General features: G+C 39.4%; 52 protein-coding genes and 1 pseudogene (2 of these 53 only partly in view). 22 read left to right on the plus strand and 31 right to left on the minus strand.

What is annotated here, in order from left to right; translation table 11 throughout:
* From purD to AC1M9D_RS01955, 7 genes are all read right to left on the minus strand, one after another.
* A protein-coding gene (gene purD / locus AC1M9D_RS01925; RefSeq protein ID WP_481594296.1) for a phosphoribosylamine--glycine ligase crosses the window boundary here: on the minus strand, positions 1-1,277 show its 5' portion. The gene continues 7 nt to the left of window position 1, outside the view; 1,277 of the gene's 1,284 nt are visible here — the first part of the coding sequence; it begins with the start codon at positions 1,275-1,277; its stop codon lies beyond the left edge, outside the window.
* 136 nt (positions 1,278-1,413) lie between these two features.
* Positions 1,414-2,988: a bifunctional phosphoribosylaminoimidazolecarboxamide formyltransferase/IMP cyclohydrolase gene (purH, locus tag AC1M9D_RS01930; RefSeq protein WP_180027629.1), complete on the minus strand. Its 1,575-nt coding sequence runs from the start codon at positions 2,986-2,988 to the stop codon at positions 1,414-1,416.
* 88 nt (positions 2,989-3,076) lie between these two features.
* Positions 3,077-3,346 (minus strand): DNA-binding transcriptional regulator Fis, encoded by a 270-nt coding sequence (gene fis, locus AC1M9D_RS01935; RefSeq protein ID WP_001086304.1) that lies wholly within the window; start codon positions 3,344-3,346, stop codon positions 3,077-3,079.
* 376 nt (positions 3,347-3,722) lie between these two features.
* Positions 3,723-4,577, minus strand: a complete 855-nt coding sequence (locus AC1M9D_RS01940) for a DUF3426 domain-containing protein (protein WP_481611386.1) — start codon at positions 4,575-4,577, stop codon at positions 3,723-3,725.
* Between the two features lie 19 nt (positions 4,578-4,596).
* A complete protein-coding gene (gene prmA, locus AC1M9D_RS01945) occupies positions 4,597-5,496 on the minus strand; it encodes a 50S ribosomal protein L11 methyltransferase (protein ID WP_481611422.1) in 900 nt (299 codons plus the stop codon).
* Positions 5,497-5,631: 135 nt separating this feature from the next.
* Positions 5,632-6,531, minus strand: coding sequence for a bile acid:sodium symporter family protein (locus AC1M9D_RS01950; protein ID WP_481611387.1), 900 nt, complete (start codon positions 6,529-6,531; stop codon positions 5,632-5,634).
* A gap of 132 nt (positions 6,532-6,663) precedes the next feature.
* Complete coding sequence (locus AC1M9D_RS01955) at positions 6,664-7,020, minus strand: hypothetical protein (RefSeq protein WP_481611388.1); 357 nt, start codon at positions 7,018-7,020, stop codon at positions 6,664-6,666.
* Positions 7,021-7,278: 258 nt separating this feature from the next.
* Here AC1M9D_RS01955 and mnmG point away from each other — a divergent pair, with 258 nt between their 5' ends.
* Positions 7,279-9,159 carry a tRNA uridine-5-carboxymethylaminomethyl(34) synthesis enzyme MnmG gene (mnmG, locus tag AC1M9D_RS01960; RefSeq protein WP_481611389.1) on the plus strand — a complete coding sequence of 627 codons (1,881 nt, stop codon included), beginning with the start codon at positions 7,279-7,281 and terminating at the stop codon, positions 9,157-9,159.
* 391 nt (positions 9,160-9,550) lie between these two features.
* Here the strand turns inward: mnmG and AC1M9D_RS01965 are convergent, their stop codons facing one another.
* Positions 9,551-10,549, minus strand: a complete 999-nt coding sequence (locus AC1M9D_RS01965; RefSeq protein WP_035267629.1) for a helix-turn-helix transcriptional regulator — start codon at positions 10,547-10,549, stop codon at positions 9,551-9,553.
* Between the two features lie 226 nt (positions 10,550-10,775).
* On the opposite strand from AC1M9D_RS01965, the gene AC1M9D_RS01970 reads away from it, so the two are divergent.
* The 5 genes from AC1M9D_RS01970 to AC1M9D_RS01990 all read left to right on the plus strand — a co-directional run bounded on the left by AC1M9D_RS01970 (position 10,776) and on the right by AC1M9D_RS01990 (position 15,008).
* Entirely contained in the window at positions 10,776-12,326 is a 1,551-nt protein-coding gene (locus tag AC1M9D_RS01970) for a circularly permuted type 2 ATP-grasp protein (protein WP_481611390.1), read from the plus strand.
* 21 nt (positions 12,327-12,347) lie between these two features.
* Complete coding sequence (locus tag AC1M9D_RS01975) at positions 12,348-12,950, plus strand: hypothetical protein (RefSeq protein ID WP_481611391.1); 603 nt, start codon at positions 12,348-12,350, stop codon at positions 12,948-12,950.
* On the plus strand, positions 12,947-13,726 hold the full coding sequence (locus tag AC1M9D_RS01980; RefSeq protein WP_481611392.1) for a transglutaminase family protein: 780 nt from the start codon (positions 12,947-12,949) through the stop codon (positions 13,724-13,726). The genes AC1M9D_RS01975 and AC1M9D_RS01980 overlap by 4 nt, the downstream gene beginning before the upstream one ends.
* A 25-nt stretch (positions 13,727-13,751) precedes the next feature.
* Entirely contained in the window at positions 13,752-14,486 is a 735-nt protein-coding gene (locus tag AC1M9D_RS01985) for a proteasome-type protease (protein WP_481611393.1), read from the plus strand.
* Between the two features lie 78 nt (positions 14,487-14,564).
* Complete coding sequence (locus AC1M9D_RS01990; RefSeq protein WP_481611394.1) at positions 14,565-15,008, plus strand: BLUF domain-containing protein; 444 nt, start codon at positions 14,565-14,567, stop codon at positions 15,006-15,008.
* A 24-nt stretch (positions 15,009-15,032) separates the two neighbouring features.
* On the opposite strand, the gene alr is transcribed toward AC1M9D_RS01990, so the two are convergent.
* From alr to ppsA, 12 genes are all read right to left on the minus strand, one after another.
* Positions 15,033-16,103 carry an alanine racemase gene (alr, locus tag AC1M9D_RS01995; protein WP_481611395.1) on the minus strand — a complete coding sequence of 357 codons (1,071 nt, stop codon included), beginning with the start codon at positions 16,101-16,103 and terminating at the stop codon, positions 15,033-15,035.
* 111 nt (positions 16,104-16,214) lie between these two features.
* Positions 16,215-17,660, minus strand: a complete 1,446-nt coding sequence (dnaB, locus tag AC1M9D_RS02000) for a replicative DNA helicase (RefSeq protein WP_035267619.1) — start codon at positions 17,658-17,660, stop codon at positions 16,215-16,217.
* Positions 17,661-17,864: 204 nt separating this feature from the next.
* Positions 17,865-18,311, minus strand: a complete 447-nt coding sequence (gene rplI / locus AC1M9D_RS02005) for a 50S ribosomal protein L9 (RefSeq protein WP_035267617.1) — start codon at positions 18,309-18,311, stop codon at positions 17,865-17,867.
* A 9-nt stretch (positions 18,312-18,320) separates the two neighbouring features.
* A complete protein-coding gene (gene rpsR / locus AC1M9D_RS02010; RefSeq protein WP_004719336.1) occupies positions 18,321-18,548 on the minus strand; it encodes a 30S ribosomal protein S18 in 228 nt (75 codons plus the stop codon).
* A gap of 11 nt (positions 18,549-18,559) precedes the next feature.
* Positions 18,560-18,946 carry a 30S ribosomal protein S6 gene (gene rpsF, locus AC1M9D_RS02015; RefSeq protein WP_035267614.1) on the minus strand — a complete coding sequence of 129 codons (387 nt, stop codon included), beginning with the start codon at positions 18,944-18,946 and terminating at the stop codon, positions 18,560-18,562.
* 304 nt (positions 18,947-19,250) lie between these two features.
* Positions 19,251-20,129, minus strand: coding sequence for a heme o synthase (cyoE, locus tag AC1M9D_RS02020; RefSeq protein WP_481611396.1), 879 nt, complete (start codon positions 20,127-20,129; stop codon positions 19,251-19,253).
* 10 nt (positions 20,130-20,139) lie between these two features.
* Positions 20,140-20,472 carry a cytochrome o ubiquinol oxidase subunit IV gene (gene cyoD, locus AC1M9D_RS02025; RefSeq protein WP_171076771.1) on the minus strand — a complete coding sequence of 111 codons (333 nt, stop codon included), beginning with the start codon at positions 20,470-20,472 and terminating at the stop codon, positions 20,140-20,142.
* The gene (gene cyoC / locus AC1M9D_RS02030; RefSeq protein ID WP_035267060.1) at positions 20,469-21,086 is read right to left on the minus strand and encodes a cytochrome o ubiquinol oxidase subunit III; all 618 of its coding nucleotides are present in this window, start codon (positions 21,084-21,086) and stop codon (positions 20,469-20,471) included. The genes cyoD and cyoC overlap by 4 nt, the downstream gene beginning before the upstream one ends.
* Positions 21,087-21,090: 4 nt before the next feature.
* On the minus strand, positions 21,091-23,079 hold the full coding sequence (gene cyoB, locus AC1M9D_RS02035) for a cytochrome o ubiquinol oxidase subunit I (protein WP_481611397.1): 1,989 nt from the start codon (positions 23,077-23,079) through the stop codon (positions 21,091-21,093).
* Positions 23,080-23,082: 3 nt separating this feature from the next.
* A complete protein-coding gene (gene cyoA, locus AC1M9D_RS02040; protein ID WP_092766177.1) occupies positions 23,083-24,147 on the minus strand; it encodes a ubiquinol oxidase subunit II in 1,065 nt (354 codons plus the stop codon).
* 289 nt (positions 24,148-24,436) lie between these two features.
* Positions 24,437-25,198 (minus strand): RDD family protein, encoded by a 762-nt coding sequence (locus AC1M9D_RS02045; RefSeq protein WP_481611398.1) that lies wholly within the window; start codon positions 25,196-25,198, stop codon positions 24,437-24,439.
* Positions 25,199-25,278: 80 nt separating this feature from the next.
* A complete protein-coding gene (gene ppsA / locus AC1M9D_RS02050; protein WP_035267067.1) occupies positions 25,279-27,657 on the minus strand; it encodes a phosphoenolpyruvate synthase in 2,379 nt (792 codons plus the stop codon).
* Positions 27,658-27,812: 155 nt separating this feature from the next.
* Here ppsA and ppsR point away from each other — a divergent pair, with 155 nt between their 5' ends.
* Positions 27,813-28,649 carry a posphoenolpyruvate synthetase regulatory kinase/phosphorylase PpsR gene (gene ppsR / locus AC1M9D_RS02055; protein ID WP_035267069.1) on the plus strand — a complete coding sequence of 279 codons (837 nt, stop codon included), beginning with the start codon at positions 27,813-27,815 and terminating at the stop codon, positions 28,647-28,649.
* Between the two features lie 163 nt (positions 28,650-28,812).
* On the opposite strand, the gene AC1M9D_RS02060 is transcribed toward ppsR, so the two are convergent.
* The 5 genes from AC1M9D_RS02060 to AC1M9D_RS02080 all read right to left on the minus strand — a co-directional run bounded on the left by AC1M9D_RS02060 (position 28,813) and on the right by AC1M9D_RS02080 (position 32,885).
* Positions 28,813-29,373 (minus strand): NAD(P)/FAD-dependent oxidoreductase, encoded by a 561-nt coding sequence (locus tag AC1M9D_RS02060; RefSeq protein ID WP_481611399.1) that lies wholly within the window; start codon positions 29,371-29,373, stop codon positions 28,813-28,815.
* Positions 29,374-29,393: 20 nt separating this feature from the next.
* Positions 29,394-30,323: a ferritin-like domain-containing protein gene (locus AC1M9D_RS02065; RefSeq protein WP_481611400.1), complete on the minus strand. Its 930-nt coding sequence runs from the start codon at positions 30,321-30,323 to the stop codon at positions 29,394-29,396.
* A gap of 289 nt (positions 30,324-30,612) precedes the next feature.
* Positions 30,613-31,617 (minus strand): LLM class flavin-dependent oxidoreductase, encoded by a 1,005-nt coding sequence (locus AC1M9D_RS02070; RefSeq protein ID WP_180027642.1) that lies wholly within the window; start codon positions 31,615-31,617, stop codon positions 30,613-30,615.
* Between the two features lie 131 nt (positions 31,618-31,748).
* Positions 31,749-32,255 (minus strand): hypothetical protein, encoded by a 507-nt coding sequence (locus tag AC1M9D_RS02075; RefSeq protein WP_092766182.1) that lies wholly within the window; start codon positions 32,253-32,255, stop codon positions 31,749-31,751.
* 201 nt (positions 32,256-32,456) lie between these two features.
* Complete coding sequence (locus AC1M9D_RS02080; RefSeq protein ID WP_092766183.1) at positions 32,457-32,885, minus strand: glycine zipper domain-containing protein; 429 nt, start codon at positions 32,883-32,885, stop codon at positions 32,457-32,459.
* 402 nt (positions 32,886-33,287) lie between these two features.
* Here AC1M9D_RS02080 and prfA point away from each other — a divergent pair, with 402 nt between their 5' ends.
* Both prfA and prmC read left to right on the plus strand, forming a co-directional pair.
* Positions 33,288-34,376, plus strand: a complete 1,089-nt coding sequence (prfA, locus tag AC1M9D_RS02085; RefSeq protein WP_481611401.1) for a peptide chain release factor 1 — start codon at positions 33,288-33,290, stop codon at positions 34,374-34,376.
* Complete coding sequence (gene prmC / locus AC1M9D_RS02090) at positions 34,376-35,194, plus strand: peptide chain release factor N(5)-glutamine methyltransferase (RefSeq protein ID WP_481595469.1); 819 nt, start codon at positions 34,376-34,378, stop codon at positions 35,192-35,194. The genes prfA and prmC overlap by 1 nt, the downstream gene beginning before the upstream one ends.
* A 37-nt stretch (positions 35,195-35,231) precedes the next feature.
* Here prmC and AC1M9D_RS02095 read toward each other — a convergent pair.
* The 3 genes and pseudogenes from AC1M9D_RS02095 to AC1M9D_RS02105 form a co-directional block, all read right to left on the minus strand.
* Positions 35,232-35,933: pseudogene (locus AC1M9D_RS02095) on the minus strand (ABC transporter permease); the annotation flags it as partial.
* A gap of 116 nt (positions 35,934-36,049) precedes the next feature.
* Entirely contained in the window at positions 36,050-37,000 is a 951-nt protein-coding gene (locus tag AC1M9D_RS02100; RefSeq protein WP_481611423.1) for an aliphatic sulfonate ABC transporter substrate-binding protein, read from the minus strand.
* A gap of 314 nt (positions 37,001-37,314) precedes the next feature.
* Positions 37,315-37,668: a hypothetical protein gene (locus tag AC1M9D_RS02105; RefSeq protein WP_481611402.1), complete on the minus strand. Its 354-nt coding sequence runs from the start codon at positions 37,666-37,668 to the stop codon at positions 37,315-37,317.
* Between the two features lie 281 nt (positions 37,669-37,949).
* Between AC1M9D_RS02105 and AC1M9D_RS02110 the strand changes: the two genes are divergently transcribed.
* Positions 37,950-38,714 (plus strand): 3-hydroxyacyl-CoA dehydrogenase, encoded by a 765-nt coding sequence (locus AC1M9D_RS02110; RefSeq protein ID WP_481588383.1) that lies wholly within the window; start codon positions 37,950-37,952, stop codon positions 38,712-38,714.
* A gap of 58 nt (positions 38,715-38,772) precedes the next feature.
* On the opposite strand, the gene AC1M9D_RS02115 is transcribed toward AC1M9D_RS02110, so the two are convergent.
* Positions 38,773-39,699, minus strand: coding sequence for an N-acetylmuramoyl-L-alanine amidase (locus tag AC1M9D_RS02115; protein WP_481611403.1), 927 nt, complete (start codon positions 39,697-39,699; stop codon positions 38,773-38,775).
* Between the two features lie 241 nt (positions 39,700-39,940).
* Here AC1M9D_RS02115 and AC1M9D_RS02120 point away from each other — a divergent pair, with 241 nt between their 5' ends.
* From AC1M9D_RS02120 to AC1M9D_RS02140, 5 genes are all read left to right on the plus strand, one after another.
* The gene (locus AC1M9D_RS02120) at positions 39,941-40,720 is read left to right on the plus strand and encodes a HesA/MoeB/ThiF family protein (RefSeq protein ID WP_092766190.1); all 780 of its coding nucleotides are present in this window, start codon (positions 39,941-39,943) and stop codon (positions 40,718-40,720) included.
* Positions 40,721-40,759: 39 nt separating this feature from the next.
* Complete coding sequence (locus AC1M9D_RS02125; RefSeq protein ID WP_481611404.1) at positions 40,760-42,058, plus strand: ABC1 kinase family protein; 1,299 nt, start codon at positions 40,760-40,762, stop codon at positions 42,056-42,058.
* Between the two features lie 119 nt (positions 42,059-42,177).
* Positions 42,178-42,558, plus strand: coding sequence for a dihydroneopterin aldolase (folB, locus tag AC1M9D_RS02130; protein WP_481589834.1), 381 nt, complete (start codon positions 42,178-42,180; stop codon positions 42,556-42,558).
* On the plus strand, positions 42,515-42,970 hold the full coding sequence (locus AC1M9D_RS02135) for a 2-amino-4-hydroxy-6-hydroxymethyldihydropteridine diphosphokinase (protein ID WP_373683270.1): 456 nt from the start codon (positions 42,515-42,517) through the stop codon (positions 42,968-42,970). The genes folB and AC1M9D_RS02135 overlap by 44 nt, the downstream gene beginning before the upstream one ends.
* Positions 42,971-43,116: 146 nt before the next feature.
* Entirely contained in the window at positions 43,117-43,665 is a 549-nt protein-coding gene (locus AC1M9D_RS02140) for a DUF2799 domain-containing protein (RefSeq protein ID WP_481611405.1), read from the plus strand.
* 28 nt (positions 43,666-43,693) lie between these two features.
* On the opposite strand, the gene coq7 is transcribed toward AC1M9D_RS02140, so the two are convergent.
* Together coq7 and AC1M9D_RS02150 are read right to left on the minus strand one after the other, a co-directional pair.
* On the minus strand, positions 43,694-44,329 hold the full coding sequence (coq7, locus tag AC1M9D_RS02145; protein WP_035267094.1) for a 2-polyprenyl-3-methyl-6-methoxy-1,4-benzoquinone monooxygenase: 636 nt from the start codon (positions 44,327-44,329) through the stop codon (positions 43,694-43,696).
* Between the two features lie 4 nt (positions 44,330-44,333).
* Positions 44,334-45,653 carry an MFS transporter gene (locus AC1M9D_RS02150; RefSeq protein WP_179998246.1) on the minus strand — a complete coding sequence of 440 codons (1,320 nt, stop codon included), beginning with the start codon at positions 45,651-45,653 and terminating at the stop codon, positions 44,334-44,336.
* Between the two features lie 176 nt (positions 45,654-45,829).
* On the opposite strand from AC1M9D_RS02150, the gene AC1M9D_RS02155 reads away from it, so the two are divergent.
* From AC1M9D_RS02155 to AC1M9D_RS02185, 7 genes are all read left to right on the plus strand, one after another.
* Positions 45,830-48,589, plus strand: a complete 2,760-nt coding sequence (locus AC1M9D_RS02155; RefSeq protein ID WP_481611406.1) for an autotransporter assembly complex protein TamA — start codon at positions 45,830-45,832, stop codon at positions 48,587-48,589.
* A gap of 43 nt (positions 48,590-48,632) precedes the next feature.
* Positions 48,633-53,156, plus strand: coding sequence for a translocation/assembly module TamB domain-containing protein (locus tag AC1M9D_RS02160; protein WP_481611407.1), 4,524 nt, complete (start codon positions 48,633-48,635; stop codon positions 53,154-53,156).
* A 118-nt stretch (positions 53,157-53,274) separates the two neighbouring features.
* Entirely contained in the window at positions 53,275-53,709 is a 435-nt protein-coding gene (locus AC1M9D_RS02165) for an I78 family peptidase inhibitor (protein ID WP_180027654.1), read from the plus strand.
* Between the two features lie 73 nt (positions 53,710-53,782).
* Positions 53,783-54,160, plus strand: coding sequence for a hypothetical protein (locus tag AC1M9D_RS02170; RefSeq protein ID WP_180027655.1), 378 nt, complete (start codon positions 53,783-53,785; stop codon positions 54,158-54,160).
* A gap of 140 nt (positions 54,161-54,300) precedes the next feature.
* On the plus strand, positions 54,301-54,570 hold the full coding sequence (locus tag AC1M9D_RS02175) for a hypothetical protein (protein ID WP_180027656.1): 270 nt from the start codon (positions 54,301-54,303) through the stop codon (positions 54,568-54,570).
* A 290-nt stretch (positions 54,571-54,860) separates the two neighbouring features.
* Positions 54,861-57,500 (plus strand): bifunctional aconitate hydratase 2/2-methylisocitrate dehydratase, encoded by a 2,640-nt coding sequence (locus tag AC1M9D_RS02180; RefSeq protein WP_481588371.1) that lies wholly within the window; start codon positions 54,861-54,863, stop codon positions 57,498-57,500.
* A 104-nt stretch (positions 57,501-57,604) separates the two neighbouring features.
* Positions 57,605-57,671, plus strand: the 5' portion of a protein-coding gene (locus tag AC1M9D_RS02185) for a hypothetical protein (protein WP_481611408.1). The gene runs 833 nt beyond the window's last position; only the first 67 of its 900 coding nucleotides appear in the window; its start codon is at positions 57,605-57,607; the stop codon falls past the right edge of the window.

The raw sequence follows: 57,671 nt of genomic DNA on the forward strand, positions 1-57,671 counted from the left end.
TTTTCACGAGCAATCGCGCGGTAACCAATATCTTTACGGTATTGAACGCCGTCAAACGTTACTTTTTGGCAAAGCTCTAAAGCTTTTGCTTGTGCTTCACCAATGGTATTGCCAAGTGCAGTCACGCAAAGGACACGACCACCAGCAGTTACGATGTCACCATTCTCATTGGCTTTTGTACCTGCATGGAACACTTTCGCATCTGCCATTTCAGTATCTAAACCAGAAATCACGTCGCCATTGCTAGACGTTTCAGGGTAGCCACGTGACGCAAGTACGATACCAACCGTTTTACGCTCATCCCATTCAGCTTCTGCAGGAAGTTTACCTTCAATACCTGCTTCAACTAAATCAACTAAAGATGATTTTAAACGCATCATGATCGGTTGAGTTTCAGGGTCACCAAAACGACAGTTGAACTCGATTACTTTAGGCTGACCTTGTTCATCAATCATCAAACCTGCGTATAAGAAACCTGTATAAACGTGCCCGTCTTTTTTCATACCTTCAACGGTAGGACGCATCACTTCATTCATGGTTTTTTCAAAAACTTCAGCCGTTACAACAGGAGCAGGAGAGTAAGCACCCATACCACCAGTATTAGGACCTTGGTCACCTTCAAAGATACGTTTATGATCTTGTGAAGTTGCCATAGGTAAAATGTTGTCGCCATCAATCATACAAATGAAAGATGCTTCTTCACCTGCCAAGAACTCTTCGATGACAACGCGTGAACCTGCATCACCAAATTTGTTGCCTGCAAGCATGTCATCAATCGCATCAAATGCTTCTTGATTGGTCATGGCAACAATTACGCCTTTACCCGCAGCAAGACCATCTGCCTTGATTACGATCGGCGCACCATTTTTCTCAACAAATGCCTTAGCAGCATCGACTTCCGTGAACACGTCATAGAAAGCCGTTGGGATGTTGTGACGTTTCAAGAAGTGCTTGGCAAATGCTTTAGAGCCTTCTAATTGCGCTGCAAATTGGGTAGGACCCCATATTTTCACACCTGCCGCGCGACAAGCATCGACTACACCATTTACTAGCGGTGCTTCAGGACCGACAACAATCAGATCCACGGCATTATTTTTTGCAAAGTCGATAATGGCAGGGTTCTCTAAAATGTTAAGTGCTACATTTTCACATTTTGGTTCAGTTGCTGTGCCCGCATTACCCGGTGCAACAAAAACTTTAGCTACTTTTTCATCTTGAGCGATTTTCCATGCTAACGCATGTTCACGACCGCCATTACCCAAAACTAAAATATTCATCGGTTCATACTCCATGAATCGAAAATGACATAAAGTCCTCAACTAAATGAATAGAAGAGGACTTTAGGCAAGATTAAAAATCTCTTAGCAGTGTTATCGGTGACTTATGAGAAGTCATCATGACACGAACCATTAATTAATGACGGAAATGACGCATGCCAGTGAACACCATTGCAATACCTGCTTCGTCAGCAGCAGCAATCGTTTCTTCATCACGCATTGAACCACCCGGTTGGATAATACATTTGATACCTGCTTTAGCGGCGTTATCAATACCATCACGGAATGGGAAGAATGCGTCAGATGCCATTACTGCACCTTCAACGACTAAACCAGCATGTTCAGCTTTGATCGCAGCAATACGAGCAGAGTTTACGCGGCTCATTTGACCTGCGCCCACACCAATCGTTTGACGGTTTTTAGCATAAACAATCGCGTTTGATTTAACGTATTTCGCAACTTTCCAAGCAAAGATCATGTCATCAATTTCTTGTTCAGTTGGGGCACGTTTCGTCACAACTTTAAGATCATCTTTAGTAATCATACCTAAGTCTTGATCTTGAACAAGTAAACCACCGTTTACACGTTTGTAGTCCATTTGTGGAGCACGTTCGTCAATTGCTGGTAATTCGCCACATACAAGTACACGTACGTTTTTCTTCGCACCAGTAACTTCTAATACGCCTTCAGCAACGCTTGGTGCAATGATCACTTCAACAAATTGACGATCAACAATAGCTTGTGCAGTTGCAACGTCTAATTCACGGTTGAATGCAATGATGCCACCGAATGCAGATTCTGGGTCAGTTGCATAAGCTAAATCATATGCAGCTTTAATGCCTTCTAAAGAGACTGCAACGCCACATGGGTTTGCGTGTTTTACGATTACACATGCAGGTTTAGCGAATGATTTAACACACTCTAAAGCTGCGTCAGTGTCCGCGATGTTGTTATAAGAGAGTTCTTTACCTTGTAACTGTTTAGCAGTAGAAACAGATGCTTCAGTTGCAGCAGGGTCAACATAGAATGCAGCAGATTGGTGTGGGTTTTCACCGTAACGTAAATCTTGTGCTTTATTTAATTGCGTATTGAATGTACGTGCAAATTGATCAGCTTGACCTTCTTCTTTACCAACGCGAGCGCCTAAGTAAGATGCGATCATACCGTCGTACTGAGCAGTATGTTCAAATGCTTTAACTGCTAAGTCAAAACGAGTTGCATAAGAAAGTGAGCCTTCAGCTTTAAGCTCAGCAACTACAGTCGCATAGTCAGATGCATTTACAACGATACCAACAGCTGCATGGTTTTTCGCAGCAGCACGAACCATCGTTGGACCACCGATGTCGATATTTTCGATTGCATCAGCAAGTGAGCAGTTAGGTTTTGCAACAGTTGCAGCAAATGGATAAAGGTTTACCACAACTAAATCGATCGCATCGATGTTGTGTTCAGCCATCACAGCTTCATCTAGACCACGACGAGCCAAGATACCACCGTGGATTTTCGGATGAAGTGTTTTTACACGTCCGTCCATCATCTCTGGGAAACCAGTGTGCTCTGAAACTTCGACTACAGCAATATTGTTGTCACGTAACAACTTATAAGTACCGCCAGTAGATAAAATTTCTACCCCTAGAGCAACAAGGTCTTGGGCAAATTCAACAATGCCTGTTTTATCAGAAACAGAGATTAATGCGCGTTTAATAGTCATGATTTAGTCACAGTTATCAAGAATTAAAACAAAAAAGCTAAATAGCAGGTAAAAAAAATGCCCGCGGAAGCCGCAAGCATTTTATCATTTATTCACTCATTAAACCGTGAGCTTTCAACTTTTTACGTAAAGTACCACGGTTAAGGCCTAGAATCTCAGCAGCGCGAGTCTGGTTGCCACGTGTATATTCTAACACTACAGATAAAAGAGGTTTCTCCATTTCTGCTAAAACCATGTCATAAACTTGAGATGGTTGCTCGCCTTGCAATTGTGCAAAATAATGGCGAACTGCGCGATCTACGTGAATACGAAGAGCGACATCAGATTGTGCAGTAAAAATAGGAGATTTGCTATTCATGCGAGTTAATCCGAGAATCAATAATCACTTAGGGTAAAAGTGATTTTGTGGTCAAAATAAAAAAAAACGAGCTCCGTTTTAGGTCCTAAAACGGTCGACTCTAAAACAAGAACAATTAGCTTGCCACAACTAGAGCAATTGAGTGAAAAATAAGCGTAACAATAGTTTAATATTTGTTACGGTTCCACATAAAACAAAAAACATCCCTGATGCGCTGAATAAAAAAATTAAGCACATGAACAGAACTGTATTTATTTTGAGAAATTGCGAGGAGTTTGCGGTACAAAGCTTTCGTGGCGCGTATCATACCATTGTCTATGAAAAAGTGAGCAAGAAAACTACATTTTTTTTAATTTTTTTATCGTTTTTTTTGATCTTATGGTCGTATAACTTCCAATTTATAATTGTCAAACTCAGATTGAGAAAAATTTATACTAAATTTGAAACCAAATGGACTGTCTTGAGGAATTCGTGTAATTCCATGCAAACTTTCTACTAAATATTCATTGGGTGCTTTAATAGAGGATGAAATCAATTTACCTTGTTGAAAAATGCTTATTTTCAAGAGAGGCAGTTTTAGCCCTTTGCTATAATCGTTCACCAAGTGACCTGAAAAAACAGTGGAGATCGCTGATGTTGACTCAATATTGAGGTCTTGTACTTTTATATGGGTATAGCGTTCATCAAGCGTGTCACAATTAAATAAGTTACATGCTGATATAAATGCCTGATTTAGCGCAGGTGAGCGTTGCAATACATTTGGGTTAAACCATAAAAATTGAAAAACCAGTAATAACGCTAAAATTGTATTTACGATCGCCCATGTCGCAATATAAAGCCTAGTTCTTGGTTTCGATTGGCTATTGGCATGGATTGATGATGAAAGATTTAAAGAAGGGTAGTTGGTAATCGGATCATGATTGAACGTATTTAAGTTATTTAAATACGTACGCAAGGTTATGTTTGAATTTGCAACTTTACGATCGAAAATATCCAATAGGTGTTGTTCTTGTTTGGGTTCAATTACATCTTCAGATGGTGCGGTACTGTCTTGGGCTTCTGTGATTAAAGGTTCAATCACTTTCGGTTGAGGATTGAATAGATGTAGAAGCGCATTAAACTCAGCAGAACATTTAGGACAACAAACCATACCCTCGGCAACAGTTAACTGGGTGACTGATACCTTGTAAATTGTGGAGCAATTTGGGCAGCGGGTTTGTTTATCACTCATATCTTAAATTAAGCTCTACTTATTTATGGCGTTTCCCAGAAAGACGGTACCAATTTTCATCACGCTTTTCTTTGTCTAATATATCAAAAAATTCAGCATAAACACGAGAAACATCATCAACTTGCTCCTCAATAATACCGGCTAGTGCGAATTCACCCTCAGGTTGAATGAGTGTTGAAAACTCCTCAGCAAGTGCTATCAGTGGGCCAGCAAGAATATTTGCGACAAATACATCTGCCTTTTGCTCACCAAGTGCTTGATTAAACTCTTCAGGTAAGCCGACATATAAATTTTCGAGAACGCCATTTAATTCAGCATTTTGTTGTGTAGCGAGTACAGCTTGAGGATCAATATCTGTCGCATATACTTTTTTTGCACCAAGCAATAGGGCAGCAACACCTAGAATGCCAGAACCACAGCCGTAATCGATGACGATTTTGTCTTTTACATCGGTTTTACCTAACCATTGTAGGCAGAGGAATGTTGAAGCATGATTACCTGTACCAAAAGCTAGGCCTGGATCTAATTTAATATTGACCGCATCCGCTTCAGGTGCTTCCATCCACTCAGGCACGATCCAATATTTTTCACCAATTTGAATTGGCTCATATGCATCCATCCAAGTGCGTTCCCACTCTTGATCTTCGATAAACTCATAATGTAAAGGCGCTTCAGGCATCTGGTCTTTAATGAAAGTTTCTAGTGCGACGACATCGATTTCTTCATCATCTTCTTGAGCGTAAATACCCGTTACGATGACTTTGTTCCAAAGCGGAGTCTCACCTGGAAGTGGTTCTAATAACGCTTGATCCTCTGCATCATCTAGCGTCACACTGACTGCACCAAGAGATAATAATAATGTTTCAGTAAAATCAACTTGTGCTTGATCGACAGTAATATGGATTTGTAACCACTTCACAGTAAAAAAACCTAAATATGCAATACGAGAGTTAGCATTGTACTGTATTCGCTTTAAGAATGCAGATAAAACCTGAAGCATAAATAAAGGCACGATTACAGTGCCTTTAAGATGAGTTGGTTAACTCAATTAATATCAGTTAATTTGTGAGTGGTTTCGAGTTAACTCAGCCGGATGGTCTAATGGTGCAAAACGATTCAGCAACATCCCGAAAATAGCAGCGAAGATATACATAAAGATTGAATAAACAGCTGCTGGCATCGCAATTTCGCTGCTATTCATTATCGTGATTGCAATCGCCATGGCCAAAGTACTGTTATGGATACCAATTTCAAAAGCACACGCTCTTGCTTGAAAGCTCGGTACACCAAAGAAGCGTGGTAGAAAATAACCAACGCTAAGACTTGCGATACAAAATAACGCTGTTGCCAAACCAATTTGAGCAAGATAATTCATAATGTTGGCACGTTCAGAAAGTACTGCACCGACAATAATTAACACTAAGAATACAACGGCAAAAATACGCACTGGTTTTTCTAGTTTAGTTGCAACATTTGGAAATTTGTAGCGCATAAACATACCGAGGGCAACTGGAATAAGAATAATGGCGAACACTTGTAAAATTTTACTAAATTGTAGACCAATTTGAGTTGAATCCTGAATGAAATGGGTGATTGCAAAATTTACGATAAGCGGCAAGGTCACTGCAGCAATAATGGCATTAATCGCAGTCAAGGTGATGTTGAGCGCAACATCACCTTTGTATAAATAGCTAAATAGATTGGCTGTCGCACCCCCTGGTGAGGCAGCAAGCAACACTAAGCCGACAGCCAAGTAAGGCGAAAGATTGAGTATTTTACATATAATAAATGCAACGCCAACCAAAATGATGAGTTGGGAAAATAATGCGATGAGCACTGCTTTAGGGTGTTTACGAACGCGTAGAAAATCTTGAACAGTGAGTTCAAGTCCTAAACCCGCCATCACAATTGCAAGTGCTAAAGGTAAAAAAATCGTAAGGATCCCTGTGTCCATAAATTCATCCTGAATTTTGTTGTGTTATTTGTAAATAGATCGTTATTTTTAATTTGGTTTTATCGTTATCAATAAATAAAAGCAACCAATTTTTCAATTGGTTGCATAAATGGTCGAATTTAAAAAATTGGATTAAGACGCTTTTGGCATCGGTGGCGCATATCCGAGTGTACATTTGCCTTTATATTCTTGACCATCAATATTCACGGAAACACTCGCTGCATCAGACTTACAAGCTGAATTAAGCTGCTCTTCATTGCCTTTCAAATCTTTACTTTGGGTAGGGAAAAATTGAGTTTGGCAAGTACCATTCCAAATGATTCCTTTATACGGGAAACTGACAGCATCGCCTTCGCTTTTACCCTTACATACACTTTGGAAGTGTTTGGCATTATAGGCATTATCAACTTTGTCATTCGCAATACTCATACTACTTACGCTTAGACCCAAACAACATAACATTGACATCGTAAATAACTGGACTTTCATGTTCGTATACTCTTGTTAAAAAATATGACTTGAATATGTTGAAAAAATAGTCGAATCAATGGAAGGGCAATGCTGTAAATAAATTTTCTAAATTGTTAAAAAATCACTTAAATCTGCAAAATTTATAAATTTTTATATCAAAATGGTTTATATTATTGGACTTCAAAAAAATTAGAATTAAATCGTTCTCGATTGTCTCAAGGCAAACAAAATTTGCTATAATTTTCTGTCATTATTTCTATCTCCTCATATACCACTATGCATTATCCTAAAGTTTACGATGTCATTGTTATCGGTGGCGGACACGCTGGTACAGAAGCAGCGCTTGCTGCGGCACGTATGGGTCGACAGACTTTACTCTTAACTCATAATATTGAGACTTTAGGGCAGATGAGCTGTAACCCAGCGATTGGTGGTATTGGTAAATCACACCTTGTTCGCGAAATTGATGCCTTAGGTGGTGCGATGGCACTCGCAGCAGACAAGGGTGGTATTCAGTTCCGTATTCTGAACTCACGTAAAGGTGCTGCAGTTCGTGCAACGCGTGCGCAGGCTGACCGTGTACGTTATAAAGCGGCTATTCGCGAAACATTAGAAAACCAAGCCAATCTTGATATTTTCCAACAAGCAGCAGATGATCTCATTGTTGACGGCGATACCGTTAAAGGTGTGGTAACACAAATGGGGATTCGCTTTGATGCGAAAACTGTCGTGTTAACCGCTGGTACATTCTTGGGTGGCGTGATTCATGTTGGTCTTGAGAAATCAAGCGGCGGTCGTGCAGGTGATCCACCTTCAATTTCTTTAGCGCACCGTTTACGTGAGCTTCAATTGCCAGTAGGTCGTTTAAAAACAGGTACGCCACCACGTATTGATGCACGTTCTGTAGATTTCTCTGTGATGACACCACAGCCGGGTGATTTCCCATCACCAACGATGTCATTTATGGGTGATGCATCTATGCACCCAGAGCAAGTCAACTGCTATATCACGCATACCAACGAAAAAACTCATGATATTATTCGTGGCGGCCTAGACCGTTCACCGATGTATACTGGTGTGATTGAAGGTGTAGGACCACGTTACTGTCCGTCAATCGAAGATAAAATTCATAAATTTGCCGATAAAGATTCTCACCAAGTATTCTTAGAGCCTGAAGGCCTAGATACACATGAACTTTATCCAAATGGTATTTCTACATCTTTACCGTTTGATGTCCAGTTTGAATTAGTACGCTCAATCCGTGGTATGGAAAATGCGCATATCCTGCGCCCGGGTTATGCCATTGAGTATGATTATTTCAACCCACAAGCTTTGAAATTCACTTTAGAGACTAAAGCGATTAATAACTTGTACTTTGCGGGTCAAATTAACGGTACGACAGGTTATGAAGAAGCCGGTGCACAGGGTTTACTTGCAGGTTTGAATGCTGCACGCCGTGCGTGGGATCAAGAACAATGGACACCGAAGCGTGATGAAGCGTACATGGGTGTATTGGTCGATGACTTAATCACTTTAGGTACGAAAGAACCTTACCGTATGTTTACCTCACGTGCGGAATACCGTTTGATGCTTCGTGAAGATAATGCAGACCAACGTTTGACACCAATCGGTCGTGAAATGGGTCTTGTGGATGACGAGCGTTGGGCAGCGTACTGCGAAAAAATGGAAGCGGTTGAGCGTGAAACAGGTCGTTTACAACATCTTTGGGCTGCACCTAACAATCTAATGGGTAAAAAATTCGTTGAAATGACAGGTGCGGATCTTTCTAAAGAATGTTCTGCGATTGATTTGTTGAAACGTCCGAACATTACTTTTGCTCAAATTGCGGAACTCACTGGTTCTGATGTTTCTGCTCAAGTGGGTGACCAAATTGAGATTGCAGTTAAATATGAGGGTTATATTAACCGTCAGCATCAGGATGTAGCGCAAATGAAGCGCTTAGAAGAGACTAAGATTCCAGCTGATTTTAATTATGACGTGGTATCTGGTTTATCTCGTGAAATTACTTTGAAACTCAAAGAAGTTCGCCCTGAAACTCTCGCTCAAGCAAGTCGTATTCCGGGCGTTACACCTGCTGCTGTTCAATTGGTGATGATTACGATTCGTAAGAATGCACAAACTAAAAAATCTGCTTAAGCCTGTTGCAGTCCAAAAAACCCGCTTGATGCGGGTTTTTTTGATCCTCATATAACGATTTATTCATAAATAAGATAAATAATTTATTATTTACGTTTAACAAGAATAGAGATTAATAAAGAAATTATGATTATTTCTCAATCCAAGTTGATGTCGTTATATTGATTCTACGTTCACAACAAAGAGGAAAGGCCATGACGATGAAGCGTATTCGTTATAATGGTTATGAAATTGCATGCTGCACGATGTAAATCATAATCCAACGACATTGAAAAGTGTACGTGGGCTAAAGGGGAGTTTAGTTCACGTATTTAAACTCAACACAATAAGAAATCAGCGCAATACTGAAAATATGATAATAAAAAATCTTCAGAGCCAATTTGGCTCTTTTTTAATTTTCAATTTCATGAACGGCGTTAAATACATCGAGCGGTTCAATACGAATGATTTTTTTGCCGAAGCTTCTGAGCCACCAAACCAATTGTGAAGTAAAGGGCACATTAGCCACCACTTTAAAGAGATCATCAGATACTTGTGTGATGGATTGATCTTTACTGAGTTGGCTTTCGGAAAAGTAAAGTGCATCAGCTTTATTCATAAAGAGTTCGAGTTGAACGAGCTCAGTGGGTTTATTGAAATCAACTCTGAAGCCGAGCGCACCAGATTCAATGTAAGCATCAATATCAAAGTCAACAGGGTGTAAGGCGCGTTGCTCTAGAACTTTTGCAGATTTAAAACGATGTAAAGCAAAGGTTTGAACTTCTGATTTGTCATGTCGAGTACAAATCAAATAAATGATTGAACCCTTTTGAACCAATGCAAGCGGGTTTAAGGTATAACTACGTTCTTCACTTTCAGGTCCACGCGCACGATATATGCATTCGATCTGTTTATCTTGCAATAGACCTTCATAAATGGCTTGCTGCGCATGTTTCTCTACAACAGGAGGGATCAAGGGCTGGCTTGCTGGAACAATACGGACACGGTTAATCCATTGACGTACATTGTTTTGTGTAGATAAGCTGCGTTTTGCAAGCTCGAACCAAGGGTTCATCTCCTCAATTAAACTTGGTGGAAGCAAATGCTTCAAATGTTCTTCAACCATCATAAAGGTGACCGCTTGAGAGCTGGTCATATGCGGCAAGCTTTGAATAGGGGCATCTGATCGCCAACGCCAACCTTGTGGTACAGTTTTATTACTCTCAATAGGAAATCTTTGAGAAATTTGATTTAAATCACGTTGAATGGTTCTTAAACTGATTTCAATACCTTCTCTTTGCAGGGTCTCTTGCAACTCTCGTGTACCCATCCATTTACCAGTGGTTAAGCGTGAAAGAATTTGCCACTGTCGATATAAGCTATTCGATGTTTCTTTTTCTTGAGAGGACATAATCAACTAATGAATAAAGAGAAAATATTTTTCAAACACACAATAAAAAATCTTTAAGAGATAAGCAAGCATGGAAAGTGAAGCTATTGACTATATTTCGATACATCTTTAGGCCATTTTTCGTTGTGAATGCTTCAAAAATGGGGCATTAATAGATGAATAGGTAAATTTTTGGCATTGAAATTGCTTAATTTTGTTTACAATTGATAACAATTAAGAGGTATGTATGCTAAAAGAGGAAAAAGATACCACTTCAATTCTCGCAAATTTTAAGGCTGATCATACCGTCGAAGCTTTTGAAAAATCTAAGCAGATCGAAGTTAAACAAAACAGCACTGCGTACTTGTTCGATCAACTTAAATCTGAATTTTATAATGAACTTTTAGATGATAAAACGATTGGCTTAGAGGCATCTAGCAAAATCGAAAATTGGTTATGTGAAAGAAGCTTGGATGAGCTGAAATCATTAAATCATCAAGCGAAGGAACATTTCCTCTATCAGGGCATTACATTTACAGTCTATGGTGATGCTGAGGGTACAGATCGTATTATTCCTTATGACTTAATTCCACGTGTAATTGCCAAACAACAATGGCACAAAATAGAGCAAGGCTGTGCACAAAGAGTGCAAGCATTGAACTTTTTTTTAGATGATATTTACCATAATCAGGCGATTTTAAAAGATGGTTTAGTGCCTGAGCTGCAAGTGCTCAATCATGAGGCATACCAACCATTGATGTATAAACATTCATTGAAAGGTAAAGTTTATAGTCAAATTAGCGGAATCGATATTATTCGTGATCAGCAAGGTGACTTCTTTGTATTAGAAGACAATTTAAGAACACCATCAGGCGTGTCTTATATGTTGGAAAGTCGAAAAATTAGTGAAAAAATGATGCCCGAACTTTGTAAGTCATCAAATTTACAAGGTGTAGAGCAATACCCACAACTTTTAAGACAAATACTCGAGGAAAATGCTGAAGTAGATAATCCATTTATCGTGGTGCTTACACCGGGTCGATATAACAGTGCATATTATGAGCATTGCTTCCTCGCACGTGAGATGGATGTTCCTCTAGTTACAGGTCAGGATTTATTTGTTGAAAATGCTAAGGTCTATGCCAAAACCGTTTGGGGTAAAAAACAAGTCGATGTAATTTACCGACGCCTAGATGTTGGATTTCTTGATCCATTGTGTTTTATGCCAGACAGTACATTAGGTGTACCTGGCCTAATGTCTGCATACTTACAACACAATGTCGTGATTGCAAATGCACCTGGCACGGGGGTAGCAGATGACAAATCAATCTATCCTTATGTCGATAAAATGATTGATTACTATCTAAACCAGAAGCCAATTTTAAATAACGTACCGACTTACCAATGTCGTGAACGTGAAGAACTCGATTATGTACTTTGTAATTTAGAAAAGTTAGTGGTTAAAGAGGCGCAAGGTTCAGGCGGTTATGGCATGTTAATTGGCCCTAAAGCGACCGAACAAGAAATTGAACAATTTAGATTAAAGTTAATTGCACAGCCGCATGCTTACATTGCACAACCAACTTTAGCGCTTTCAGTCGCTCCCACTTTAACTGAATTCGGCATCGCTGAACGCCATATTGATTTAAGACCGTTTATTTTAAGTTCACCGTATCGTACAGAAATCGTGCCGGGAGGTTTAACCCGAGTTGCGATGCAAGAAGGGTCATTAGTTGTAAATTCATCACAGGGTGGTGGCATTAAAGATACGTGGGTTATAGATCCGCTACATTCATAAATATACAACCAGGAGCTTGTCATGATTATATTAAACAGCAATGCGCAAAATATTTACTGGGTTGGCCGTTATTTATCTCGTATTCAACATTTATGTGGTCAGTTTCCATTTCAAGATGATGTTCAAGCATTGCAGTATGCCCATGCTTTTTGCTTACCTGCTTTTAATGCGTGTTCGCTCAATGAGCTGATTCTGAGTAATGATCAGCCTGCTTCTTTTTTTCAACAATTTGAATGTGTGAAAAATAATATTCAAGATTTACGTGGTGTATTGTCAGTTCAGGCTTATTCAGAATTACAACAGATGGTGGATACAGCGACACAAAATGCAGGATTAATTTGTACTGTTGTTGATGAGTGTAGCGATATTCTAGAAGCTGAAAATGAAGACATTTTTCTGTTTTTTAGTCTAGGACAATATTTCGAAAATCTTGATCGTGAAATAAGATTGAATCAGGATGTTAATTCTACAATCAATTCTTTAAGTGTTGTGATTGAACTGTTGAAATCTAAAGGATGGGACAGTTTAGATGAGGCTTGGCAACATCTTTTAGAGCATCCAAATGCTAATAGCTTTTACCAATTGAATGATCAGGTGCAATGTTTATTTGAGGTGGATGCATGAAATTGATGATTAATCATCAAACCCATTATCAATATACGGAAACAGCAAAAAATAGTATCCAATATATACGAATGTGTCCTCAAAGTAATGCTCACCAAAAAGTAGATGCTTGGTCAGTGAGTATTCCTGGTCATAAGGTCGAAGCAATAGATGCCTTTAATAATATTTGGATCACTTCGACTCAACGCTATGCATATCAAAATTTAAGTATTATGGCGCAGGGCATTATTGAAATCGATACAGTTTCAGAACAAGCTATTGAGTCAGAAGTGCCAGTCGGTATTTTTCTACAAATTACCCCAGCGACTCAATGTGATGTTGAAATGAAAGCTTTTGCAGCTCAGCATGTGAGTAAAAAGACTCGTGATGAATTAAAACATTTAAGTTCTGCATTGCTTGAGCATATGCCATATATTTCAGATTCTACTCAAGTGAATACTACGGCAATAGATGCATTCCATCATCAACAAGGGGTATGTCAGGATCATACTCATGTATTTGTAGGTATGTGTAGAGAGTTAAATATTCCTGCGCGTTATGTTTCTGGATATCTTTACGTTCCAGAAATGAGTCATTTGGCGAGCCATGCTTGGGCTGAAGCTTATATAGATGGAGTTTGGTATACATTTGATGTTAGCAATCAGCTCTATACGCCAAGTTCACACATTTATATTGCATTAGGGCGTGATTATTGGGATGTTGCACCTATCAGAGGCGTGCGAGAAGCTGGTGGCGTGGAGAGTATGACGACCATCGTTCAGGTATTACCGTGTTAGAACAAAATTAAGAAGAGAGATTTCAATGACCTATTGTTGTGCTATGCGTTTACGTGATGGCTTAATTTGTATCAGTGACACGCGAACAAATGCAGGTGTAGATCATATCTCTGTATTTCGTAAACTCTATCTTTTCGGTGTTGAGGGTGAGCGTTTTATCAGTATACAAACTGCGGGTAATTTGGCAACGACACAAGCCGTTATAGGACATTTGCAGAATCAGCTAGATTTAAAACACGAACCTAATTTGTATAGTGTGAATAGCATGTTCGAGATGGCTGACTTGGTTGGTCATACTTTAAAGCGTGTCATTATGGATGTGACTACTGATCAACTAGAGCAAAGTAATTATCACTGTACGATTTTACTTTCTGGTCAAATTCAAGGGGAGGATATTCAGTTATATAATATTTATCCTCAGGGTAATTTTATCAATGCGACGTCAGATACGCCCTTTTTTCAGATTGGGGAAAGTAAATACGGTAAACCAATTTTAGATCGTGCATTAAATTACAATACTGAGTTAGATGAAGCATTAAGATGCGGTTTGATTTCATTTGATTCAACCCTCAGATCTAATGTTTCTGTGGGCTTGCCACTGGATGCATGTATTTATAAAAAAGATAGTTTTGCGATCCCATTGTCTAAACGTATTCATGATGATGATCCATATTTCTCATCAATTAGTAAACTTTGGTCAGATACTTTGCGTCAGGGATTGAACGGTTTGCCACGGCCAACAGAAGACTATTGGCAATAATTTTGCTTTATGATTGAGTTTAGATTAAATTGAGTTGCATTGAATATTAAATCATTACTATAAAAATTAGGGGAAGCAATGCAACAGTTCAGTTATGCGAGTGTGTCGACTGCAGATGCAAGTCGCTTATTGATTGATGTTCGTGAAATCTTGAATGAAGCCCGTCATTTCAATTTTGAGCATCAAATTTCTGGAGCACTTTATTATGCAGATGGGCACTATTTTCAATGTCTAGAGGGTGATGGAGCCACACTAGATATATTGTTGCAAAAGCTTCACAAGGATAAACGCCATCATCAAATTCGCCTATTCCAGCGAAAAAATATTGAAAAAAAACAATTTCAAGAATGGTCTATGAAGTTTGTGGGACGACAAAGTCCAGTGAAGCAGGCTTTAATAGATATGGGATTTAGTCAATTTACGCCTACACAGTTTACACAAGATCAAGCTGATTATTTAATTCGATTTTTGACACGCGCTCAGGATACGGATTTTAATGAACTACAACGTAATGCTGTTTAGCATTACGTTGATTTAATTTGCTCATTACATTTTGAGACGCTTCGGACGTTGGCTTAATCGACATAACAACTCATAACCAATCGTACCATTCGCTTCAGCAACATCATCCACTAAACGATGTTTACCCCATAATTCTACTGGATCACCAATTTTCGCGTTGAGATCAGTGACATCTATGGCAATCATATCCATGGCAACTCTGCCAATCACTGGGGTTAATTGACCATCTAGTGAAACCGAATTCTCACGAATAAAAGCTCTTGGATACCCATCACCATATCCGATCGAGACAATTGCTAATTGCATAGGTCGCTGTGCAACAAAGGTTGAGCCATAACCTACAGCTTCACCTGATTGAATGGCGTTAAGTGCAATAATCTCAGCACTAAATGTCATGACAGGTTTTAAATCTAGAGCGTGGACGTCACGATCTGCAAATGGCGTTGCGCCGTACAGCATAATACCAGGACGAACATAGTCAAAATGCAATTCAGGGTATTTATAAATTGCCGCTGAATTACAACATGAAGCTAAAATTGGTGCACAATCTTGTTTTACTTCAAGAAATTGAGATATTTGTTGTTCATTTAAAGGGTGATCAACATCTGCATTAGCAAAATGCATTGCAAGTACACAGGTAAAACCTTCATTTTTTAATTGATGAATAATCGATTTGATTACATCAATTTTGAAGCCTAAACGGTTCATTCCGCTATTTAATTTAACCCATACTTTTAGATTTCTGGCGATATAAGCATCTTTAACTTGCAACAACCACTGCAGTTGTTGAGGATGATGAACGATTACTTCAATATGTTGGTCAATCGCAATTTGCATTTCATCTTCAGAAAAAACACCTTCAATTAATGTGATAGATTGTTTAAAACCTGATTGACGTATTTCAAGTGCTTCTTCTAAACATGCAACGCCAAAAGCATCAGACTGGTTCAATGCGGCTAAACAGTCTGAAACGCCATGACCATAAGCATTTGCCTTCACCATACTTACAACTTTAGAGTTTGGTGCAAGTTGTTTCACGCGATTTAAATTGTATTGCAATGCGTGTGTGTCAATACAAACCGTTGCTTGGCGCACTCTAATTTACTCCTAGAGGCATGTGGAAAGGTTAAATCTTTTAAACTGAAAAAAGATAATTGTGGTCAGATCAATTCGTGCGTTCTCAACTACGAATTGATCAAAGCAACATTACTCTTCTTCTTGGTTTTGCGCATAATATTCAGGTGATAGGTTACTGAAACGCGTATATTGACCTTCAAAAGCGAGTCGAACAGTACCAATTGGACCATTACGTTGTTTACCGATAATGATTTCGGCAGTTCCTGCTTCTTTAGACTCTTTGTTATATACCTCATCACGATAAATGAACATGATCAAATCGGCATCCTGCTCAATTGCTCCAGATTCACGTAAGTCTGACATTACAGGACGTTTATTTGGACGGTTTTCGAGTGAGCGGTTAAGCTGCGAAAGTGCAATCACAGGGCAATGCATCTCTTTCGCCAGTGCTTTCAAGCTTCGAGAAATTTCACCAATTTCACCCACACGGTTATCACCCATACCTGGTACTTTCATTAACTGCAGGTAATCGACCATGATGCAACCAAGTTTACCACCGTGTTGTTTGGCGATACGTCTTGCACGTGCGCGCATTTCAGTCGGTGGTAGGGCAGATGAATCATCAATATAAAGATGTTTTTCTTGCAGTTGAAGAATCGTTCCCGTGACCTTGTTCCATTCTTCGCCATCTAATTTGCCAGATCGCAAATGTCCTTGATGCACTTTACCAAACGAGGAAATTAAACGCATGGCAATAGAGTCAGCAGGCATCTCCATGGAGAATACGAGTGCAGGAAGGTTGCAATTGAATAGCACACTTTCGACTAAATTCATTGCGAAAGTTGTTTTACCCATAGATGGACGGGCAGCAACGACGATCATATCTCCAGCTTGCATACCTGATGTTTTATTATCAAGTTCTACAAACCCTGTGGTCAGACCTGTAATATTTCCATCAAGTTGTGATAATTCGTTGAGTTTATCGAATACATCTGCGACAACGGTATTTATTGCTTTTGGTCCTTGAGCTTTAGCATTGTTATTGTGTTGTTCAGCCAAAGAAAAGATACTGGTCTCAGCTAAATCTAAAATTTCACTGACTTCTCGACCTTTCGTGTCATACGCATTTTGTAGAATTTCATTACCAACTTTGATCATATTTCTCAAAGTTGCAAATTCACGTATTTTATTGGCATAAGTTTCAAGGTTATAAAAGCTTGATGGAGAATCCGCCATCAATTGCATTAAATATTCTTCACCACCAATCGCATCAAGCAGGTTCTGTTTGATTAACCAATCATTGACCAATACGGCATCATAAGGTGAACTTTCTTTAGAAAGTTTTTCAATTGCTCTAAAAATATATTTATGTCGAGTCGCGTAAAAATCATTCTCGGTTAATATATCGCTGACCTGTTCGAATGACTCAGCTACTGTCATGAGTGCGGCAAGAACAGCCTGTTCAATAGCAAGATTGTGCGGAGGCGTACGAAACTCTTTGAGTGCTGAAGATTCGCTCTTTAGCAAATCTAACTCAGTGTTATTCGTATTTTTTTTGGCAGTCGCCTGAGACATATAAAACCTTGATTTACAATAATTACGAAAATGAATAGGGGAGACTTATCTTAATGCAAAATGCACAATCAAGACAGTGCAACAAATAATATCGATAACAAATGAAAAACTAAGTCCAAATTTCAGCTTGCTAAATAAAATTTTATAATTATTAGGGATAAAAAAAAGAGCATGCAGATGCATGCTCTTTTTCTTTGCATAAAATTACTCAGATACGATAGTAACGAGAACTTCAGCAACAACATCATGGTGCAATTGGATTGCGATGTTGAATTCGCCAGTGTGACGAAGTGCACCGTTCGGTAAACGAACTTCAGCACGGTCAACTTCAAGACCAGCATTTGTCAACGCGTCAGCGATGTCACGAGTACCGATAGAACCAAATAGTTTACCTTCGTCACCAGCTTTCGCAGTGATTACGATATTTACTTCGTTCAATTGGTCAGCACGTGCTTGAGCAGCAGCTAGTACTTCAGCTTCTTGCTTCTCAAGTTCAGCACGACGAGCTTCAAATGCAGCAGTGTTAGCTTCAGTAGCAGCAACTGCTTTACCTTGAGGGATTAAGTAGTTGCGGCCGTAACCAGCTTTAACTGAAACTTTATCACCTAATTTGCCAAGGTTCTTAATGCGTTGTAATAAGATAATATCCACAGCTCAACCTCACTTATGATTGTCAGTGTAAGGAATCAACGCTAAGTAGCGAGCTTGTTTGATAGCAAGAGCTAATTGACGTTGGTAACGAGCTTTAGTACCTGTAATACGGCTAGGAACAATCTTGCCGTTTTCAGTGATGTACTGTTTTAAAGTATCGATATCTTTATAGTCGATATATGTAACGTTCTCAGCTGTAAAGCGGCAGAACTTACGACGACGGTAGAAACGTGCCATTGATGTTCTCCTTATGCTTCAGCAGAGTCTTGAGCTTGTTGTGCTTCTTCACGTTGAGCTTTACGCGCACGTTTTTCTTCAGCACTCTTAGCCAATAAAGACTCTTCAGTGATTGCGTTTTCACGACGAATAATAACGTTACGAAGAATAGCATCGTTGTAACGGAATAATTCTTCTAATTCATTAAGCGTAGTTTGGTTACATTCAACGTTCATTAAAATGTAGTGCGCTTTGTGAATTTTGTTAATTGGGTAAGCCAATTGGCGACGGCCCCAATCTTCAAGACGGTGAATTTGACCTTCAGCATCTTTAATGTGAGAGATATAGCGTTCTACCATACCTACCACTTGATCGCTTTGGTCTGGATGTACCAGAATTACGATTTCGTAGTGACGCATTGTCAGCTCCTTACGGTTTTATGCAGCCCCTAACGCATTTGTTAGAAGCAAGGAGTCACAAATAAATTTTATTGGTTTCAAAAAAACTTAATGTGTCGCAAAAAATGCGAAGCTGTATTGTAAGGATGTCGGCAGGGGATTACAAGAAAAATAAAGCAAAATATAACGACGAAGAAAATAAATTGGACTATTCAATTTTGAAAATTAACTTACTTTTAGAAAGTATTTGAAGTTAGTGTTGAGTATAGATATTTATAGACTGCTGAAACCGAAGATAAAAAAAAGATAGAGGCTTCTCTATCTTTTAAAAAATGACAAGGTTGTTTATTGGTGCAGTAGCAGTAAAACTAAAGCAAATACTAATAATCGTAATTAGGAGAACAGAGAATAAAAAATATTTCTTTGCCCATAATTGATCATTTTCAGCTTTAAATCCAATGATATTTAAATATAGCCAATAAACAGTCAATACATTGAGAATTATACAATAAAGCCAATTTGCATAGCCAAATACAAATAAAGCGTTCATTGAGATTGCAAATAGCACAATGTAAATCAGCGATTCGATCTTGGTGCGAACAATCGAGCGCGCAACAGGAAGAATCGGAATACCTGCATTTTTATAATCATCAAAACGATAAATTGCAATTCCCCATGAGTGAGGCATTTGCCAAAATGCATAACCCAAGAAAATGAGTAGCGCACCTAAATCGAATTGATTCGCGACCGCTGTATATCCAATGACAGGGGGGACTGCACCAGAAATACTACCGACCACAGTTTGGTGGATCGTTGTTCGTTTTGTCCATAAGCTGTAAAAACCAACATATACGACAAAACCAATAACTGCGAATAAAAAAGCGTACGCATTTACCCAAAACCATAAAATACCAAAACCGAGTATGCCTAACAGCAAAGCAAAAGCTAATGCAATTTGAACAGAAATGGTTTTCTTAACTAACGCACGATTTTGAGTGCGCTGCATTTTTTGGTCGATGTCTTGATCAATAACGTTATTAACCACACATCCAGATGCAACTACGAGGGTAGTGCCAATGAGGGTAAGAAGCAGGAGAAGGAAATCTACTGAACCTTGGGTAGCTACAAAGTAGCCACCCAAAGTGGTAACAAAGTTACCAAAGAGAATTCCTGGCTTAGTCAGGAATAAGTACTTTTTAAACATGACAATCAGTTTAGATCATCATGTTTGAATGTAAGTAGTTCATGATCCATACAGAACCAACTAAAAGAACAGCAATAGTTAGAATTGTATAGATAAATGCAATCACGTTCCAACGTTGCTCTGAAGATGAGTTCATGTGCAAGAAGTAAACTAATTGTACAAGTACCTGAGCAACAGCTGTAATACCGATAACAGCAATAATTGCACCACGGCTGAAGCTATCAGTATTCATTGCCATGTAGAATGGAACTACAGTCAATAAAACAGAAAGTACAAAACCGATTGTGTATTGCTTTACGTTACCGTGTGATGCACCAGCAGCATTATGATCATGACTCATTATAATACTCCCATTAAGTACACTACGCTGAATACGCAGATCCATACGATGTCAAGGAAGTGCCAGAACAAGCTTAGGCAAGCAAGACGACGAGTATTGATTGTAGTCAAACCATATTTTTTGATTTGAATCATCAACACGATCATCCATACCAAACCAGAAGTTACGTGAATACCGTGCGTACCGACTAAAGTAAAGAACGCAGATAAGAACGCACTAACGCTTGGTCCATGACCAGCATGAACTAAATGATTAAATTCATAAAGTTCCATGCCGATGAAGATTGCACCGAATACAAATGTAACTGCTAACCAAGCTAGAACTTGACCAACATTTTTCTTGTAAGAAGCAAGTACCGCAAAACCAAATGTCACTGATGAAATCAAAAGTGCGAAAGTTTCAGTTAAAACGAAACCTAAAGAATCTGCAAAAAGATCCTTTGCACTTGGAGTGCCAGGTGGAATATGACTGCTTAATACAGCGAACGCGATGAAGAGTGTACCGAATAAAATCAAGTCACTCATCAAGTAAGTCCAAAAACCAAAGACCGTGATGTCTGTATCATCGTGATGATGTTCATCATGCTCGTGGTTTTCGTGATGAAGTACTTCAGCCATATCCTTAGTCCTTCTTCAAGTGTTTTTCGAGTAACGCATAACGTTCGTTTTCAATACGTTCTACTTCAGCAGCTGGAACATAGTAATCCACTTTCTTCGTGAATGAGCTCCAGATAAAGCCAATGATTGCAGAAACGAAAGAAACAATCGCTAACCACCAAATGTGCCAGATAAGTGCAAAGCCCATAACAGTGATGATCAGTGCAATAAGTACACCCGCAGCACGGTTAGTTGGCATATGAACATCTTCATATTTAGCAGGACGTGCGTAAGCTACACCATTTTCTTTGTCAGTCCAGAAGCGGTCGATACCGTTCGCTTGAGGCAGTACTGCAAAGTTATAGAATGGAGCTGGAGATGAAGTCGCCCATTCAAGCGTACGTGCATCCCATGGATCGCCTGTAACGTCACGAGTTTGTTCGCGTTGTAAGAAACCAACAATGATTTGCATGATGAAACAAGCAATACCAATTGCGATTAATACAGCACCGAATAATGCGATACCAACATATGGATCCCAGTCTGGGTTGTCATACGAGTTTAGACGACGAGTCATACCCATGAAACCTAGGATATACAATGGCATGAACGCGAAGTAGAAACCGAAGAACCAGAACCAGAAGCATGCTTTGCCCCAGAATTCACTTAACTGCCAACCGAACATTTTCGGCCAGTAGAAAGTAATACCAGCAAACATACCAAATACAACACCACCAATAATTACGTTATGGAAGTGAGCGATTAAGAATAGTGAGTTGTGTACAAGGAAGTCCGCAGGTGGAACCGCCATAAGTACACCAGTCAAACCACCGATGCCGAAAGTCACTAAGAAGCCAACTGTCCAGTACATTGGTGATGTGAAGGTAATACGACCCTTATACATTGTGAATAACCAAGAGAAGATTTTCACACCTGTAGGAATCGCAATAATCATGGTCATGATACCGAAGAACGCGTTAACGTTGGCACCTGAACCCATTGTAAAGAAGTGGTGTAACCATACTACGAATGCAAGAACTGTAATCGCGATCGTTGCATATACCATTGATTTGTAACCAAACAATGTCTTACGAGAGAATACAGAAGTAATCTCAGAGAATAGACCGAATGCAGGTAGGATCAAGATATAAACTTCTGGGTGACCCCATGTCCAAATCAAGTTTACATACAACATTGGGCTACCACCCATGTCATTTGTAAAGAAGTGGAAACCGAAATAACGGTCAAGCGTTAACATTGCAATTGTTGCAGTCAACACTGGGAATGATGCGATGATCAATACTGCACAACATAAAGATGTCCACGTAAAGATCGGCATATCCATAAGACCCATGCCAGGAGCACGCATTTTAATGATGGTAACGAAGAAGTTAACACCAGTAAGAAGTGTTCCAAGACCAGAGATCTGAAGTGCCCAGATATAGTAGTCAACACCAACACCAGGAGAGTATTCGATACCTGAAAGAGGAGGGTAAGCCATCCAACCAGTTGCAGCAAACTCACCAAGCGCAAGAGAAACCATCATCAAACCAGCAGCACCAGCGAATAACCAGAAGCTTAAAGAGTTTAATAATGGGAATGCTACGTCACGCGCACCAATTTGTAGTGGAACAGAAATGTTCATCATACCCACTACAAGACCCATCGCTACGAAGAAAATCATGATTACACCGTGTGCGGTGAAAATCTGGTCGTAGTGTTCAGGGTGCAGATAGCCTTCGCCGCCACCTTTTGCAAGGAACAATTGAAGACGCATCATAATCGCATCCGCGAAACCACGTAATAACATGATCACAGAAACGATAAGGTACATAATACCAATTTTTTTATGGTCTACAGATGTGAACCATTCGTTCCACAAGTAGCCCCATTTTTTGAAATAAGTGATACCGGCAAATACTGCAATACCACCTAAAATCATCATTAACACTGTTACCTGTACGATTGGATCGTACGGGATAGCATCTACACTTAACTTACCTAAGAAGCTCATGTCTTATTCCCCTACAACTGAAGAAGCAGGTTCAGCATTTACATCAGCAGCTACAGCATGACCTTCAGCTTTAGCTGAGTGATCCGCACCGTGGTAGTTTGCCATGTATTTGTTGATAATTGATTCAAACAAGCCTTTTTCAACAGAAGAGTAGTAAGTCACAGGATGAGGATGTGCCTTATATGGACCTTCTTTTTGAGCAATTTCAGCTTGTTGCTTCTCTAGATCGGTTTTAGCGTTACGAACCATCGCAGCGATTTGTTTCTCTGAACGGTTACCATCACGCAAGGTTGCAAATTCAGCTTGGTCTAAAACTGTTTTTTGAACAGCTTCAGGGTTAATTGAAGTACCGTTACCAGCTTTTACTGCAGACACCCATTCAGCAAACTTAGCTTCTGAAACAGAATGAGCTTGGAAGCGCATTTGTGTGAAACCATAGCCTGAATAGTTCGAAGAGAAACCACGGTATACACCTTCATTATCCGCAAGGACGTGAAGTTGAGTTTGCATACCCGCCATTGCATAAATCTGACCCGCTAACTGAGGAATGAAGAAAGAGTTCATTGTGAAGTTAGAGGTGATATTGAAATTAATCGGAGTTTTTTCTGGGAAACGAACTTCGTTAACTGTTGCAATTTCTTGTTCAGGGTAAACAAAAACCCATTTAAACTGTTCAGCAATAACTTGAATAGTTAAATGTGATTTCTCTGATTCTAGCGGACGATAAGGGTCATACTTGTGTGAGCCCCACCATGTTAAATACGCTAAAATACCAATAATAATACACGGGATACCCCACACTACGATTTCAATAATAGTAGAGTGTGCCCATGTAGGTTTATAGTCTGCATCTTTATTTGACGCACGATATTTCCAACTAAACCATAAAGCCATCAATGCTGATGGAATTACTACCAATAGCATGAGGTAGATCGCAGTCATCATAAGATCAGACTGACCTTGTGCTACTGGACCTTTTGAGTTTAGAAGTACCATATCACCGCCACACCCTGTTAAGAGCACGGCAAGCGTTGATAAAGACAATACAGCTAAAATTGTTTGTCTCATTTTACAACCTCGGTGAAGAGTCCCATTCCCTAATAAAATTATGGGATAGCGATTATAGTGTCACATGATTGAAAAACAGAAAATTACATTTACTGAATTTCAGTCATATGACACCGCTACGTTGTAGGGCATTATGCCCTATAACGACCAACTAAGCTATATGTAAAGTGCCTTTAAATATAAGGATTAAACCCAATTTGTTTGGTCGGAATTGGTTGAAGAATTGATTACTTTTGATGTGAAAACAGAGGCAAAACAAAGGGGAGCATTTGCTCCCCTAAGATAAAAATTATCGTTTTATGACTTTAGTCTTTGCTAATTTATCGTGCAAAGTTTGTCTTTTTTGACTTAGACCGAAGGCATGATCAATGATGGTAATGAATGGCATAAAGAGTAAATTCAATACAATAAAAATCACACTACGCAATGCGAATGCGCGCATTAAGTTCACTTGCTGTCCATTTTCAGCATCAACAATTTGAATTTTTGCTACTTTTTTACCTAAACTCTGACCACTTTTCGCAATTAAAAATGCTTGAGCAGCTAACATTAATACAATGTAAACCAACATTGCTTGCCAAGCTTCCATTGGAATAAGTGTAAATAACTGTTCCTGTAATTTGATTGCTTGATCTGATGAGCTAGCATTCTGCATTTTTTGCTGAAGCTCAGTCAATTGAGCAACTTGTTCTTCTTGCATAAAGAACGAAGGAATCACCATGGCAGGCAACCAAAGCGCCAGATCAACGAGTTTAGCTAAAAATCGAGATCCAATTGAGGCAAGTTTTTGCTGAGCAGTATTTTTTTGAACATTGACACTCGAAATAGAAGCATTTGGATAGCTTTGTTGCACTGGTGGAGTGGGTTGATAGCCTTCAGGTTGGTAATATAATTTTCCTTGAGTGAGTTCACCTAAAGCTTTCCATTCAGTCATACCTTGATGCCAGACCAAGTCTGTGAGTAAAACTTGTTGGCTCGAGAGCATTTGATTTAACTGCTCTACCGTATACGGTCCAGCTTGTTGATTATTTCTCGCCAAGTAAATTTGCATAAACCTAATTTCTCAAAAATTACTAAAAAATAATGGGTAAAAAAAAGACCCACGAATGGGTCTTTTTTTAACATAGTTTATTAAGCTTGTTTAGTCTTTTCTTCAGATAAGAAGAACCATGTATCTAAAACAGAGTCTGGGTTGAGTGAAACAGATTCGATACCTTGTTCCATTAACCAGCGAGCAAGATCTGGGTGGTCTGATGGTCCTTGACCACAAATACCCACATATTTACCTGCCTTACGACATGCATGAATCGCCATTGAAAGAAGAGCTTTTACTGCTGGATCACGTTCATCAAATAAATGAGAAACGATACCTGAGTCACGGTCAAGCCCAAGCGTTAACTGAGTTAAGTCATTTGAACCGATTGAGAAGCCATCAAAATGCTCTAAGAATTGTTCAGCAAGTAGAGCATTGGTTGGTAACTCACACATCATGATCACTTTAAGACCATTTTCACCACGTTTTAAGCCATTTGCAGCAAGAAGTTCAATAACACGTTTTGCTTCAGCAACTGTGCGGACGAATGGGATCATGATTTGAATGTTAGTTAGACCCATTTCATCACGAACTTTCTTCAATGCACGGCATTCTAATTCGAAGCAGTCACGGAAGTTGTCAGAAACATAACGGCTTGCACCACGGAAGCCCAACATCGGGTTTTCTTCTTCAGGTTCGTATAACTTACCACCGATTAAGTTCGCATATTCATTTGATTTGAAGTCTGACATACGTACGATGACAGGTTTATCAGCAAATGCAGCAGCAAGTGTAGAAATACCTTCAACGAGTTTTTCAACGTAGAATTCAATCGGTGAAGAGTAACCTGCAGTACGGGTCATCACAGCTGCACGTGTTTCGCGAGGTAAGCTGTCAATATTGAGTAATGCTTTAGGGTGAACACCAATCATACGGTTGATGATGAACTCTAGACGTGCGAGACCAATACCTTCGTTTGGAATTTGAGCGAAGTCAAATGCACGATCTGGGTTACCAACGTTCATCATGATTTTGAACGGAAGTGTTGGCATAGATTCAATCGAGTTACGTTGAACTTCGAAATCTAAAGCGCCTTCGTAAATGAAACCTGTATCGCCTTCAGCACATGAAACAGTTACTTCTTGACCATCAACAAGTACTTCTGTTGCGTTACCACATCCAACAATCGCTGGAACACCGAGTTCACGTGCAATAATCGCGGCATGACAAGTACGACCACCACGGTTTGTAACGATCGCAGCAGCACGTTTCATAACTGGTTCCCAATCAGGATCGGTCATGTCAGAAACAAGAACGTCGCCATCTTGGACTTTGTCCATCTCTTTGATTGAATTAACAATACGGACTTTACCAGAACCGATACGTTGACCGATTGAGCGACCTTCACAAAGAACGGTACCTTTTTGTTTTAATAGGTAGCGTTCCATTGTGCCGACATTCTCACGGCTTTTCACAGTTTCAGGACGTGCTTGAACGATGTAAATTTGACCGTCATCACCGTCTTTCGCCCATTCGATATCCATTGGCGCACCGTAATGTTGCTCAATGATTAACGCTTGCTTAGCAAGTTCTTGTAATTCTTGATCATTTAAAGCAAATTGTTGGCGCTCAGTTTTTTCAACATCCACAACAACAACTGATTTACCTGCAGAGCCTTCTTCACCGTAGATCATTTTTTGGTGCTTAGAGCCAAGGTTACGACGCAATACTGCGTGTTTACCCGCATTTAAAAGTGGCTTAGATAAATAGAATTCATCAGGGTTTACAGCGCCTTGAACGACCATTTCACCTAAACCGTAAGATGCAGTAATGAATACAACGTCACGGAAACCAGATTCAGTGTCCAGTGTAAACATTACACCAGCAGCACCAGTCTCTGAACGAACCATACGTTGCACACCAGCAGAAAGAGCAACGATGTCATGATCGAAGTTTTGGTGTACACGGTAAGCAATTGCGCGGTCGTTATAAAGTGAAGCAAAAACTTCTTTAATCGCGATTAAGACGTTGTCAATACCGCGGATGTTTAAGAAAGTCTCTTGTTGTCCTGCAAAAGATGCGTCTGGTAAATCTTCTGCAGTCGCAGATGAACGAACGGCAACCGCGATCTCAGGGTTGCCGTTAGAAAGAGTTGCGAATGCATCACGAACTTCTTTTTCAAGTGCTGGAGTAAGCGGAGTATCAACGATCCATTGACGGATTTTAGCACCAGTTTCAGCAAGTGCATTTACGTCGTCAACATTGAGTTGTTTGAGCTCGGCTGAAATTTTGGCATTTAGACCACTTTGCTCAAGGAATTCACGGTAAGCTGCAGCAGTTGTTGCAAAACCACCTGGAACTGATACACCAGCATTTGCTAAATGGCTGATCATTTCGCCTAGAGATGAGTTTTTCCCGCCCACGATTTCTACGTCGTGTTTACCTAATTTTTCCAGACCGATTACGCGTGCTTCCAAAGTTGTTACTCCACTTTTGCAGTATTAATCACTATCTTGGCATGATATTTTTCTGTGAAAACTTAGCAAACTTTCATTACTAAGCGACAGTCATGTAAGATCGGTTTACTATAAAGATTATATAGTACTTAGACAAATATTTGAGGATTAATTTAATGGCAGAAAGTAAAGATATTAAACGAAGTGTTTTTTTTATTTCCGATGGTACTGCCATTACGGCTGAAACACTCGGGCATTCTTTATTGGCTCAATTTCCTCATGTCGATTTTGATATTCATATCATTCCGTATATCACTACAGAAGAAGCTGCAATGAACGTAGTTGCAGAGATTAACGCGCGCGCAGAGTCTGATGGCCAACAACCTCTTGTCTTTGATACTCTTGTGGATCCCTATGTTCGGGATATCATCAATACGGCAAATGCGGTTAATTTAGATGTGTTTGAAGGGTTAATTAGTAAGCTATCTGAGGTGCTTGGAACAGCCCCTACAACTTTAGTCGGACAAACACATGCTGTGACTGATTCTGAGTCTTATAAGGCACGTATTGATGCTGTACATTTCGCGCTGGATAATGATGATGGTGCACGTACAAGACACTATGATAAAGCGGACTTAATTTTGATTGGAGTGTCGCGTTCTGGTAAAACACCGACCTCAATTTATTTGTCATTACAATTTGGTATTCGAGTTGCGAACTATCCGTTAACTGAAGAAGATTTGGATGACAACCGTTTGCCAGCAGTTTTACGTCCACATAAGCATAAATTGTTTGGATTAATGATTGATGCTGATCGTTTGGTGGCAATTCGATCTGAACGCAAAGCCAACAGTCGTTATGCAAGTTTTAGCCAATGTCAGATGGAATTGCGTGCAATCGAAGGTATTTATATTTCTGAAGGGATTAAATATCTAAATGTTTCAGAAATGTCGATTGAAGAAATCTCAACACGAGTATTGCAAATGACAGGCTTGAAACGCCGGATTGGTTAAATCGGTAAATCCAATTTAAAAAAAAGAAGCACTAGCTGTGCTTCTTTTTATTAAGAGATTAATCGTCATAAATACTCATAAAATTCAAAAATTATATAATTCAAGTGTCTATAATTTCATCATAAAATGTAATTTAGAATCGCATTTATCTACTAAATGGTGGTTATTTTTCGTACGTTGTAATGATAATATCTACTAAGTGTTCGATTCCTTCCATACTTTGAACGGCATTTTCAGTAATTTTCACGACTGGCCATGTGATCAATTTACAGTTTTTTCGCTGTAAGGCGCTGTAATAATGATCGGATTTAAAAAATATTTTTTGCGACGAAGCTGGATTTGGCATCAATTGTCTTTTTAACCAAGTATCTGAAATCTGAGAATCTAAATATCGTATTGCCAATGTCGTCTTAATTCGCTGATTAAATAATCGTTTATTTTTAGCGATGAGGGGATGAGCAATAATTTTTTGAATCCCTTTTTCAGTGTGTGGCAAAACGAAATGAGGTGTCATTTGAAATACTTTGACGAATAGCGCATTTTGACAAACCACATCTAAATGTGAAACTGACATTTGATTGGCACCAATAATCGCGACCTTTAATCCTGAAAAATCGGTTTGTTTGATGTCCTCAGCTGAGATAATTTTTCCTTTAAAGTTGGAAAAATACTCAGCTTCATTATGAAAGAACGAATCCGTGTGGGCTTTATTCCTTTTTTTCATTTCTGTACCTAATTATTGTTTTAGTGGGTTGCTTTTGGTTCTGCAGTTAATTCATATATCCAAGATGGGATTTTAGGTAAAGATTTTTCTGGAATCTTATCAGTCATTTTTACCATGGTGTCGACAGGGATATGAAACCATTTATTACGTCGATTCATGGCACTTCGTGCATGGAAGTTAATAATTTGATACCAAGGATTACGACGACCTTCTGCAGTACGTCCACCTATTCGAGCAAATTTGTGCATCGCTGCATAGAGCTTTTCTTCTGGCAGACCTAGTTTAATCACATTATCACGCATTTTGTTAATGAGTGGTAAGTATGCAAGAATACCAAGTAATAAACGTGGATCTACAACTCGCGCTGCCATTTTAGAAAGCTCAATAAAGGTTTTATTGTAGCCTTGATCTTCCATGACACTAAATCCAACACCTAAATGACGAGCTTCATCACCATTAATCAGTTCAAAAGCTTGATGACAAACTGGGTCTTCTACAGTGTCCAATAGGAATGTACAAAGTGCGCCATCAAGAGCGACTTCCAGCATCGGAATGACAGCACCTAGAATATAGAAGGGCATTTCATTAGCATAAGTGTCGAGCCATTCGATAATCAGTCTTAAATTTTTATTGGGTTTAGGAATATCGCCTTCAAGCATATCCCATCTTTTCATCAGTGCCATTTCGGCATTGGCGTGACGCTGTTCCTCAGCGTGGAAAATGGCATACATTTCGCGAAGCGTATCTGTCGGTGCTTTTTTTGACATCGCAGAAAATGCACGAGCACCTACATGTTCGATCCACATTAAATCAGCCATAAAATCTTTAAGCTTGGGCCACTGTTCTGCGGTGACTAATTCTTTGCCAGGAGCATCCCAGTCAATATCCGAGAGTGTCCATTGAGTATGTTTTACTTTATCCAACATTTTTTCTAAGTCGATAGAGGCCATGTTATACATCCGTATTTATTTTTTAATCATGAAATTTTATCGCTTAAAAATGTGATGTATTTTGCAGAAGTGCTTATTTTAGTTTGATATAAAATGCCAAATTTTAAGTATTTGATTATGAATAATTAATATTGTTGGTTAAAAGAATTTTTTCATTGGAATAGTCTTTTAGGGACATTCGATGTCATTTATTGCCAATAGTTGTTTGACAAACTCAAGAAATGAAAGAGTAATTAATAACAGATTTGAAATCAAAACCATTACTCAATCATTTCAGGATCTTATCGATTTAAGCGTTTTGCTTAATTTGCATTAAATACTCAAAGTTTTGAATACGTTTGTCAGTATCGTAGATATCACAGGTAAAAATAAACTCATCTACATCATAAGGCACCAGTAGTTGTTCAAGACCTTGTTTCACTGTTTCTGGTGATCCGATTTGAGCCATTGCGTAAAAATTGTCAACTGACATCTTTTCTGGAGCAGACCAAATTCCATCCATTGATTTAACTGGAGGTTTGAGTTTTAAGCTTTGCCCACGCATTAAGCCTAATACACGTTGATAAGCGCTAGTAGCCAAGTATTCAGCTTCTTCATCAGTATTAGCTACAACAGTTGGAACGCCCATTGATACATAAGGACGATCCAAATATTCAGAAGGTTCGAAGTTTTCTCTGTAAAGTTGAATCGCTTGACCCAGCATACGAGGGGCAAAGTGAGAAGCAAAAGAATAAGGTAAGCCAAGTTTAGCTGCCAATTGTGCGCTAAATAAGCTAGAACCTAACAGCCATACGGGAACATGTGTTCCTTGACCTGGTGTCGCTTTGATTCTTTGATGTGGCGATGGATCTCCCAAATAGCTCAAAATCTCGAGCACGTCTTGTGGAAATTGATCTTCAGTCTCTTGACGACCTCGGCGTAAGGCACGCATGGTCAATTGATCTGTACCTGGTGCGCGTCCTAGTCCGAGCTCAACTCGATCAGGATAAAGCGTTGCTAGTGTTCCAAATTGTTCTGCTACAACAAGTGGTGCATGATTAGGCAGCATGATTCCGCCAGAACCTACTTTTAAAGAGGAGGTGTTAGCAAGGATATAGCCTAATAACACAGCTGTAGCTGAGCTAGCGATACCATCCATATTATGGTGTTCTGCAAGCCACAGTCGTTTAAAACCCAATTGTTCGATTTTTTGTGCTAACTCCAAAGCATGCTGTAGTGAAAAAGCAATCGTTTTATCATCACGTACAGGAGCGAGTTCCAATACTGAAAACTCGATATCTTTTAAGCTTCGCATAACTTTCTACTCTTTTGAACACTCATAAAGATGTTAATACGAACTTGAGTATTTGTATATTGAAAAAAAACGATATAAGTGTAAATAAAAAAGCGCTCTAAGTTGAGCGCTTGAATTCTAAGAGTTTGGAATTAGCGTTTACCGTTTTTATACCAGCCTAAATGACGACCATTGTCACTTCTGTAATTACGGTCATTATAACGATAGTTTGAATTGCGATAACCGCTTTCACGGCGATCATAACGATCTCTATAGTCATCTTCGCGACGATCTTCAGCCACTTTTTTACCTAAAACTGAACCACCAGCTGAACCTAATGCAGCCCCAGCATAACCCGCATTTGTTCCGCCCATATTATTACCAACGGTGTAACCACCAGCACCACCTAATGCAGCACCAATTGCAGCAGCATTACGATCTTTTTTGTTCGCTGATGCAGCTGCGCCACCAGCACCACCAATCGCTGATCCGATCATTGCTCCAGTCGAGCCACCCATTTGTTGACCAATCGCAGCACCAACGACTCCACCTAAAGCAGATGTGAGGGCAACTCTAGACGAACTATCAGCATAAGCAGTTGTTGTACTCAAGGCCGCAGTTGCGATCGCAGCAGCAAATAACTTTGAATTGAATTTCATGGTGAACTCCTTGTCGAAGTCTTATATTGGATGGTTTTAATTTAATCCAAATTTCTGCAATCATTTGGGAGAGCAAGTTGCTGGTTTGTATTTTTCTCTCCCTAATTTATCCATAATTAATTTGTTAATAAAAAAATGCGCCCTAAGGCGCATCGAGGTGAATACAGAGTATTCAAAGGGGAAACTATCAATGAGATTATATTAACGACGGCTATGTTTTTTCTTTTTCCATTTACGATCTTGACGTGAATCATATGCTTTGTCTTTCGCAATTTTGTTACCAAGAGCAGCACCACCAGCAGCACCTAAAGCAGAGCCGATATAACCGCCATTGGTTCCACCCATACTATTACCTACGGTATAACCCGCACCGCCACCTAATGCACCTCCGATGGCAGATTCAGTACGGTTACGTTTATTACTAGCAACAGCAGCACCACCAGCACCACCAAGTGCTGCACCTAAAGTTGCACCTGTTGTGCCACCCATGTTTTTACCAATTGCTGTACCTGCTACACTACCTAAAGCACTCGCAGCAGCGACACGCGCTGTACTGTCTGCATGTGCAGATACCGTGAACATTGATGCAGTGGCTAAGGTGGCTGACATTAATAGGGTATTTAATTTCATGTGTGACTCCATGTCCTTGTTCGTGGACGAGTAATAATTCGTTGAGCACAATGTAACAAGAATTGAAGCGCTAAATATGTAGAAGTTAACCTAGAGTTTTACGTTTTGGTTGCACAATGTTGTTTTTATATTACAACTGATCATTCAATATGCATTATTGGGCTGATTAAGAAGAAACTATGGAGAGTTGATTCAGTAAACAGTTTTTAAACTTGGCAGTTATGGAGCTAATTTTTGATTATCCATTAATTGGGTGTGACAAGGATTTAAAAAATGGTTTTGCAAAGTCATTCTATATAAATATGTTAATTGAATGTCAGAGTCGTTAAACTACTCGCAATTTTAGAAATATTAATTTAAGGCAGTCCTTAAGTTAATCCAGTATTAGAGATTTTATTTAACATGAAAGAATCGTTACGTTTACGATTAGACCAACTTTGTGATCGTCATGAAGAATTAGAAGCGCTATTGGCTGATGTTGAAGTCATTTCCGACAATAAGCGTTTCCGTAATTTGTCACGTGAACACAATGATTTGACTGAAATCACCACTGTTTGGAAAAAATATACCCAAGCGGAAGAAGATATTGTAACGGCTGAAGTAATGTTGTCAGATCCTGACTTTAAGGAAATGGCACAAGAAGAAATTAAAGAAAATAAAGCATTAATTGAATCTTTAGAGGCAGAATTGAATATTCTGATGATTCCGAAAGATCCAAATGATGCGAACTCTGCATATCTGGAAGTACGTGCAGGGACAGGTGGCGATGAAGCTGCGATTTTCTCTGGTGATTTATTCCGTATGTACAGTAAATATGCTGAATCACAGGGTTGGCGTGTCGAAATCCTTTCTGAAAATGAAGGTGAACATGGCGGTTACAAAGAAATTATTTGTTTAATTAATGGTGAAGGTGTTTACGGACGCTTAAAATTTGAAAGCGGTGCTCATCGAGTTCAGCGCGTTCCTGCAACTGAATCACAGGGGCGAGTTCATACTTCAGCTTGTACCGTTGCAATTCTTCCTGAAATTGATGTTGATACGACTGTAGATATTAACCCTTCAGACTTGCGTATTGATACTTATCGTGCATCTGGGGCGGGTGGTCAGCACGTCAATAAAACGGATTCTGCTGTACGAATCACGCATATTCCGACAGGTACTGTTGTTGAATGTCAGGAAGAGCGTTCACAACATAAGAACAAAGCAAAGGCAATGGCATTATTGGCATCTCGTCTTGAGAATGCTAAACGTGCAGCAGCTGATGCTGCGACATCTGAAATGCGCCGTGATTTGGTGGGTTCAGGTGATCGTTCAGAACGTATTCGTACCTATAATTATCCTCAGGGTCGTATGACTGATCATCGTATTAACTTAACTTTATATAAGTTGGATGCAGTGATGGAGGGAGATTTGACTGAGCTTTTAGATAGCTTACATCGTGAATATCAAGCGGATCAATTGGCAATGCTTGCACAGCAGAATGGTGGTTAATGAACATTCAACAAGCGCTTGCACTGCGTGGTGAGCCTGAAAGTTATGAGCGTCAAGAAAATGCTTGGTTGCTCGAACATATCACTAAAATTGATTCATTCGATTTGGTGATGAAGAAGGATAAAGAGCTCACTGCAGAACAAGAGCAGGCGTATCGAGAGGCGATTGCTCGGATTGAAGCAGGTGAGCCTTTAGCTTATGTCACAGGTTCGCAACCTTTTTGGACATTGGACTTAAAAGTGACGTCCGATACGTTGGTGCCTAGACCGGACACCGAAGTTTTGGTGGAGACAGTTTTAAAGTTAGAGTTGCCTGAGGATGCGCGCGTTGTAGATTTAGGAACTGGGACAGGCGCCATTGCATTGTCACTCGCTTCCGAACGTCCTAATTGGTCTTTAACAGCAACTGATATTTATGAGCCTACATTGGAAGTCGCTAAATTTAATGCTGAGCAACATGACTTAGATCAGGTTCAATTTGTACTAGGCAGTTGGTTAAAACCGTTTGGGCGTCAATTTTTTGATGTCATTGTATCTAATCCGCCTTATATTGATCCAGCAGATGAACATATGCACAATTTGGCGACCGAGCCTCAACGTGCATTAATCTCTGATAAAAAAGGTTTAGCTGATCTTGAGCAAATTATTTTGCAAGCCAAGAAGCATCTGACTGTTGAAGGTTGGGTGGTACTTGAACATGGATATAATCAAGCAGACGCTGTTCAGCATCTATTCCGTCAAGCAGGGTATAAGAAAGTGAGAACCGTTAAAGATTATGGTGGTAACGATCGCGTGACTTTAGCACAATGGCCTCATTAGAAATAAAAAAGCGACTTTAGGTCGCTTTTTTATTGATTCATCTTTTGATGACATCACGCCATAACAATAATTTTGATTCAAATACTTTCATTATGGTATCAGTAATTTTTCCCAATATTGCCAATAAAATAATAGCAATGATCACAATATCTGGACGCGATGTTTCACGTCCATCACTTAATAAATATCCAATACCTTGCGTTGCTGCAATGAGTTCAGCGGCAATCATAAACATCCAAGCTAAACTCAAACTATTGCGCAAGCCTGTAAGGATAGATGGAGAAGCTGCGGGTAAAACGATTTGGTAGATTTGTTGCCATCGATTCAGTCTATACACTTGAGCCAACTCAATCAATTTTCGGTCGACACCATGAATACCAGCCACAGTATTGGTATAGGTTGGAAAAAAAGCACCAATCGCAATGAGGGTGATTTTTGATGATTCATCAATACCAAGCCATAACAAAAGGAGAGGAATCCACGCAAGACTAGGAATTGACTTAATTGCAGAAAAGGTCGGTTCAATAAACTCTTCTGCATGCCGATTGAGCCCAACCAAAACTGCAAAAAATAGTGCTAAACCACTACCAATAGCAAACCCTAAAAACACTCGCCATGTACTTGCCCAAATATGTTGACCTAAATCATTCTGAGCAAGTTCTTGCAGGGAAACAAATAAGCTACTTGGAGCAGGTAGCAGATAAGGTTCAACTACACCACCTCGAACCAAAATTTCACACAGCAGTACCAGTAATACAGGGAGGAAAATACCTTTCAACCATTTATTCCCTTTTGTCGACAGTTGTGAATGGACATCGATATTCCGATGTTCAATCGCTTTTTCACTGATCGCCATTATTTTGTCACCACTTTTTGAGCAAATGAGGCATTAAATAACTGTTGAACAACTTGATTTACATTTGTTCCTTTACGAACTAAGTCTTCTTCAGTCAAGATTTTGCCGGATTTTTGTAGTGCATTAATGTGTTGGGCTTTAGGAATATGTTGATTAAAGTCAGTACGCTGAAGCTGAAGTTTTGCAACCTCTAAAGGTAGTTTAGCTTCAGTGGCGAGTAACTGCGCCAGTTTATCTGGATTGGCTTTTGCCCATTTACGTGCTTGCTCATACGCTTTAATTACGGCTTCAATTGCTTCTGGGCTAGATCGAGTAAATGGCTCTTTGACGCTTAACACGCTATAACTATTAAAGCCTACATTATGATAAAGCAGTTTTGCACCCGACTGAACTTGAGCTGATGCCATCAAAGGGTCTAAGCCAGCCCAAGCATCCACTTGTTTACGTTCTAACGCCGTTTTGCCATCTGGATGTTGCAAATGAACAAGCTGTACATCTTTTTTATTCAATCCAACGGTATCTAAAGCTTGTAGCGTGAATAAAAATGGGTCAGTTCCTTTTGTTGCGGCAATTTTTTTACCTTTTAGATCTTTTAAGGATTTAATCGGGGAGTCTTTTGGCACGACTAAAGCTGTCCATTCAGGTTGGCTTTGGATATAAACTGTTTTAACAGGGCTACCATTGGCACGACTTAATACAGCGGCAAGACCAGCAGTTGAAGCAAAATCAACACTGCCGCTATTGAGATATTCTAAGGAGCGATTACTGCCTTGACTAAATATCCATTTGATTTTGGTATTGGGTAAAGCCTTTTCTAATAGCTTTTGATTTTTAACCACTAAGCTCGTAGGAGCATAATAGGCATAGTCCAGTTTAATTTCCTGAGGAAGTGCGGCATTGGCTCCACTATGAACAACAATAATTGCTAAACCCAATAGACCTAATTTCAATGGAGATATTGATTTCTTCACTAAAGTACCTGATTTAATTCGCTAAATTTTCGATATAAATAGCCTTTCAGGTGATTTGTGACAAAAAAGAAAATGAGATATTAAAAGAATAAATTTTGATAAAGTTAAAATTATGAGTTAACACATTGAAATCAAATCAATATTTTATAAATATTGTGGTTTTGTGAAAATATATTGATTTATCAGAACTTTATATGAATTAGTGCAATGATATGAAGGTCACATAATTTAATATAATAAGACTAAGAGAGAAAATGAGACCAAACCCTATGAGTTTGATCTCAACACTCAAATTATACAAAATACTCAGTTGAAATATCGCTCACTTCAAGAAGGTCTAATGAGTCTGACTCCAAAGCCAAGCATAGCGCCACTACTTTTAGAGTGTCCGAAATTTTCGAAGCATCTTTTAACGCAATGCCAGATTTCAGTTCATTAAGACGTTCAGTTGAAATATCTAACGCAAGTGCAGTTTCACTTGCATCTTGAGTGTTTAGGAAATGATTGATTGCATTTTTTAAATCTATTTCAGATGCATTCAGAATGCTCATTTGAAGCTGCTCTGAAATTCGATCTGCATCTTGGTTAAGTGAATGGGGGAAAGTTTGAGCAAAATTTTGCTCTAAGACATCGATCATTTTAAACATGATTGAACCTTTAGGAGATATGGCAAAATGCCGAAATGAATAAGATTAAAATAGTCTAATTATTAGCCGAATTCAAAAGAATAACGATGACTGTATGGTTTTTAAATCATGTCACTAAAGCAAACTTAACCGTAATGTGTGATTAATTTTTATATAAAATAAATATTAAATTATAACTATTTTGAATTATTTAGACCAATTGGTCACTGAATAAATTGAATCCGTATTAGAGGAGGATTACCCTAAAGCCAACTTAAAACTAAAAAAGGATAATGAGATTTATGAATATTCAAGGAAAAGTGATTGTTATTACAGGCGGCGCTTCTGGGTTAGGTGCGGCGACAGCAGCTTATCTTCAACAGCAGGGTGCTCGAGTCATAATTGTTGATATGAATGCATCTTTGGGCGAGCAGACGGGTCAAGAAATTGGTGCAGAATTTATTCAACTAGATGTAACTGATGAAAAATCAGTTGAATCATTCTTTGCATACATACAAGAAAAATATGGACAATTAAATGGTTTAATCAACTGTGCTGGTATTGCACCATCAGCTAAAGTGCTTGGTCGTGATGGCCTGCATGCCTTAGATATGTTCCAAACAGTGCTGAATATCAACGTCAGTGGAACCTTTAATATGTTGCGATATGCTGCGCAATTAATGTCACAGTATACGCTTTCGGGGGAAGAGGAAGAACGTGGTGTCATTGTGAACACGGCTTCAGTTGCTGCTTTTGATGGTCAAATTGGTCAAGCTGCATATTCTGCATCCAAGGGCGCTGTTGTTGGTATGACTTTACCATTGGCGCGTGAGTTAGCACGTGAAAAGATCCGTGTTATGACTATTGCGCCAGGAATCATGGAAACCCCGATGCTCAAAGGTCTTCCGCAAAATGTGCAGGATGCATTGGGACAGATGGTTCCATTCCCACCACGTTTAGCCAAACCTGAAGAATTTGCGAAACTGGTTGGACATATCTTTGAAAATTCGTATTTAAATGGTGAAGTGATTCGATTGGATGGCGCAATTCGTATGGCGCCAAAATAATATATGAAAATCAGTTTAGTCTTCACTTAAATAGACGACTAAACTGATCTCAGATGTTTTATGGTGAAATCGCCGGACGAGCTACATTTCGATACTTCTCAAGTAATGCATCAAGGCGGGCTACAGTTTCAATATCCGCGAAACCATCATATTTCTCAGGATAAAAATGCATTTGGAATGCGGATACAACATTTTGAGTGACTTGATCGTATTGACCAGTGACAGGAATGTTATATCCGTATAATGCCAATTTGCTTTGTAACGAAGCAATATCATTCTTCCAAGGATGATAAGTACGATAATAATTTACAGTGTCGTTATCGTACCAAGCACCGATGTTATAATCTTCATATAAACGTTTCCAAGGAAATAGCGGACCTGGATCAAATTTACGACCTGGAGAAATATCACTGTGCCCCAAAATTCGGTCGGGTCTGATCTCGTATTTTTTAGTAATTTTTAAAATAATATCTGCAAGGACTTCGATTTGTTGTTTTGATGAAAATGGATACCATCGACGTTGCATCAAAGGGAGTTGTTCATCATCTGCAGGGAAACCGAGATTTTCAATTTCAATTCCGATACTCGAGGCATTCAAACTACTGTTGGTCTGCCAAGAACTCGCGCCAGCATGCCAAGCTCTTTTATCATCAGGCACAAGACGGTACACAGTAAATTTACCATTGGTTGGTAATTCGGGTACAAAATAGTGACTACTGGCAGGGAAATTAGGATCTTTAAACAAAGCCAATGTTTTGTCTTTAGATACTGCTGTGTAGTGCAGAATCAAGAACATTTGCCGATTGTCTTGATTGGGTGAAGTGTTCTCTTCGTCCAGATCATAAAGCGTGCTTTCTATATATTCTGGTTGGGTATCCGAACCTTGATTGACGTATGTAATGTTGGTGATCTTTTCATCTTTACATGCCGTCAGGAATAAACTCGACATTAATAATGCAGCGAGTGCTAAAATTTTTTTATTCATAAGTATGACTGTCATTTATTGGAGTTAGATGTTTTTAAAATCAATTGCTAGTGAAGCAATTATTGAGATTATGTTTATTAATAATAAAAAAATTAAATAAGAAAAATTAAACAAACCTATTCGAATTGTAACAATAAGGTGCAGATCTTCTAGGGTAAAAATTATCTTCAGAATTGTATGAATAGACTGCTTATTTATTCGGTATCATAGGCTTATACAAGCATGTAATCAGGGTGTTTAGGTGAGTGATAGCATTGAACTGAGTGATGTTGAGCTACAGTTGTACGCAAGACAAATATTACTAGAGGATTGGGATATTGATGCACAAGAAAGATTAAAGCTTTCCAATGTGCTTATTATTGGTTGTGGTGGAATAGGGTGTTTGACTGCAGAGTTATTGGCGAGAGCAGGCGTCGGTAAATTGTCACTCATCGATGCTGATACTGTAGAAATTAGTAATTTACAGCGACAAACTGCTTTTGATCATTATGATGTGGGTTTTTACAAAGCTGAAGTTTTAGCCAAGAAAATTTCTCAAATTAATCCTTATATTAAGATTGAATACATCACTTCAAAAATTGATTTTAATAATGCTGCCGCACTGATTACACAGCAAGATCTTGTGTTAGATGGTTGTGACAATTTTGAAACCCGTTATTTGGTCAATCAAATCTGTAAGGATGCGAATGTTCCACTCATCAGTGCTTCTGCGATTGGTTTGCAGGGTCAGTTATTTATGGTGGATGGTGAATCAGCGTGTTATGAATGTCTTTTTCCCAAAGAAGATCATGCAGATGAGAGTTTAAGGTGTGCAGATTCAGGAGTTTTAGCAACAACTCCTAACGTGATGGCAAGTATGCAAGCACATCATGCGCTATTATATCTGGGGCTAAATTTAACACCATTAAAACAGAAGATTCTTCTATGGAATGGAATGAACATGCAACAGCGAATTTTGAATTTTGACAAGGATAAAGAATGTCAAATCTGTCACAGCAGTCAATCCGCAAAGACAATTTAATTTGCTACACTCAACATATCGAAATTTAATATCGACATTATGAAAAATAATATTTGGTTAGATGGTTTACGCTCAGTGGCCCGTGTAGGTGAAACTGCGGTCATTGCTGCGCGAGCAGGGATTAAATACGCGACAGAAAAACCGAGTAATGCGAAATTAATGCGCGAAACTTTCGAGTCACTTGGTTCAACGTATATTAAGTTGGGACAGTTTATTGCCAGCACGCCTTCATTATTTCCACGTGAATATGTTGAGGAATTTCAAGGGTGTTTAGATCAGACACCTAAACTCCCATTTAGCTATATTGAAAGTGTGTTGAATGCTGAGTTTGACGGTCGCGATTTAGGTGAAATTTTCGCATCTATTGATGAAACGCCATTAGCTTCTGCTTCGATCGCACAAGTGCATGCTGCTAAATTGGTGAGCGGCGAAGATGTCGTGATCAAAGTCCAAAAACCTGGTGTTGAAACCATCCTTTATACGGATTTAAATGTCCTACATTGGGCGACCAAGATTCTAGAGAAGGCAGTTCCTAAAGTAAAATTTGCTTCACTTGCGGATATTGTTGAAGAAATCAAAACACGTATGGTTCGTGAAGTTGATTTTATTGAAGAAGCAAAAAATATTGATGATTTTGTTAATTATCTGCACATTACTCAAAATACCAAAGCGACTGCACCAAAGGTATATCATCAATATTCAACACGCCGTGTCCTGACAATGCAGCGTCTGTATGGCGTGCCGTTGACGGATTTCGATGTGGTTCGTCAAGTTTCCAAAGACCCATCACAGGTTCTGATTACTGCCATGAACACATGGTTTGGTAGTTTGATGATGTGTGAAAGTTTCCATGCAGATTTACATGCAGGCAACCTCATGCTTTTGGATGATGGTCGCATTGGATTCATTGATTTTGGTATTGTGGGACAATTAAAGCCTGAAGTATGGACGGCATGTATTGCTTTCATGGATGCATTGCAAAATACCAATTATCCATTGATGGCAGAAAATATGCTGAAAATGGGCATGACTAATACGCAAATTGATACAACAGTTTTGGCAAACGATTTAGAACGATTATTCAGTGGCGTGCTCTCCGCTGATCCTCAGCAAATTCTGTCATCTAATCCAGCCGACTTAAATGACATCATGATGGATATGGTGGCTGTAGGTGAGCGTCATGGCATCCGTTTCCCACGGGATTTCGCATTGCTGTTTAAACAAATGCTTTATTTTGATCGTTTTATGAGAATTCTTGCGCCGTACACTGATATTTATGCAGATCAGCGCTTACAAATGGTACAAACAATCGATCCTAATCTTTTGTTGAAACATTAAATCTTAAACAAGTGTTAAAATATTAAAGTAAATCCTCAATAGAAGAGGATTTGCTTTTATCGCCTCCCGTCAAGCGTGCTATCACTGTTTGATAGTTTACGAAAAGGTCATGATTGAAGATGGATTCCATATTAATTGAAGGATTGAAAGTTGAAACAGTCATCGGATGTTTTGACTGGGAACGGCAAATCATTCAACCATTATTGCTTGATCTTCATATTGCGACTGATTTAGAGCAGGCATCAAATTCAGATCTTCTCGCTGATACTTTAAATTATGCTGAAATTTGTGAAATCGCGACTCAGACGATTCAAAAAGCTCAACCTGAATTAATTGAATTTGCTGCAAAAATTGTCCTCAAAGCTTTGTTTGAACAATATCCAGCAATTGAGTCTATCCAAATTACTGTGCGTAAGCCTGCTATTATTCCACAAGCTAATTCAGTAGGAATTCGTCTTGAAAGACACCGTAATGATTTATGCGCTAGCATTGGCGAGTAATAGCCAACCGCACAATCATCTGGTGAATGCATTAAAACAAATTGCGTCATTGGGATGTATTACGCGTTCTCCTATCTATGTCATACCTTGTCGAGATGGTGTTGGACAAGATTATTGGAATGCTGCATGTTTATTAGAATCAAAGCAGCAAGTCAATGAAATTACCAATCTTTTAAAAGCGCTGGAAAAAGCTTCTGGTCGAGTCCGTCCGTCACATGATATTTCTTTGGATGTAGATCTCATTGCATGGGGAAATACGCTCCAAAATATGCAATTTAATCCAAAAAAAATGCCATTAGCCTTAGATGTTAAAATTCCAATGTTTGATATTTGGGAAAATCCATTATTTGAGCATGAAGCGCATCATTTTCCTCAAGTGTCACTAGATGGTTCATTTTCTAAAATAGGATGAGTTTCGCCGAATAGTCCATCGGTAGCATTGATCAAATATGTCTTTGATACGGAAATAGGCTGTGATGTAACAATAATCAGCTTCTTTTAAATGGACTAATTTTTATAATACGCCACTTCAAAATAAATAAGCTCCATATCAAGAAGATGTATAAAATTATTGTGTTAAGCGCAATTTTGGCGTTGCTCTCAGGTTGTTCAACGCTTTCCCCTCAAGAGTGTCGAACTGCTCAATGGTCGGAAATAGGTGAAAAAGATGGAAGCAGTGGTTATTCGAATCGCATTGTTAAACATCAAAAAGCCTGTTCAAAAGTGAATATTGAACCTGATCACAAGTTATATGAACAAGGTTACCAAATTGGGCTTCGTTCATATTGTCAACCCGAAGTTATTTTCGATGGAGCTTTGGATGGAAGAGGTGGGTATAGGGTTTGTCCATCAGAGTTACATGCCCAATTAGCACCCTTTTATAATGTGGCCGATCAGTACTATCGTTCCAAGAAAGACAAAGATGATAAAGATACAGAAATTGAAACATATCGAGACTATTTGCTGGATGACAAAATCACCAAAGAAAAGCGGGAAGAGTATCTTAAGAAAATAAAGTCCTTAAAGCAGGATAAATTGCGGTTAGATTTGAATTTCAATCATGCTGAGCGTGAATTAAATAAGTTTAGACGATTCCATCATCTATAAAAAATGCGGCCCATGAGCCGCGTTTTTTTTAAATATAATAACTTGTTTTGGTCATGAGTTTGGATATACCCGTCATTGCGATTTTGACCGCAGCTGGTAATTCCACACCACCTGCATTTAGTGCAGTATCTCGATGCTGAAGTTCATCATGATTCATCTGTGTCAAAATTTGACGAGAGCGGGCATCATGTGGTGGGAGTTGATCGAGATGGTGTTGCAGATGCAGACTCACTTGACGTTCAGTTTCTGCAACGAAGCCTAAACTGTATTTGTCACCAGCAATACCTGCAATCGCACCCATACCAAAAGAAAGACCATACCATACAGGATTAAGTAGACTTGTATGACTATCTAACTCTTTTAAACGATCTTCACACCATGCTAAATGATCTTGTTCTTCAATCGCGGCATGCTCCATTTCACGACGAACATTAGGCAACTTAGCTGTCAATGCTTGACCGTGATAAAGCGCTTGAGCACAGACTTCACCACTGTGATTAACACGCATGAGTCCAGCAACATGCCTGGCTTCACTCACTGCGAGATGAGTCTCTGCTTGACTTGCTGGATTTTCACGTTGTGAGGTGGTGGTGCCTGGAACCAAACTACGCAGTGCTTGATCAAATGAATGGATAAATTTATCTAGACCTGTGTAGTGACGCATAACCTTAATCCTCTAAATCAATTTGAGCATTTTTTAACATTGGTTTTAAGCGTGTTAATAACCAAATCGTGTACAGAGCACTCAATATCGCTGTAATACTGAATAGAATCTTAATATCAATACTTAAGATACTTAAAATAATAATGGAGAATATAGCAGAAGACACCATGAATACTGCATTCATAATGTTATTAGCAGCCACTACGCGAGCACGATGTGAACACGGTGAATAGGCTTGCATCATGGCATACAGCGGAACAATATAAAAACCACCACTGATCCCCAATAAAGTAACTGCAATCATCACATGATAATAAATCATACCAGAATTAAACATGTCTGATATGCCAATAAAATCGCCAGTCCTTTCAGGAACAAAGGCTAAACTTCCTGCTAAATAGAAGGCGAAAACGGTTAAGCCTACTGCACCAATAGGCACCATTTTAATATTGACCTCTGAGCCACCAATTTTTCGGCATAGCAATGAACCTACACCAATACCCACAGAAAAAAAGGTAAGGAGGAGGCTGACCACATTTTCATTGGCGTGCAGATTTTGCTGAGTCATTTGAGGAATTTGAGTTAAATAAGTCGCGCCGTAAAACCAATACCAAGAATTACCCAATAAAATGGTAAAGATGAGGGGTAAACTTTTTGCATAACGTATGGTTTGAAAACTGGTTCGAAAGAAATTCCAATCGACATTGATATGATTTTCACGGACTTTTTGTTTGAGAATGAAGCGACTACAAATATAACCAAGTATCGCGATGGTCACGACCGTCAGGCTGATCCAAACTAAGTTGCCTTCAGAGTTTGAAATCACTACACCACCCAAGATCATCCCCATCAATATTGCAATGGAAGTACCTGATTGAAATAAAGCATTACCCGACATCAATTCATTTGGTTTTAATATTTCAGGGAGAATGGCGTATTTAATCGGTCCGAAGAAGGTACTGTGTGTACCCATGAGGAACAATGCAAATAACAATAGCCATAAATTGCCGAGTAAAAATCCAGCAGTACCAATCAGCATAATCAAGATTTCAAGCAATTTGATATTACGAATCAAGAAAGAGCGTTCGTATTTGTCTGCAATTTGTCCTGCAGTCGCTGAAAAAATGAAGTAAGGTAGAATAAAGAGAAGTGCAGCTAGATTATTCAGTGTGCTTACGCTTGCGGTCTGTTGTTGAATCCAACCATAGGTAATGACAAGCAATAAGGATTGTTTAAAGACATTATCGTTTAAGGCTCCAAAAAATTGAGTCAAAAACATAGGTAAAAAACGGCGCGAACTCAGTAGATGCTCTTGTTTTTGCATGACAATTCAGCTTTTTTAAAAATTATTAAGAAATGTGATGATTTAGTAACAATATCGGAAAATCATGTATCATATTTTCATCCTAAAAATTTTGAAAATACTAGAAATTTGATTCAGTTAGCTTGAGTGAAAAATCCGTATTTTCTATTTAAAATATAAAGTATTCAGAGCGCAGTATGCCATCGAAAACACAATTTAAAAAATCATTACTTTCCCAATGTGTACAGCACACATGGATATCAAATGATATCAATAAATGGTTATATGCAAGTGTTTTTTTAGGTGCGCTTTCTTCACCTGTGTTATTTGCAGCTGACACAGTGGTATCAAGTCAGGAGCTTGAGCCTGCGACATCCGTACAAGCCATCGAAAATAATAAACAAAAAATTGAAAACGTTGCGCAGCAACAGGGATTGTCAAAAGAGAAAATTGAAAGTATTGATCAAAAAATAGATCAGTTGAGTGGGCAAGATGATTTTAATAGTTATGAAATGCTTCAGCAGCAAGAGCAATTGAGTCCACAAGAGCAATTCAAGCCGATAGAATTTGATGATTTGGAATTGCTGCCTGAAGAAAGTGTGGACCCTCGACTTGCCAATGAAATTTTATCAGTCGCTGAAGAAGCCAAGCAGCAAGCGCAAAATTTCAGATCGGGTTTGACGATGACTCCAGCAATTCAAGTACAAGATTTACCTGCGAATGACATTTCAGAGGCTGAGTTAACAAAAGCGCCAGTCAACATTGATCAGTTGATGCAAAATATTCAGTCAGATCGTCAGATTGATGTATCTGAAAATGTGGAAGGACGTTCATTATCCGTTCAAACCCAAGAACCTGAAAATAAAGAACCAGAAAGAGTAAATGTGTTTAAACGCATTTTCTACAAAATACGTCCTCCACGTCTTAATCAGCCCGCTGCTGTGCCACGTATTACCGCAGATGTTACGGGTGCACCTAAACCACTAGCTGACAATATCAAAGCAAAGTTATCTTCATTCACTGTTGAGTCATTTTCAGATTTCAATGCTGCCGTCCCGCAACTCCGTAATATGACTGTCCAAGCTGCACAAGCCGTAGGTTATTACGATGCTGAATTTAAGTTTGAAAAAGTCAGTGATAACCGAGTAAGTGTCAATGTCACACCTCATAATCCAGTAGTGGTGCGAGAACAAAATATTGAATTTACTGGGCCTGGGCAGAATCTTGCTCAATTGCAAGTGATTCGAGTGCTTCCTGATTTGGAGGTGGGTGATATTTTCGATCATGGTAAATATGAAGCGACAAAAGCTCGAATCATTGAAGCGGCGAATAACAATGGTTTCTTTGATTATTATTGGCGAATGCACGATGTCATGTTGGCCCGCCCTCAAAATCAAGCAGATATAAATTTGAAGATGGAAACAGGTGAACGTTATAAGCTGGATGATGTGCAGTTTAGAATGAGTGATCCATCAAAAAAATTACCGATTCGTGAAGATATTTTAAGAACATTAGCTCCTTGGCAAGAAGGTGCAGACTTTACCGCATGGCGTGTAAATGTATTAGCCAACAACTTAACCAATTCACGTTATTTTAACTATAGCCTCGTTGACGCTGTTAAACCTGATCCAATTATTAAGCCGCTTGAACTCGCACCTGATTTGCAGGCTTTAGTGGATGAGCAAAAAATTGATCGAAGTTTATTAACAGGTCAAGAAAAGGCTGAACAACAAGCAAGTTCATCAGAAGAAGTCACGCAGAATGTAGCAGATGAAACTCAATTTGCGGGTGGAAATGAACGTCGTACTTTGCAAGAGCGTAATGATGCTGATAATCAAGCGCAAGCCAAGCAGGAAGAAACTGAGCGTTTACAAGCCTTAGCACGTGAAGAGAAAAAAATCCCTGTCATCGTGACATTGAATGCGGATAAATTAAATAGTGTTGAAGCGGGTATTGGTTATGGTACTGATACAGGTGTGCGCTTACGAAGTCAGTACCGCCGTTCTATTGTGAATGATCGTGGTCATTCGTTTGATGCAAACTTAGAGTTGTCACAAGTCAGACAATCAATTGATGGTCGTTATAATATTCCATATAAACACCCATTAAATGATTATGTCAGTCTAGTTGGTGGTTACGAGCGTGAAGATCGTGATGAAATTGGGAATGGATTAAATCTCATCGTGGAATCCGCTGTTGCCGGAGCTGACAGAATTATTAAAGGTGCGCGTCGTGATTGGCAGCATATTTTTGGTGTGCGTTATCGTGTAGATCGTATGACGATTGAAGGTGATATTCCTGAGACACTTGACCCAGATACCAATTGGGATGAAATCCCAGAGTTTGTCGTTGCAACGGGTAATGATGAGCAGCAATCTTTATTACTTGGTTATGAAGCCACTAAAGTCACCAGTGATAATCGATTGAATCCGACTAAAGGATTTAAACAAAACTACAAAATCCAATTGGGGAGTGAGAGCCTGCTATCCGATGCTGATATGGCGATTGTAAATGCGAACTGGAAATTTTTATATTCATTAGGCAGTAACAATGATCATCAATTCATTGGTGGGGCAAACCTCGGTTATATCATCACTGAAGATTTTCAAAAAGTGCCCTATAACTTGAGATTCTTTGAAGGGGGTGACCAAAGTCTACGAGGCTTTGACTATAAGAGCTTGTCCCCTGTGGAATTTGGATATAAAGTCGGAGGTCAAGCGCGTGCGATTGGGACTTTAGAGTACAATTACCAATTTAAAGAAGGTTGGCGCGCAGCGTTATTTAGTGATTTTGGTAATGCTTATGATGAAAAATTTACCAATGATACTGAATATAGCATAGGAGCAGGAATCCGCTGGAACTCTCCAATTGGTCCAATTCGTCTAGATGTGGCATCGGGGATATCTGATCCTGGTAAACCGATTCGTCTACATTTCTTTATCGGGCCGCAACTTTAATATTTAAGATAATAAAAGTACTCAAACATTTTTTGGAATAAGTATGGCTGAAGACATCGAGCAGCAACCTGAGCAACAACCTGATCAAAACGTGACGCCACAGCGAAGTTTATTACGCCGTGTATTGCTGATCATTTTATTTATTCTGATCTTTTTTGTGGCTTCGCTTGCCGTAATGTTTTCAACAGACAAAGGCAGTAAATTCTTACTTGACCGTGCTTTGTCCACTCAACAGATTATTCAGTATGAATATGAAGGTGGAAATTTACTTCAAGGCATTATTCTAAAAAATGTATTGGTGACGCTGAAATCAGTTGATGTGAAAATTGATAGAGCTGATGTCACTTTGGGTTGGCGTGCCATATTAGATAAAGAAATTCATTTGAATCGTGCCGATGTCCGAAATTTGCGTGTCATTAACAAGTCACCGCCAAGTGATGAGCCATTTAAGTTTAGTGAAATTAAACTCCCTTTTGTTTTACGTGTTGATCATGCCGATATCGATCAATTGGTGATCCAAACTTCAAGTTCTAACGTGCAATTTAATGACATTATCCTAAACGAAGCACTATGGTCAGGTACTGAGCTTAAGTTTGAAGACTCGCAGTTTGATATGGGTTATTTGTCTGTAAAAAATGCAACAGGTCAGATGGATTTTAAAGGTAAATATCCGTTAGATGCGCAAGCAGTTGTAAGACTCCCATCTTTAAAGTCGATCAACGTTGAGGATATTTATCTCCATGCAAAAGGCTCTTTAGATACCATTCAAGCGGGCATTGCCACGCGTACCCCTGATTTATTAACAGGTTGGACAGTGGTACATCCAGTTCGAAAAAATGTACCAATGCAGGGTGCTTTAAACTTTAAAGATTATCACTGGCCTTTAATGCTAGAGCAGGAGCTTTTATCTAAACAAGGTGTTGCTAAGTTTTCTGGAGATATCCAACGTTTGAATTTGGATATTAACACCGATATTTCTGGTAAAAATATTCCTCAAGGACAATATACTGCGCTTGCGCATACAGATCTCGTCAATCAATTGAATATTTCAAACCTGAATGGTCAATTGATGAACGGGGCGCTGAATCTTGTGGGTGTCGTCGGGTGGAAGGATAAAGTCACTTGGGATGTGCAAGGTCGCTTAGATAAAATCAATCCAAAAGATAAAGTGATTCCACAAGTGGTGCAAGATTTTCTGCCAGAACGTTTGGATGCCAAAATCGCTTCAGCAGGTTCGTTAGAGAAGGGATTAGCTCTCACAGCACTTATTGATTTCGACCAATATGAAACATGGAATTTAAATCTTAATCAAGCTGAACAAAAAAATAATAAACCGAATCCAATGTTGCTAGATGTCGCTTGGAAAAATATTGATCGTGCTGTTCCGTACATTGGTTGGTTGAGTAGTGAGTCTGGGGATGTAAAACTTGCTTTAGTTGAAGGTCAACAAAATATTCATGTGGCAACCGTAGTTGGTGCAAATGAAAAAGGAACTTTACCAGCTGGAAAATACAATGCCCAATTAGACCTTAAAGGGAATGATCTTCATGTTCCTTCATTTATCTATCAAGCAGATGGAAAAGGATCTTTACAAGCAAATGCCAAGGTTGAATTACCATCTGATCAAAGACAGTTGAAATGGAATGCGGTGCTTAATGCAAAAGACTTTAATCCGCAAACCATCACTGCTGCTGCTCCTGTAAATTTATTAAATGGACAAATTCAAGCGAGCGGCTTTGCTCGACCTAACCAGCAAATTATTCAGTTAAATCAGATCAATGTTTCAGGTCAACTTGCCAATCAAAATCCACCGGAAACAATTAAGCTGACTGGCTCAAGTACAGCAGCCATTCTTCTACATGATGAAAAGTCGGGTGGTGGTTTTAAAGGCTTCGCAGTAAATTATGATGGTGCATTACATGCAAGCCAACTGTCACAAGGGGATGGTCAGCTTAAAATACGTGTAGCAGGCACACCTCAGCGCATCAATATTTCCGAATTTAAACATCAGGGTGCTGCGGGTCAGATCAATGCCAATGGTTTAGTCAATTTAGCCAATGGAATCGGATGGGACATTAATGCTTCTTTAATACGCTTTAAGCCTCATTATTTTGTTTCAAGTGTTAAAGGTGAAATTTCAGGTAATGTCAAAACGGATGGTGTTTGGTCAGATCGTTTGAAAAAAATTAATATTGATCGACTCAACCTCGCTGGCATGATCAATAAAAAACCGCTGAGAGCAAAAGGTAATCTTGCTGTTATTCTTAATTCGAATCAGACAGGTTTCTTGCCACAACAGTTTGAAGCCAATAATTTGTATTTTGTGTATGCGCAGAATCAGATTCAAGCCGAAGGGAATGCTCAGAATCTTCGCGTTAAAATTGACGCACCTGCATTATTTGAGCTTTATCCTGGTTTACGTGGTCGTGCGCAAGGTTTTGTTAATGTGCAGTCTCAACCGAGATTGTCCGCAACTGCGAATGTAAAGGTGAATAACTTTGGTTTCAATGATCTTGTCAGTATCAAATCACTCAACATCCAAGGGGAATTACCAACTTCAGACACAGTGCCTACTGCATTAACTGCAAGAATGGACAGTTTAAGAAGTGGCAATCGTGAGATTCAAAACGCTGAAGTCTCAATTGCTGGCACGCGAAAAGCACATTTATTGAAAGTCCAAGCCTCGAACAAGCTGTCTAAATTTTATGTTCAACTGGCAGGTGGATTTAATCCTGCGAATGATTGGTTAGGTCAAATTCAAAAAGGTGACTTTGACTCTGCACGCGCGCATTTGAAACAGGCCCAATCTGCCCCTGTGATTTATAATACTGCGAAAACAGAATTATTTGTGGGTGCTCATTGCTGGACCAGTAATCAAAGCCAGCTTTGCTTTGATCAGCCCTTACGTGTGAGTAAGACCAAAGGTAGCGCCTCATTTGTGAGTCGGAATTTAGATCTTGGTGACTTTGCCGCATTTATGCCTGAAGGTTTCGCAATTACGGGTAAATTGGATGGTTATGCTAAAGCGTCTTGGGGGCAAGGCATTCAACCAAAAATCGATGCCAAACTTGTTACGCGTAATGGTGTTGTCGGTCTAGCAGCTGCCGATCCAGATGATATCAGCACCACGATGAACTACGATGAAGTAAGTCTTATTGCACGAAGTATTCGTGAAGGATTATTACTTCGTGCTGATTTGAAAGCTCCGAATATTGGGACTGGATATGCAAATGTTGTGGTGAATCCATTTGTTGATTCGAAACCAATGCGTGGTGAAGTTGCTCTGAGTCAAGTACAACTGAAAATTTTAAAACCATTCATTGCGGATGTGCGTAAAATCGATGGTAATTTATCCCTTGCGGGTAAAATCAGTGGGACATTGACTCAACCGTTATTTAACGGCGAAATGCGACTTAAAAATGGTTCAATCAGCATGATTTCGTTACCTGTTAATCTCACGAATATTCAGCTGTATTCATCTATTCGTCAAAACCAAGCGACGATCGATGGCGCTTTCAATAGTGGTCGAGGTGTGGGTAAGTTAACGGGTGATATCGATTGGAAAAATGATCCTAGAATTCGTTTAAAACTCAAAGGTGATAATTTATTTATTCGCCAAGCACCATTAATCACAGCTGTTGTGAACACTGAAATGGATTTAGATGCACGTCCTGTCAGTAAGCAGTTAACTTTGAATGGTAAAGTTGAAGTTCCGCGTGCGCTGATTTCAATGCCAGAATCGAGCGCATCCGTAGTGCCTTTATCCGCCGATGTTCGAGTGGTACGTGAAGGTGATAATCAACTCGCGTTACTTAAGGCTGCAAAGCCATGGGATATCCGCGCTGACTTAGAATTAAATTTAGGAAACCAAGTGATTTTCCAAGGCTTTAATAGTCGTATTCCATTGCTTGGGCGAATTTACTTAACGCAACGCGGTTTAGAAACTGCCATGCGTGCCAATGGTGCGATTGGTGTAAGTAAGCGCGTTACTATTGAAGCTTATGGGCAGTCTTTAGAACTAAGTCGTGCAATTGCGCGTTTCAATGGTGCATTGTCTAACCCAACCCTTGGGGTTGAAGCAAGTAAACTCATTTCAGGCAGTACAGTTGGTGTGCGTGTTACTGGAACCGCAAGTAGTCCAAATATCCAAGTATTTAATGATGCGGGATTATCTGAACAAGAGGCGATGAATGCCTTGATTACAGGTCGAATCAATGAAGGTTCTAGTAGCTTGAGTCAAGCAGAAGGCTTTAAATCAGATGTGAACAATACCATTGCTGCAGCGGGGATTAGTTTAGGGCTTGGTGGTACACGTGCTTTAACCAATCAAATTGGACAGACATTTGGGTTAAGTGGTCTTGCTCTTGATGCGCAAGGAACAGGCGATGATACTCAAGTGAGTGTGACAGGTTATCTGACCCCTGATTTATATATCCGTTATGGTGTTGGTGTCTTTACGCCAGTCAATAAATTGACGCTACGATATCAGATGAACCAAAGACTCTATCTGGAAGCAAGTCAGTCTTTAGAAAAAGCCATTGATATTTTCTACAATTGGCGATTCTAAAAGGTAAAAGGGCTTCAATCGAAGCCCTTTTTAATTCAATGTATAAACCGAAATTAAATTTAAGCCCTATTGTTAAAATGCTAGACTTAAAATTTATCGGACAAGAAAGAATTAAAAAATGAAAACAATTGCAATATTCATCGCGATGATAGCGGCAACACTCATGGCGGGCTGTCAAACCACTCAAACTGAGCAACTTACTCCAAAAATTGGAATGGCTAATCCTGCAAGCAAATTTTGTGTTCAACAAGGTGGAAAATTAGAAATACGCGATGAGGCAAATGGTCAAGTGGGTTATTGCCAGTTGCCAGATGGCGTTGTAGTAGAAGAATGGGAGTTATTTAGACATCATCAAAATATTTGCAAGCCTGAAGAAGCGAAAAAAATAGTCGGTATGCATAATCTTGATGATCAACAGATTTTGAATAAAACCAAAGCCAAAATTATTCGCCGGGTCGGACCAAATGATCTGGTTACTATGGATTATCGAAATGATCGTATTACAGTAACCGTGGATGATCAGAATAAAATTATTCGTTCAAGCTGCGGTTAATGAACGAGAAATGTCATTACACGATTTCCTATTCGGTTTAACTCGATTATCATAGCCGCAACAGGAGAGATGTATGAACAAATTCGTGATTCTGGGTGCTGTACTTGGTTCAGCCGTTTTGCTCAGTGCTTGTGAAGAAAAAAAGCCACTAACCCCTGAAGAAGTCTGGCATGGTTACTGTACCAGTATTGGTAATGCTGCACGCTCTATTTTGCTAGATCGTCAAAATGGTATCGAGAAAACTGCGGCGGTCGAACATGCTTCTAAACTGACCGATCCGACGACGAAGAAATTCGTAGATGCTCAAATTGAGAAGGTCTATGCTTATCCTGCGAATCAATTAGAATTGGATCGTGATGCATTAATGGCTAAATTCAAAAAAGAAGCAACGGATGAGTGTTTAGCCACTCCTTACGATAAAGATAATCTGCCTGACTACAAACAGTTTTAAGGCGCCGCAATAAGATCGATCATAAAAAAGAGGGAAGCGTAAGTTTCCCTTTTTTTTCGAAATTAATTACAAATTTTGATTAGCATTAAAATAGAAAAGCTTATATAAAAATAAGATAAATAAACAAAAGGAGCGGAACAATGGAAGTGGTCGCATACCTGAATAATGCCGATCTTCTGCTTGAAGATGCCAATGGTGTTGCTGTAATTAATGGCAGCCATTATGTCCTAAGTTTAGGGGATCGAGTCTATCTTAAAAATATGATCAATGAACATGCCAAAATTTATGAGGTACACATTAGTTTTGCCTGTGCCGAACACCGCATGTTACATGATGATGAAATTCTGGTCAGATTCGAAGGAACACGAGAAAGTCTGCAACAATATTTAGATCGCACGACTGTCCACTAAGGTTGAATAGTCAAAAAAGGATTTAAAAGGCAACATCTTGTTGCCTTTTATTTATTTCAGATCCGTAAAAGCTTCATGTTAATGTCAGAATTGTTCGATAAAACAACATATTGAACAATGAGTAATCAGAAGAGAGATCATTTAGTAAGAAAATAATGGTCATCACAAAGAAACACTCTTCTTGCATTAACTTTTAACCGGAATTTTAGTAAAATTTAGCAGTCCATATTATTTGCAGGCTTTATAAGCAGGATATTGCAAGTAATTTTTTAAAGAAGAGGAATAACACCGTGCTAGAAGCTTACCGCCAACACGTTGAAGAACGTGCCGCACTCGGAGTCCCACCGAAGCCACTTGATGACGCTCAAACAGCTGCATTAGTTGAATTATTAAAAAATCCACCAGCTGGCGAAGAAGCATTCTTAGTTGATTTGCTTGAAAACCGTGTTCCAGCAGGTGTTGACCAAGCTGCTTACGTAAAAGCTGCTTTCTTGGCTGCTTTGGCGAAAGGTGAAGCGACTTCTCCATTAGTTTCTAAAGAGCGTGCGGTTTACTTACTAGGTACTATGCTTGGTGGTTACAACGTTGCTCCTTTAGTAGAATTATTAGAAGACGCAGCGCTTGGTGCTTTAGCTGCTGAAGCGCTTAAGAAAACACTTCTTGTTTTCGATGCGTTCCATGACGTTGCTGATAAAGCAAAAGCAGGTAACGAAAACGCGAAAGCTGTGCTTCAATCTTGGGCTGACGCTGAATGGTTCACTAGCCGTAAAGACGTTCCAGAAGAAATCAAACTTACAGTTTTCAAAGTTACTGGCGAAACAAATACAGATGACTTGTCTCCAGCTCAAGACGCTTGGAGCCGCCCAGACATTCCGTTACACGCTAACGCAATGTTGAAAAACGAACGTGATGGTATTAAGCCAGAAGTTCCAGGTGAAGTTGGTCCATTAACTCAAATCAAAGAATTAATCGCGAAAGGCAATACTGTTGCTTACGTGGGTGATGTTGTTGGTACAGGTTCATCTCGTAAATCAGCAACAAACTCTGTGCTTTGGTTCTTTGGTGACGAAATCGCTCACATTCCAAACAAGAAAGAAGGCGGTTACTGCTTAGGTTCTAAGATTGCTCCGATTTTCTTCAACACTATGGAAGACGCTGGTGCGTTACCTGTTGAGATCGACGTTGCAAACATGAACATGGGCGACGAAATCACGTTGAAGATTGACAAAGCGACTGCAAAAGTTACAGCGTTCAAAGATGGCGCTCAAATTGCTGAAGCTGAGTTAAAAACTCCAGTACTTCTAGACGAAGTACGTGCGGGTGGTCGTATTAACTTGATCATTGGTCGTGGTTTGACTACTAAAGCACGTGAAGAATTGGGTCTTCCTGCTTCTGACTTGTTCCGTACTCCAGTGCAACCAGCTGCAACTGGCAAAGGCTTCACGCTTGCTCAGAAGATGGTTGGTCGTGCTTGTGGTCTTCCAGAAGGTCAAGGTGTACTTCCAGGTACTTACTGCGAACCTAAGATGACAACTGTTGGTTCTCAAGATACAACAGGTCCAATGACGCGTGACGAATTGAAAGACTTAGCTTGCTTAGGTTTCTCTGCTGACCTCGTAATGCAATCTTTCTGTCATACTGCTGCGTATCCAAAACCAGTTGACGTTCAAATGCAACACACGCTTCCTGATTTCATCATGAACCGTGGTGGTGTATCACTGCGTCCAGGTGACGGTATTATCCACTCTTGGTTAAACCGTATGCTTCTTCCAGATACAGTAGGTACTGGTGGTGACTCGCATACTCGATTCCCAATCGGTATTTCTTTCCCAGCGGGTTCTGGTCTTGTAGCGTTCGCTGCAGCAACTGGTGTTATGCCACTTGATATGCCTGAATCTGTACTTGTGAAGTTCAAAGGTAAAATGCAACCTGGTATCACTTTACGTGACCTAGTACATGCGATTCCTTACTACGCAATTAAAGAAGGTGACTTAACTGTAGAGAAGAAAGGTAAGAAAAATATCTTCTCTGGTCGTATCTTAGAGATCGACTTATCAGAAATGGAAACTGACTTAACTGTTGAGCAAGCATTCGAACTTTCTGATGCTTCTGCTGAACGTTCTGCTGCTGGTTGTGCGATCACACTTTCTGAAGAAAAAGTTGCTGAATACCTTCGTTCAAACATCACAATGTTGAAGTGGATGATCTCTGAAGGTTATGGCGATGCTCGTACTATGGCACGCCGTGTTGAGAACATGGAAAAATGGTTAGCGAACCCATCACTTCTTAAAGCTGATGCTGATGCTGAATACACGAAAGTGTATGAAATCGACCTTGCTGACATCAAAGAACCTATCCTTTGCTGCCCGAACGATCCAGATGATGCAAAACTTCTTTCTGACGTTCAAGGCGACAAAATTGATGAAGTATTCATCGGTTCTTGTATGACGAACATCGGTCACTTCCGTGCAGCTGGTAAACTTTTAGACAAAGTACCTGGTGGTTCTTTATCTACTCGTCTTTGGTTAGCTCCTCCAACTCGTATGGACGAACGCCAATTGATGGAAGAAGGTTTCTACAATACTTATGGTAAAGCTGGCGCGCGTACAGAAATGCCAGGTTGTTCATTATGTATGGGTAACCAAGCACGTGTAGCTCCAAATACAACTGTTGTATCTACTTCTACTCGTAACTTCCCGAACCGTTTAGGTCAAGGTGCGAACGTTTACTTGGCTTCTGCTGAGCTTGCATCTGTTGCTGCGGTACTTGGTAAGTTGCCAACGCCTGAAGAATACCAACAGTATGCTGCTCAAATCGACAGCATGTCTGCGGATATCTACAAGTACTTGAACTTCGATCAAATGAGCGACTATACAGACGCTGCTAAAGACGTTGATACGAAGAAAATTGCTGCTGCTCAATTGTCTTAATTGATTAATAATTAAGCAATAAGCGGTATAAGATAAGGGCTGAGTAATCAGCCCTTATTTTATATAAATAAAAAGTCAATATTATGAACCCATGAAGTTTATTAATGCTCGAAAATTTTTCTAAGCTCAGTAATTCTTTTATTAATCTGATTAAATTTGGGGCAGGTATAG

The organism is Acinetobacter sp. ANC_7682, from assembly GCF_056779795.1.

Excerpts from the sequence above, each read along its gene's own strand:
- purH (WP_180027629.1), bottom strand. The coding sequence starts at position 2,988 with ATGACTATTAAACGCGCATTAATCTCTGTTTCTGATAAAACAGGCATT.
- fis (WP_001086304.1), bottom strand. The coding sequence starts at position 3,346 with ATGAATAGCAAATCTCCTATTTTTACTGCACAATCTGATGTCGCTCTT.
- AC1M9D_RS01940 (WP_481611386.1), bottom strand. The coding sequence starts at position 4,577 with ATGAGTGATAAACAAACCCGCTGCCCAAATTGCTCCACAATTTACAAG.
- AC1M9D_RS01950 (WP_481611387.1), bottom strand. The coding sequence starts at position 6,531 with ATGGACACAGGGATCCTTACGATTTTTTTACCTTTAGCACTTGCAATT.
- AC1M9D_RS01955 (WP_481611388.1), bottom strand. The coding sequence starts at position 7,020 with ATGAAAGTCCAGTTATTTACGATGTCAATGTTATGTTGTTTGGGTCTA.
- mnmG (WP_481611389.1), top strand. The coding sequence starts at position 7,279 with ATGCATTATCCTAAAGTTTACGATGTCATTGTTATCGGTGGCGGACAC.
- AC1M9D_RS01965 (WP_035267629.1), bottom strand. The coding sequence starts at position 10,549 with ATGTCCTCTCAAGAAAAAGAAACATCGAATAGCTTATATCGACAGTGG.
- AC1M9D_RS01970 (WP_481611390.1), top strand. The coding sequence starts at position 10,776 with ATGCTAAAAGAGGAAAAAGATACCACTTCAATTCTCGCAAATTTTAAG.
- AC1M9D_RS01975 (WP_481611391.1), top strand. The coding sequence starts at position 12,348 with ATGATTATATTAAACAGCAATGCGCAAAATATTTACTGGGTTGGCCGT.
- AC1M9D_RS01980 (WP_481611392.1), top strand. The coding sequence starts at position 12,947 with ATGAAATTGATGATTAATCATCAAACCCATTATCAATATACGGAAACA.
- AC1M9D_RS01985 (WP_481611393.1), top strand. The coding sequence starts at position 13,752 with ATGACCTATTGTTGTGCTATGCGTTTACGTGATGGCTTAATTTGTATC.
- AC1M9D_RS01990 (WP_481611394.1), top strand. The coding sequence starts at position 14,565 with ATGCAACAGTTCAGTTATGCGAGTGTGTCGACTGCAGATGCAAGTCGC.
- dnaB (WP_035267619.1), bottom strand. The coding sequence starts at position 17,660 with ATGTCTCAGGCGACTGCCAAAAAAAATACGAATAACACTGAGTTAGAT.
- rpsR (WP_004719336.1), bottom strand. The coding sequence starts at position 18,548 with ATGGCACGTTTCTACCGTCGTCGTAAGTTCTGCCGCTTTACAGCTGAG.
- rpsF (WP_035267614.1), bottom strand. The coding sequence starts at position 18,946 with ATGCGTCACTACGAAATCGTAATTCTGGTACATCCAGACCAAAGCGAT.
- cyoE (WP_481611396.1), bottom strand. The coding sequence starts at position 20,129 with ATGTTTAAAAAGTACTTATTCCTGACTAAGCCAGGAATTCTCTTTGGT.
- cyoC (WP_035267060.1), bottom strand. The coding sequence starts at position 21,086 with ATGGCTGAAGTACTTCATCACGAAAACCACGAGCATGATGAACATCAT.
- cyoB (WP_481611397.1), bottom strand. The coding sequence starts at position 23,079 with ATGAGCTTCTTAGGTAAGTTAAGTGTAGATGCTATCCCGTACGATCCA.
- cyoA (WP_092766177.1), bottom strand. The coding sequence starts at position 24,147 with ATGAGACAAACAATTTTAGCTGTATTGTCTTTATCAACGCTTGCCGTG.
- AC1M9D_RS02045 (WP_481611398.1), bottom strand. The coding sequence starts at position 25,198 with ATGCAAATTTACTTGGCGAGAAATAATCAACAAGCTGGACCGTATACG.
- ppsR (WP_035267069.1), top strand. The coding sequence starts at position 27,813 with ATGGCAGAAAGTAAAGATATTAAACGAAGTGTTTTTTTTATTTCCGAT.
- AC1M9D_RS02060 (WP_481611399.1), bottom strand. The coding sequence starts at position 29,373 with ATGAAAAAAAGGAATAAAGCCCACACGGATTCGTTCTTTCATAATGAA.
- AC1M9D_RS02065 (WP_481611400.1), bottom strand. The coding sequence starts at position 30,323 with ATGGCCTCTATCGACTTAGAAAAAATGTTGGATAAAGTAAAACATACT.
- AC1M9D_RS02070 (WP_180027642.1), bottom strand. The coding sequence starts at position 31,617 with ATGCGAAGCTTAAAAGATATCGAGTTTTCAGTATTGGAACTCGCTCCT.
- AC1M9D_RS02075 (WP_092766182.1), bottom strand. The coding sequence starts at position 32,255 with ATGAAATTCAATTCAAAGTTATTTGCTGCTGCGATCGCAACTGCGGCC.
- AC1M9D_RS02080 (WP_092766183.1), bottom strand. The coding sequence starts at position 32,885 with ATGAAATTAAATACCCTATTAATGTCAGCCACCTTAGCCACTGCATCA.
- prfA (WP_481611401.1), top strand. The coding sequence starts at position 33,288 with ATGAAAGAATCGTTACGTTTACGATTAGACCAACTTTGTGATCGTCAT.
- prmC (WP_481595469.1), top strand. The coding sequence starts at position 34,376 with ATGAACATTCAACAAGCGCTTGCACTGCGTGGTGAGCCTGAAAGTTAT.
- AC1M9D_RS02105 (WP_481611402.1), bottom strand. The coding sequence starts at position 37,668 with ATGTTTAAAATGATCGATGTCTTAGAGCAAAATTTTGCTCAAACTTTC.
- AC1M9D_RS02110 (WP_481588383.1), top strand. The coding sequence starts at position 37,950 with ATGAATATTCAAGGAAAAGTGATTGTTATTACAGGCGGCGCTTCTGGG.
- AC1M9D_RS02115 (WP_481611403.1), bottom strand. The coding sequence starts at position 39,699 with ATGAATAAAAAAATTTTAGCACTCGCTGCATTATTAATGTCGAGTTTA.
- AC1M9D_RS02125 (WP_481611404.1), top strand. The coding sequence starts at position 40,760 with ATGAAAAATAATATTTGGTTAGATGGTTTACGCTCAGTGGCCCGTGTA.
- folB (WP_481589834.1), top strand. The coding sequence starts at position 42,178 with ATGGATTCCATATTAATTGAAGGATTGAAAGTTGAAACAGTCATCGGA.
- AC1M9D_RS02140 (WP_481611405.1), top strand. The coding sequence starts at position 43,117 with ATGTATAAAATTATTGTGTTAAGCGCAATTTTGGCGTTGCTCTCAGGT.
- coq7 (WP_035267094.1), bottom strand. The coding sequence starts at position 44,329 with ATGCGTCACTACACAGGTCTAGATAAATTTATCCATTCATTTGATCAA.
- AC1M9D_RS02150 (WP_179998246.1), bottom strand. The coding sequence starts at position 45,653 with ATGCAAAAACAAGAGCATCTACTGAGTTCGCGCCGTTTTTTACCTATG.
- AC1M9D_RS02155 (WP_481611406.1), top strand. The coding sequence starts at position 45,830 with ATGCCATCGAAAACACAATTTAAAAAATCATTACTTTCCCAATGTGTA.
- AC1M9D_RS02160 (WP_481611407.1), top strand. The coding sequence starts at position 48,633 with ATGGCTGAAGACATCGAGCAGCAACCTGAGCAACAACCTGATCAAAAC.
- AC1M9D_RS02165 (WP_180027654.1), top strand. The coding sequence starts at position 53,275 with ATGAAAACAATTGCAATATTCATCGCGATGATAGCGGCAACACTCATG.
- AC1M9D_RS02170 (WP_180027655.1), top strand. The coding sequence starts at position 53,783 with ATGAACAAATTCGTGATTCTGGGTGCTGTACTTGGTTCAGCCGTTTTG.
- AC1M9D_RS02175 (WP_180027656.1), top strand. The coding sequence starts at position 54,301 with ATGGAAGTGGTCGCATACCTGAATAATGCCGATCTTCTGCTTGAAGAT.